Annotated in this window: 54 protein-coding genes and 1 pseudogene (2 of these 55 cut by a window edge); 24 read left to right on the top strand and 31 right to left on the bottom strand. The window is 65.5% G+C overall.

Annotation, left to right across the window (positions count from 1 at the left end):
- A protein-coding gene (locus tag CP557_RS03750; RefSeq protein ID WP_097378672.1) for a thiamine pyrophosphate-binding protein crosses the window boundary here: on the top strand, window positions 1-738 show its 3' end. It extends 954 nt beyond the left edge of the window; 738 of the gene's 1692 nt are visible here — the last part of the coding sequence; its start codon lies beyond the left edge, outside the window; it ends in the stop codon at window positions 736-738.
- 116 nt (window positions 739-854) lie between these two features.
- Window positions 855-2705 (top strand): histidine kinase N-terminal 7TM domain-containing protein, encoded by a 1851-nt coding sequence (locus CP557_RS03745; RefSeq protein ID WP_097378671.1) that lies wholly within the window; start codon window positions 855-857, stop codon window positions 2703-2705.
- A gap of 84 nt (window positions 2706-2789) precedes the next feature.
- Here CP557_RS03745 and CP557_RS03740 read toward each other — a convergent pair whose 3' ends face one another.
- Window positions 2790-4337: a TrkH family potassium uptake protein gene (locus tag CP557_RS03740; protein WP_097378670.1), complete on the bottom strand. Its 1548-nt coding sequence runs from the start codon at window positions 4335-4337 to the stop codon at window positions 2790-2792.
- 139 nt (window positions 4338-4476) lie between these two features.
- Window positions 4477-5904 (bottom strand): FAD-binding oxidoreductase, encoded by a 1428-nt coding sequence (locus CP557_RS03735; protein ID WP_097378669.1) that lies wholly within the window; start codon window positions 5902-5904, stop codon window positions 4477-4479.
- A 125-nt stretch (window positions 5905-6029) separates the two neighbouring features.
- On the opposite strand from CP557_RS03735, the gene CP557_RS03730 reads away from it, so the two are divergent.
- From CP557_RS03730 to CP557_RS03715, 4 genes are all read left to right on the top strand, one after another.
- Window positions 6030-6371: a hypothetical protein gene (locus tag CP557_RS03730; protein WP_097381518.1), complete on the top strand. Its 342-nt coding sequence runs from the start codon at window positions 6030-6032 to the stop codon at window positions 6369-6371.
- Window positions 6372-6465: 94 nt separating this feature from the next.
- Window positions 6466-7029 (top strand): GNAT family N-acetyltransferase, encoded by a 564-nt coding sequence (locus tag CP557_RS03725; protein ID WP_097378668.1) that lies wholly within the window; start codon window positions 6466-6468, stop codon window positions 7027-7029.
- 161 nt (window positions 7030-7190) lie between these two features.
- The gene (locus tag CP557_RS03720; RefSeq protein WP_097378667.1) at window positions 7191-8198 is read left to right on the top strand and encodes a TIGR04024 family LLM class F420-dependent oxidoreductase; all 1008 of its coding nucleotides are present in this window, start codon (window positions 7191-7193) and stop codon (window positions 8196-8198) included.
- A gap of 222 nt (window positions 8199-8420) precedes the next feature.
- The gene (locus tag CP557_RS03715) at window positions 8421-8810 is read left to right on the top strand and encodes a DUF7344 domain-containing protein (RefSeq protein WP_097378666.1); all 390 of its coding nucleotides are present in this window, start codon (window positions 8421-8423) and stop codon (window positions 8808-8810) included.
- Between the two features lie 37 nt (window positions 8811-8847).
- On the opposite strand, the gene CP557_RS03710 is transcribed toward CP557_RS03715, so the two are convergent.
- Window positions 8848-9810: an NADPH:quinone reductase gene (locus CP557_RS03710; RefSeq protein ID WP_097378665.1), complete on the bottom strand. Its 963-nt coding sequence runs from the start codon at window positions 9808-9810 to the stop codon at window positions 8848-8850.
- A gap of 289 nt (window positions 9811-10099) precedes the next feature.
- Between CP557_RS03710 and nreA the strand changes: the two genes are divergently transcribed.
- A complete protein-coding gene (nreA, locus tag CP557_RS03705; protein WP_097378664.1) occupies window positions 10100-11434 on the top strand; it encodes a DNA repair protein NreA in 1335 nt (444 codons plus the stop codon).
- A gap of 60 nt (window positions 11435-11494) precedes the next feature.
- Here the strand turns inward: nreA and CP557_RS23225 are convergent, their stop codons facing one another.
- The 5 genes from CP557_RS23225 to CP557_RS03680 form a co-directional block, all read right to left on the bottom strand.
- Complete coding sequence (locus CP557_RS23225) at window positions 11495-11623, bottom strand: hypothetical protein (protein ID WP_281255544.1); 129 nt, start codon at window positions 11621-11623, stop codon at window positions 11495-11497.
- A gap of 241 nt (window positions 11624-11864) precedes the next feature.
- Window positions 11865-12260, bottom strand: coding sequence for a helix-turn-helix transcriptional regulator (locus CP557_RS03695; protein ID WP_097378662.1), 396 nt, complete (start codon window positions 12258-12260; stop codon window positions 11865-11867).
- Window positions 12261-12547: 287 nt separating this feature from the next.
- Complete coding sequence (surE, locus tag CP557_RS03690) at window positions 12548-13354, bottom strand: 5'/3'-nucleotidase SurE (RefSeq protein WP_097378661.1); 807 nt, start codon at window positions 13352-13354, stop codon at window positions 12548-12550.
- A 51-nt stretch (window positions 13355-13405) separates the two neighbouring features.
- Complete coding sequence (locus CP557_RS03685; protein ID WP_097378660.1) at window positions 13406-14971, bottom strand: small ribosomal subunit Rsm22 family protein; 1566 nt, start codon at window positions 14969-14971, stop codon at window positions 13406-13408.
- Window positions 14968-15750 (bottom strand): prephenate dehydrogenase/arogenate dehydrogenase family protein, encoded by a 783-nt coding sequence (locus CP557_RS03680; protein WP_097378659.1) that lies wholly within the window; start codon window positions 15748-15750, stop codon window positions 14968-14970. The genes CP557_RS03685 and CP557_RS03680 overlap by 4 nt, the downstream gene beginning before the upstream one ends.
- A 135-nt stretch (window positions 15751-15885) precedes the next feature.
- On the opposite strand from CP557_RS03680, the gene CP557_RS03675 reads away from it, so the two are divergent.
- Entirely contained in the window at window positions 15886-16620 is a 735-nt protein-coding gene (locus tag CP557_RS03675) for a histidine kinase N-terminal 7TM domain-containing protein (protein ID WP_097378658.1), read from the top strand.
- A gap of 76 nt (window positions 16621-16696) precedes the next feature.
- Window positions 16697-17743 carry an NAD(P)/FAD-dependent oxidoreductase gene (locus tag CP557_RS03670; protein ID WP_097378657.1) on the top strand — a complete coding sequence of 349 codons (1047 nt, stop codon included), beginning with the start codon at window positions 16697-16699 and terminating at the stop codon, window positions 17741-17743.
- Between the two features lie 3 nt (window positions 17744-17746).
- Here CP557_RS03670 and trkA read toward each other — a convergent pair whose 3' ends face one another.
- From trkA to CP557_RS03655, 3 genes are all read right to left on the bottom strand, one after another.
- Window positions 17747-19084: a Trk system potassium transporter TrkA gene (trkA, locus tag CP557_RS03665; protein WP_097378656.1), complete on the bottom strand. Its 1338-nt coding sequence runs from the start codon at window positions 19082-19084 to the stop codon at window positions 17747-17749.
- A gap of 120 nt (window positions 19085-19204) precedes the next feature.
- Window positions 19205-19726 carry an SRPBCC family protein gene (locus CP557_RS03660; RefSeq protein WP_097378655.1) on the bottom strand — a complete coding sequence of 174 codons (522 nt, stop codon included), beginning with the start codon at window positions 19724-19726 and terminating at the stop codon, window positions 19205-19207.
- Window positions 19727-19783: 57 nt separating this feature from the next.
- Complete coding sequence (locus tag CP557_RS03655; protein WP_097378654.1) at window positions 19784-20974, bottom strand: M48 family metalloprotease; 1191 nt, start codon at window positions 20972-20974, stop codon at window positions 19784-19786.
- Window positions 20975-21193: 219 nt separating this feature from the next.
- Here CP557_RS03655 and tgtA point away from each other — a divergent pair, with 219 nt between their 5' ends.
- Both tgtA and CP557_RS03645 read left to right on the top strand, forming a co-directional pair.
- The gene (gene tgtA / locus CP557_RS03650; protein ID WP_097381517.1) at window positions 21194-22687 is read left to right on the top strand and encodes a tRNA guanosine(15) transglycosylase TgtA; all 1494 of its coding nucleotides are present in this window, start codon (window positions 21194-21196) and stop codon (window positions 22685-22687) included.
- A gap of 407 nt (window positions 22688-23094) precedes the next feature.
- Window positions 23095-23451 carry an RNA-binding protein gene (locus CP557_RS03645; protein ID WP_097378653.1) on the top strand — a complete coding sequence of 119 codons (357 nt, stop codon included), beginning with the start codon at window positions 23095-23097 and terminating at the stop codon, window positions 23449-23451.
- A gap of 89 nt (window positions 23452-23540) precedes the next feature.
- On the opposite strand, the gene CP557_RS03640 is transcribed toward CP557_RS03645, so the two are convergent.
- Window positions 23541-25559 carry a hypothetical protein gene (locus CP557_RS03640; RefSeq protein WP_245852889.1) on the bottom strand — a complete coding sequence of 673 codons (2019 nt, stop codon included), beginning with the start codon at window positions 25557-25559 and terminating at the stop codon, window positions 23541-23543.
- A 287-nt stretch (window positions 25560-25846) separates the two neighbouring features.
- On the opposite strand from CP557_RS03640, the gene arcS reads away from it, so the two are divergent.
- Entirely contained in the window at window positions 25847-27598 is a 1752-nt protein-coding gene (gene arcS / locus CP557_RS03635) for an archaeosine synthase subunit alpha (RefSeq protein ID WP_097378651.1), read from the top strand.
- A 258-nt stretch (window positions 27599-27856) separates the two neighbouring features.
- Here the strand turns inward: arcS and CP557_RS23220 are convergent, their stop codons facing one another.
- Window positions 27857-27985 carry a hypothetical protein gene (locus tag CP557_RS23220; protein WP_281255543.1) on the bottom strand — a complete coding sequence of 43 codons (129 nt, stop codon included), beginning with the start codon at window positions 27983-27985 and terminating at the stop codon, window positions 27857-27859.
- Between the two features lie 90 nt (window positions 27986-28075).
- Between CP557_RS23220 and CP557_RS23215 the strand changes: the two genes are divergently transcribed.
- Together CP557_RS23215 and CP557_RS03630 are read left to right on the top strand one after the other, a co-directional pair.
- Complete coding sequence (locus tag CP557_RS23215; RefSeq protein WP_281255542.1) at window positions 28076-28204, top strand: hypothetical protein; 129 nt, start codon at window positions 28076-28078, stop codon at window positions 28202-28204.
- The gene (locus CP557_RS03630) at window positions 28201-28587 is read left to right on the top strand and encodes a metal-dependent transcriptional regulator (protein WP_097378650.1); all 387 of its coding nucleotides are present in this window, start codon (window positions 28201-28203) and stop codon (window positions 28585-28587) included. Before CP557_RS23215 ends, CP557_RS03630 begins: the two co-directional genes overlap by 4 nt.
- A 182-nt stretch (window positions 28588-28769) precedes the next feature.
- On the opposite strand, the gene dpsA is transcribed toward CP557_RS03630, so the two are convergent.
- Window positions 28770-29315: a DNA starvation/stationary phase protection protein DpsA gene (gene dpsA, locus CP557_RS03625; RefSeq protein WP_097378649.1), complete on the bottom strand. Its 546-nt coding sequence runs from the start codon at window positions 29313-29315 to the stop codon at window positions 28770-28772.
- 224 nt (window positions 29316-29539) lie between these two features.
- Between dpsA and CP557_RS03620 the strand changes: the two genes are divergently transcribed.
- Window positions 29540-30559: an LLM class flavin-dependent oxidoreductase gene (locus tag CP557_RS03620; protein WP_097378648.1), complete on the top strand. Its 1020-nt coding sequence runs from the start codon at window positions 29540-29542 to the stop codon at window positions 30557-30559.
- Between the two features lie 94 nt (window positions 30560-30653).
- Here the strand turns inward: CP557_RS03620 and CP557_RS03615 are convergent, their stop codons facing one another.
- The 3 genes from CP557_RS03615 to CP557_RS03605 form a co-directional block, all read right to left on the bottom strand.
- Window positions 30654-32345: a bacterio-opsin activator domain-containing protein gene (locus CP557_RS03615; protein WP_097378647.1), complete on the bottom strand. Its 1692-nt coding sequence runs from the start codon at window positions 32343-32345 to the stop codon at window positions 30654-30656.
- The gene (locus CP557_RS03610) at window positions 32342-32806 is read right to left on the bottom strand and encodes a response regulator (RefSeq protein WP_097378646.1); all 465 of its coding nucleotides are present in this window, start codon (window positions 32804-32806) and stop codon (window positions 32342-32344) included. The genes CP557_RS03615 and CP557_RS03610 overlap by 4 nt, the downstream gene beginning before the upstream one ends.
- Window positions 32807-33139: 333 nt before the next feature.
- Window positions 33140-33649, bottom strand: coding sequence for an FxLYD domain-containing protein (locus CP557_RS03605; RefSeq protein ID WP_097378645.1), 510 nt, complete (start codon window positions 33647-33649; stop codon window positions 33140-33142).
- A gap of 227 nt (window positions 33650-33876) precedes the next feature.
- Between CP557_RS03605 and CP557_RS03600 the strand changes: the two genes are divergently transcribed.
- Window positions 33877-34926, top strand: coding sequence for a hypothetical protein (locus CP557_RS03600; RefSeq protein ID WP_097378644.1), 1050 nt, complete (start codon window positions 33877-33879; stop codon window positions 34924-34926).
- Here CP557_RS03600 and CP557_RS03595 read toward each other — a convergent pair whose 3' ends face one another.
- A complete protein-coding gene (locus CP557_RS03595; protein WP_097378643.1) occupies window positions 34927-35979 on the bottom strand; it encodes a hypothetical protein in 1053 nt (350 codons plus the stop codon).
- Window positions 35980-36132: 153 nt separating this feature from the next.
- On the opposite strand from CP557_RS03595, the gene CP557_RS03590 reads away from it, so the two are divergent.
- Window positions 36133-37158, top strand: coding sequence for a hypothetical protein (locus CP557_RS03590; RefSeq protein ID WP_097381516.1), 1026 nt, complete (start codon window positions 36133-36135; stop codon window positions 37156-37158).
- Window positions 37159-37233: 75 nt separating this feature from the next.
- Here CP557_RS03590 and CP557_RS03585 read toward each other — a convergent pair whose 3' ends face one another.
- Complete coding sequence (locus CP557_RS03585; RefSeq protein WP_097378642.1) at window positions 37234-38298, bottom strand: polyprenyl synthetase family protein; 1065 nt, start codon at window positions 38296-38298, stop codon at window positions 37234-37236.
- A 137-nt stretch (window positions 38299-38435) separates the two neighbouring features.
- On the opposite strand from CP557_RS03585, the gene CP557_RS03580 reads away from it, so the two are divergent.
- Window positions 38436-39746, top strand: coding sequence for a M28 family peptidase (locus CP557_RS03580; RefSeq protein WP_097378641.1), 1311 nt, complete (start codon window positions 38436-38438; stop codon window positions 39744-39746).
- Window positions 39747-40003: 257 nt separating this feature from the next.
- Complete coding sequence (locus CP557_RS03575) at window positions 40004-40810, top strand: NAD(+)/NADH kinase (protein ID WP_097381515.1); 807 nt, start codon at window positions 40004-40006, stop codon at window positions 40808-40810.
- A 111-nt stretch (window positions 40811-40921) separates the two neighbouring features.
- On the opposite strand, the gene CP557_RS03570 is transcribed toward CP557_RS03575, so the two are convergent.
- Both CP557_RS03570 and nth read right to left on the bottom strand, forming a co-directional pair.
- Window positions 40922-41182, bottom strand: a complete 261-nt coding sequence (locus tag CP557_RS03570; protein WP_097378640.1) for a hypothetical protein — start codon at window positions 41180-41182, stop codon at window positions 40922-40924.
- 98 nt (window positions 41183-41280) lie between these two features.
- Complete coding sequence (gene nth / locus CP557_RS03565; RefSeq protein ID WP_097378639.1) at window positions 41281-41964, bottom strand: endonuclease III; 684 nt, start codon at window positions 41962-41964, stop codon at window positions 41281-41283.
- Window positions 41965-42180: 216 nt separating this feature from the next.
- On the opposite strand from nth, the gene mvaD reads away from it, so the two are divergent.
- Together mvaD and CP557_RS03555 are read left to right on the top strand one after the other, a co-directional pair.
- The gene (mvaD, locus tag CP557_RS03560; RefSeq protein WP_097378638.1) at window positions 42181-43164 is read left to right on the top strand and encodes a phosphomevalonate decarboxylase MvaD; all 984 of its coding nucleotides are present in this window, start codon (window positions 42181-42183) and stop codon (window positions 43162-43164) included.
- Between the two features lie 88 nt (window positions 43165-43252).
- The gene (locus CP557_RS03555; protein ID WP_097378637.1) at window positions 43253-44404 is read left to right on the top strand and encodes an NAD(P)/FAD-dependent oxidoreductase; all 1152 of its coding nucleotides are present in this window, start codon (window positions 43253-43255) and stop codon (window positions 44402-44404) included.
- 56 nt (window positions 44405-44460) lie between these two features.
- Here CP557_RS03555 and fen read toward each other — a convergent pair whose 3' ends face one another.
- On the bottom strand, window positions 44461-45438 hold the full coding sequence (gene fen / locus CP557_RS03550; protein ID WP_097378636.1) for a flap endonuclease-1: 978 nt from the start codon (window positions 45436-45438) through the stop codon (window positions 44461-44463).
- 213 nt (window positions 45439-45651) lie between these two features.
- Between fen and CP557_RS03545 the strand changes: the two genes are divergently transcribed.
- Window positions 45652-45927 carry a HalOD1 output domain-containing protein gene (locus CP557_RS03545; RefSeq protein ID WP_097378635.1) on the top strand — a complete coding sequence of 92 codons (276 nt, stop codon included), beginning with the start codon at window positions 45652-45654 and terminating at the stop codon, window positions 45925-45927.
- 32 nt (window positions 45928-45959) lie between these two features.
- Here CP557_RS03545 and CP557_RS03540 read toward each other — a convergent pair whose 3' ends face one another.
- The 3 genes from CP557_RS03540 to CP557_RS03530 form a co-directional block, all read right to left on the bottom strand.
- The gene (locus CP557_RS03540; RefSeq protein ID WP_245852886.1) at window positions 45960-46316 is read right to left on the bottom strand and encodes a DUF7344 domain-containing protein; all 357 of its coding nucleotides are present in this window, start codon (window positions 46314-46316) and stop codon (window positions 45960-45962) included.
- A 172-nt stretch (window positions 46317-46488) separates the two neighbouring features.
- Window positions 46489-47001, bottom strand: a complete 513-nt coding sequence (locus CP557_RS03535; protein ID WP_097378634.1) for an Lrp/AsnC family transcriptional regulator — start codon at window positions 46999-47001, stop codon at window positions 46489-46491.
- Window positions 47002-47080: 79 nt separating this feature from the next.
- Entirely contained in the window at window positions 47081-47626 is a 546-nt protein-coding gene (locus tag CP557_RS03530) for a GNAT family N-acetyltransferase (protein WP_097378633.1), read from the bottom strand.
- A gap of 120 nt (window positions 47627-47746) precedes the next feature.
- Here CP557_RS03530 and CP557_RS03525 point away from each other — a divergent pair.
- Together CP557_RS03525 and CP557_RS03520 are read left to right on the top strand one after the other, a co-directional pair.
- Window positions 47747-48295 (top strand): annotated as a pseudogene (locus CP557_RS03525) (hypothetical protein).
- Between the two features lie 122 nt (window positions 48296-48417).
- Window positions 48418-49539, top strand: a complete 1122-nt coding sequence (locus CP557_RS03520) for a M24 family metallopeptidase (protein ID WP_097378632.1) — start codon at window positions 48418-48420, stop codon at window positions 49537-49539.
- A gap of 24 nt (window positions 49540-49563) precedes the next feature.
- Here the strand turns inward: CP557_RS03520 and CP557_RS03515 are convergent, their stop codons facing one another.
- The 6 genes from CP557_RS03515 to nuoL all read right to left on the bottom strand — a co-directional run.
- On the bottom strand, window positions 49564-50205 hold the full coding sequence (locus tag CP557_RS03515) for a helix-turn-helix domain-containing protein (RefSeq protein WP_097378631.1): 642 nt from the start codon (window positions 50203-50205) through the stop codon (window positions 49564-49566).
- 156 nt (window positions 50206-50361) lie between these two features.
- Window positions 50362-51195 carry a CBS domain-containing protein gene (locus CP557_RS03510; protein WP_097378630.1) on the bottom strand — a complete coding sequence of 278 codons (834 nt, stop codon included), beginning with the start codon at window positions 51193-51195 and terminating at the stop codon, window positions 50362-50364.
- Between the two features lie 69 nt (window positions 51196-51264).
- Window positions 51265-52764 (bottom strand): DHH family phosphoesterase, encoded by a 1500-nt coding sequence (locus CP557_RS03505; protein WP_097378629.1) that lies wholly within the window; start codon window positions 52762-52764, stop codon window positions 51265-51267.
- Window positions 52765-52896: 132 nt separating this feature from the next.
- Entirely contained in the window at window positions 52897-54438 is a 1542-nt protein-coding gene (locus CP557_RS03500; RefSeq protein WP_097378628.1) for an NADH-quinone oxidoreductase subunit N, read from the bottom strand.
- Window positions 54438-55961, bottom strand: coding sequence for a complex I subunit 4 family protein (locus CP557_RS03495; RefSeq protein WP_097378627.1), 1524 nt, complete (start codon window positions 55959-55961; stop codon window positions 54438-54440). The genes CP557_RS03500 and CP557_RS03495 overlap by 1 nt, the downstream gene beginning before the upstream one ends.
- Window positions 55958-56373, bottom strand: partial view of an NADH-quinone oxidoreductase subunit L gene (nuoL, locus tag CP557_RS03490; RefSeq protein WP_211290170.1) — the end only. It continues 1633 nt past the right edge of the window; the window shows 416 of its 2049 coding nt (coding positions 1634-2049); the start codon falls outside the window, past its right edge; the stop codon is at window positions 55958-55960. The genes CP557_RS03495 and nuoL overlap by 4 nt, the downstream gene beginning before the upstream one ends.

Genomic DNA, 56373 nt, shown 5'->3' with positions numbered 1-56373 from the left:
AAGAACCAGCCGGCCGACGCAGCCGTGATCGGCGATCCGGGCCTCGTCATGCAGGGGATCACCGAACGCGTTCAGGAGCGACTCTCGGACGATGTCGTGGCCGATCGCCTCGAGGCGGTCGCCGAGGTTAAAGAGCTGGCAGAAGCCAAGATGGCCGGCTACGGCGAAGGCGACGCGGAGGACGATCCCCGCGCCTCGAAGGCGGAGCTGGTCGACGCGATGGAGCGCGTCGCGGGCGATGCCGCCATCGTCGACGAGGGAGTCACCTCGAAGTACGCCATGTTGACCCGCTGGGATCTCGCTCCCGAACAGTACATCTCGAACAAGGGCGGTGGCCTCGGCTACGGGCTGCCGGCGGCAGTCGGTGCCGCCGTCGCGGAGGCCCAGCGGGACGATCCCGACGACGTGATCGGCTTCATCGGCGACGGCTCCTACCAGTACTACCCCCACTCGATCTACAGCGCTGCACGGTACGATCTCGACCTGACGGTCGTCATCTCGGACAACCGCAACTACCGCATCCTGAAGGACAACACGCTCTCCATCATGGGCGGCGAGGAAGACGACTACGAGTTCGTCGGCATGGACTTCGAGCCCGCCGTCGACCTCGTGCAAAACGCCGAGAGCCACGGCGCGCGCGCCGAACGCGTCGAGACGCCGGACGGAATCGAGGGGGCACTCGAGGGCGCGCTCGATCGCGACGGCCCGGACGTGCTCGACGTGCTGGTCCACGACTGATCCGTCGCCGCCCCGAGCAGGGCCCGGTTCACTCTTTTCGTCCGTCTACCCCTTTTGGGTCGCCGTTTGGCCGGTAGACACTTGGGTGTCGTTGGTGCAAGGGTAGCTACGAACGGATGGGCTGGGAGATCAATCCCTACAGCATCGTCCTGTTGTTCTCGTTCGTCGTCGCCGTCGGCACTGCAGTGGCCGCGTGGCGGACACGTCCAGCCGCCGGCTCGGCGGCGCTGACCGCACTCATGGCGAGCGTCGCCGTCTGGCTGGGTGCACACGTCCTCGAGATCGAATCGACGACGCTGGCCTGGAAACTGCGCTGGGCGGACGTCCAGTGGCTGTGTGCCGCCGCGATTCCGACCCTGTTTCTCGTGTTCGCGCTGCAGTACACGGGCAACGACCGATGGCTGACCCGTCGCCGGCGGGGCCTGCTCGCGATCGAACCGCTGCTCATGGTGGGGCTGTTGGCGATCAACGACTGGACCGGCGTCCTCTGGGGATCGGCGTTCGAGGAGACGGTCTCGCTCGGCGGCTGGTGGGCGTCGACCGCGACGGTCGCAACCTCGGAGCCGAACGTCGGGCTGTTCGTCCACCTCGGATACGCGACGATCTGTCTCGCGGCCGCGTCCGTGCTCGTCCTCGATCTGGTCGTGCGAAGCGAACGCCTCTACCGCTGGCAGGGGGTCGTCGTGCTCGTCGCGATCGCGGTGCCCTGGGCGACGGCCGTGGTGTCTTCCTCCTCGCTCGAGATCATCGGCACGACGCCGATGGGGTTTACCGTCACCGGGCTCGCGATCACGTTCGGCCTCTATCGGTACCGCCTCCTCGAGATCGCGCCGATCGCACGCAGCGAGGTCGTCGCGAACCTCGAGGACGGGGTGCTCGTCGTCGACGGCGATCGCCGAATCGTCGACAGCAATCCCACCGCACAGGCACTTTTCGGGCGGCCTCGGGACGGACTCGTCGGCGAGCCGATCGCGTCGATCGTTCCCGCGGTCGATATCGAGTCGGTGATCGAAGACGCCAGCCGGGCGGATGCTGGTGAGGTGGCGGGACGGGTCGAAACCTGGTGTGAGGAGGACGTGGATGCTGTCGCCGGTGAATCCACCGCCGACAGCCCCTCCGGCCAGTTCGAACTCGGGAACGGTCCCGATCGCCGCCACTACGACCTCACGGCCTCGCCGATCGACGATGGCCGCGGCCGGCCGATCGGGTGGACGGTCGTCATCCACGACGTGACCGAGCGCGTCCGACGGGAACGCGAACTCGAGCGCAAGAACCGCAAACTAGACGAGTTCGCCGGCGTGGTTAGCCACGACCTGCGGAACCCGCTGACGGTCTCGAAGGGGTATCTCGAACTCCTCGAGGAGGAGTACGATCCCGATTACGTCCGAACGATCGCGGAGTCACACGAACGCATGGAACACCTGATCGAGGACGTATTGACGCTCACACGGCAAGGGCGGGTCGCCATCGAACTCGACCCGGTCGCACTCGAGGCGGTCGCGAGCGACGCCTGGTCGACGGTCGAGACCGACGGGGCGACGTTAACGATCGTCGACGAACGGGTAGTGGAAGCGGACCGGGCCCAGCTCCGCCGGTTGCTCGAGAACCTGTTCCGAAATGCCGTCGAACACGGTTCGAGGAACTCTCCTTCGTGCACCCACGAGGACGCTGTGGACCACGACCTGTCGGACCCGCGCTCGCGGAACGCTACCGAACCCCGCCACGACGAGAGCGGGCTCACCGTTACTGTCGGCGCGCTCGAGGACGGGTTCTACGTCGCAGACTCGGGAACCGGACTCGAGGGGGATCCGTCGTCGATTTTCACGTCGGGATACACGACGAGCGACGACGGGACGGGACTCGGCCTCTCGATCGTCGCGGATATCTGCGACCGCCACGGGTGGGAGATCACGGCGCTCGAGAGCGCGGCGGCCGGTGTGCGCTTCGAGATCACCGGTGTCGAGTGATCCGAACGCGGAGCGGTGGGACGGGCGGTGCAGTCGCTTCTATTCCGGTGCGGACGAATGGCGTCTCTGCAAGCGGGCGTGCCGCTACGACCGCCAGTACGCCGGCGTCAGGACGACCAGCACGGAGAGGATCTCCAGCCGACCGATCCACATGAGAACGATCATGTACAGCTTCGCGGCTCTAGAGAAGGGGTCGTAGCTGTTCATCGGGCCGACGACGCCGACGCCCGGACCGACGTTTCCGAGCGTCGCGATCGTGGCGCTGATCGCCTCGAGCGCCGATAGCGAGAGGTCGGGAGTTCTGTAGGCATCGAGGAACAACAGGACGGTCGAGACGACGAACAGGGCCAGAAAGAGCACGACGAAGACGAAGATGCTGTGGATCGCTTCCTCGTCGATGACGTCGCCGACCCCGCCCATCCGAACCGGACGGACAGCCTGTGGGTGGATCGTCGTGAAGAGTTCGCGCCGAATCGATTTGCCGACGACGTACCAGCGGATGATCTTGATCGAGCCGGCAGCGGAGCCGGCCGAGCCCCCCAGAAACATCGCGAACAGGAGGATGACCTGCGTCGATTCGCTCCACGTATTGAAGTCCATGCTGGCGTAGCCGGTCGTCGTCACGATCGCGAGCGTCTGAAAGAGGCCGTGGCGCAGCGAGCGCTCGAGACTCCCCGGAATCAGACCGACGTTTTCGGGGACCGTCGCGAGGCCGACCCCGAGGAACAACAGGAGGGAGAGGAGGCCGCCGACGATCCCCATCGACAGGATGTACGACCGAAACTCGGCGTTGTCGGTCAGGCGCCTGGGCTCGCCGCGCCAGGCGTACCAGTAGAGGGCGAAGTTCGTCCCGGCGATGATCATGAAGGGCATGAACGCCCACTGCACGATCGGTTCGAAGGCCTCGACGCTGCGCCCCTCCGGCGAGAAGCCGCCGGTCGGCAGCGTCGTGAGCGCGTGGGCGACGGCGTTGTAGAACGTCATTTTCGGAGCCATTCCGACGATATTGAGCCCGTAGTAGACGACCACGGCGGCGAGCGTGAACGCGGCGTAAATCAGCCACAGCGCCCGCGCGGTCTGCCTGATCCGTGGCGTCAGTTTCTCGACCTGGATGCCCGGCGCTTCCTCGCGGATGAGCTGTGTCCCACCGACGGAGAGCTCCGAGAGGATCGCGACCATGAGTACGAGGATCCCCATTCCGCCCAGCCACTGGGTGAGCTGTCGCCACAGCATGATCGACCGCGAGTGCGTCTCGACGGAGATCTCGCCCATGACCGTCGCGCCGGTCGTCGTGAACCCGCTCATGCTCTCGAAGAAGGCGTTGACGGGATGGGCGATCGTTCCCGTCCCCGCGACGAGGTACGGAATCGTTCCGACGAGGGGAACCACGAGCCACGTCAGCGCCACCATGAGGAACGCCTCGCGGTGCTCGAGCGAGGGATCGGGTTCGAGACGCTCGAGCCCAGTGCCGACGGCGACGGCAACGGCAAGGGCGACGAGGAACGGCAGCGGGCTCTCCCGGTAGTACAGCGCGACGACGGTCGGAACCAGCAGCGTCAACGAGAGATACTTCAGTACGGTTCCGACGAGGCTACAACTGGACCGGACATCGACGCGAATCCTGTGTCTCATAGATATCGGGTTTCGAGCGAACTACAACCTCGTCGATGTGCCGCCCGTGCGTGAGTACCCGATCGGAATCACGGATCTTCAATAAAAACTGCGTTACGGTCGGCATGCACCGTACGGCGGCCGGTGATCCAGTACAACCCTATTGCTCGGGGTCGCGGATCCGCTCGCCGTCGGCCGTCTCGGGGAAGATCTTCCCCGGATTGAGCGTGTCGGACGGATCCAGCGCTCGTTTGATCGTCCGCATGGCCTCAACCGCGCCGGCACCGTGCTCCGGCTCGAGGTAGGCCTGTTTGCCTTGCCCGATGCCGTGTTCCCCCGTCGCGGTTCCGCCGAGTTCGATCGCGAGGTCGACGAGGGTCCGATACAGCTCCTCACCGCGCTCGACCTGCTCTGGATCGTCGGGGTCGACGAGGACGCTGTAGTGGAGGTTGCCGTCGCCTGCGTGGCCAAAGCAGGGCACGAGGAGGTCGGACTCGTCGGCGAGCCGCTTCGTCTCGTGTACCATTTCCGGGTAGGAGCTGATCGGGACCGTTACGTCGCCGGGATGGAGCGGCTCGAGGTCAGGATCGTAGCTCGCGACGGCGTAGGCGAGTTCACGACGGGCCTGCCAGAGGTCGTCCATCTCGCTGTCGTCGTCGCTCATCTCGAAGCGGACGACGTCGTGATTCTCGAAGATCGTCCGGCAGAGCTCGATCTCCTCGTCGACCCCGTGGTTGGCGTGGAATTCGAGGAAGACCATCGGCGCGTCGGGAAGTTCGCTCCCGAGATACTCGTTGGCCATCGTCGCGCTCAGTCCGTCGACGAGTTCGATTTTGGCGACGCCGACGTCGGTCCGGACCGCGTCGAAGACCGCTTCGGCGGCGTCGTCGAGCGTCTCGAAGATGGCTCGCCCGCCGCGGATCTGTTCGGGCCGGCCGGCGAGTTCCAACGTCGCCTCGGTGACGACCGCCAGCGTCCCCTCGCTGCCGACGAGCAGATCGGTCAGGTTGTAGCCACTCGAGGTCTTGATCGCCCGCGATCCCGTCTCGATGACGGTCCCGTCGGCCAACACTGCCTCGAGTCCGAGCACCCAGTCGGCGATCTCGCCGTACCGGACGGTCTGCATCCCGCTGGCGTCGGTCGCGATCATCCCGCCGATCGTCGAGATGTCGCCCGAAGAGGGCAGGGGCGGAAAGAACAGCCCATCGCTGGCGACGTACTCGTCGACGTCGGAGCCGATGATCCCCGGGCCGACGTCGATCTGGAAGTCCTCGGGCCGGTAGTCGACGACGTCGTCCATGCGCGTGAGATCCAGGCTGATCCCCCCGTGAGCCGGGACGGCGTTGCCCTCGAGTCCGGTCCCCGCAGCGTACGGAGTTACCGGGACACCACGATCCTGTGCAGCAGCGAGCACTGCCGAGACGTCGTCGGTACTCTCGGGCCAGACGACGGCGTCCGGAACGACGCCGTCGCCGTCGTTGTGTTCCGTCCCCCAGTCGGCCGCGTGTGATTCCCGTCGCCCGTCCGCGAACGATAGCTGCTCGTCCGCGAGGTCGAGGTCCTCGAGGAACGAACAATCATGTGTCATAGGACCACGTTAGTCACGACCAGTATCAACGTTTCCCACCAGTTCGAACGGTGGCGGAACGACGGGCGCTCTGGACGGGGTCGATAGCGGAAACCATCACGGTGCTCGCGACCGAACGTCCGACTGTGACCGACGACTCCTCCCCCGCTCCGTCCGACAGTGACGCGTCGACATCCCTCGAAGACCGAACCCGCTCGCTTTCCCGCCACCTCGAGGCGACCGCCGAACTGCCCCTCGAGCGAGCGACGAGCCGCTGGCTCGGCGAGGCCGAAGCGGTCGCTCGCGACGCCGCGACGAGCGACCTCGAGGCCGACATCGTTCGCGAGCGCGTCGAGACGGTCAGCGACCTCCTCTCCGAAGCCGACGAACCGGCCCACGACGAGGCTCGCGAACACCTTGAGGCGGCCCGGCGGCTCTGTACGGAGATTCTCGAGGGCAACGAGCGGGGGGATCCGACGAGTTCGTGACCCTGCCCATCACTCGAGGGCAGCCGCAGGTACTGTTCTCCACGCATCGTTCAGTGCAGAAAACATATGTCGATTACTCCCGTCGGCAGCGAGTGTGCCGGGAGCCCGAATTACGAACGGTCCTCGAGTGACGCTCCGAACGGTCGAGCGCGAGGACATCGGCTTTCTACAGCGGGCCTCAGCGAATCCCGAGCTTCGCTACCCGCTGGGAACGCCGGTACGGAACGAGTCGACCCTCGAGGAGTTGCTCGAGGACGACGACACGGATCGGTTCCTCGTCTGTCTCGACGACGAGTGTGCTGGTCCCGGACAGCCGACGGATGCCGACGACGTCCGACCGATCGGCGTCGTCTCCGTGGCGGACGCCGACTGGCGGCGTCCCGAACTCGGCTACTGGCTCGTCCCAGCGGTCCACGGCGAGGGGTTCGGGAGCGAAGCCGTCTCGCTGGTCGTCGACTACGTCTTCCGAACGTACGATACGCCGGCCATCGGTGCGGTGGCGTACGACTTCAACGACGCCTCTCGTGGGTTGCTCGAATCGCTCGGGTTCGAGGAGGAAGGCCGGATCCGAAAGGACCGATTCGTCGACGGCGAGTACATCGATACGATCCAGTACGGACTGCTTCGCGAGGACTGGACGATCGAAGGCGAACCCTGACCCGTCGACTGGGAACCCAGTGAGACGAGTTCGCGACCGATCGGTTCGTCTCCGAATCCGTGACTGGACGGAAACGCTACAATTTTATGTGAGTGCGTGACGCGGTCAAGGATGATGATACGTCAAGACGCGACTCGAGCGCCGACGCGGAGGGGAGCACTGTGAACGCCGAACTGGATCTGCTGGTCAGACTCGGTGACTACGAGCGGCCACAGGGCGTCGCCGACCGGGCCGTGCAGGCGGAGGACCTGGGCTTCGACCGGATCACGGTCGGAGAGACGACGGGCTGGAACATCGTGCCGCCGCTGACGCTGGCCGCCGACCGGACCGAGGACCTCGGGATCTCCAACGACGTCATCTCGCCGTACGGGCGGACGCCGGCGATGCTCGCCCAGACCGCGCTGACGATGCAGGCGGCCGCCGACGGTCGGTTCCGGTTCGGCATCGGCCCGAGTTCGCCCGCGATCACGGAACGCTGGCACGGCCAGGAGTTCGACCGGCCGCTTCGCCGCACGCGCGAGGTGATCGAGATCATGCGCGCGGTCTACGAGGAGGGCAACCCCGCCTACGACGGCGAGATCTTCGAGATCCCCGGTCTGGGATACGAACGGGGACCCAGCGAGAACCCGCCGCCGATCGATGTCGGCACGCTCGGGCCCAAGGCCACCGAGATGGCCGGTCGCTTCGGTGACGGCTGGGCACCGCAGCTGTTCACGCGAGACGGGCTCCGGGATCGACTCGAGGACCTGGAACGCGGCGCCGAACTCGGCGGAAAAGACCTCTCGGAGCTGCGAGTGGCCCCGATCGTCCGCGGGATCGCCTCGGAGGACCGCGAAGTAGCACGCGAGAAGGCCCGCAGCACTATCGCCTTCCTGCTCGGGGCCTACGGCCCGTATTACGGGAACTCGGTCGCCGAGCAGGGCTATCCCGACGTCGTCGACGAGATCCGGGCCGCCTGGGAGGAACGGGATACCGACGCGATGGCCGCGGCCTTGCCCGAAGACGTGCTCGACGAACTGGCTCCCGCGGGGACTCCCGAGGAAGTCCGCGAGTGGGTCGAAGAATACAGCGAAATCGAGGGTGTCGACGCCGTTCGCGTCGGCTTCGTCAACGGAATGACCGAGGAAGACAAGCGGACGACGATGGAAGCAGTCGCCGAGTTGTCCTGAGACGGTCTCCTGCCCGATGCCCCGGTCCAACCCCAAGACGGGTCGCGGTTGCGCCGTCAACGACGGACACCAGCCCGTACGACGCGTCCCCGTTTTGCCCTCGTGTCGCGGTATCGCACGGGAGAGGTGGTCGACGCGACGATCCCCGATAGTGCCAACGGAACGTAGTGTTTCGATCTCACTCACACGCTGTATATATACGAACCGGGGCCTACCGGGTGTATGATCCCGCTACTGAATTCACCCGAAAGCCTCACGACGTTCGGTGAGCGTGCCGACGCCGTAGAGACGGCACTGGATCTGTTGGCGAATCGGCGACGGCGCGCAGTGTTGGAATACCTCGAGGAGGTCGGTGGGTCCGCGACGCTCACGGAGCTCGCAGTCGAGATCGCGACTCGAGAGACGCGCACGGAGCCGAACGTAATTTCGGACCATGCCGATGTCTCCTCGAGGGACCGACGGGCCGTCAGCATCTCGCTGCACCACACTCACATCCCGAAGTTGGCGAACGCGGACGTCGTCGATTACGCAACCGAGACGGAAACGGTCACGCTCCGCGATCGCGGACGGGCGCTGCTCGATCGACAGAACGCGGTTTCCGAACCCATATAAAAGTGATCGCGGTAGATCGGCCACGGCCCGACGATCGTTAGGGCTCGATGACGAGTTTTCCGAGGAAGCTATCGTCCATGACAGCACGCTGTGCGTCGGCGGCTTCCTCGAGGTCGTACGTCCGCGCGATGTCGATCGAAACCGCGTCGGTCAGGAGGTGGCCGATCCCCCGGAGGGGAACGCGCAGGTCCGGCGTGTTGAACATGCTCATGAACTGGTAGGAGACGTCCTTCGACCGGGCGGCACCGTCGTTCGTGAAGCCCGGATCGGGGCTTCGCTCCCCGATGCCGACCACGCGAGCGCCCAGCGCGGCGACGTCCGCATCGAACTGTAGATAGTCGTCGAGCCGGTGATCGAGGACGACGTCGACGCCGCCGTCCGACGCCTCGAGAACGGCGTCCGCGAGATCGTCGCGGGCGTAGTCGAGGACGGTTTCCGCCCCTCGATCGACCAGCGTCTCGTGGTACTCCTCGGCGGCCGTCGTGATCACCCGGCCGCTCACGGCAGCACCGATCTGGACGGCGGCGTGCCCGACCCCGCCCGACCCCCCGTGGATCAGGCAGTACTCGGCGGGCTCGAGGTCGGCGTGATCGATCAGCGCGCGCCAGGCGGTGACGGCCGCGACGCCCGCGGCCCCCGCTTCGGTCAGGTCGGCGTCGGCGGGGAGTTCGACGACCCGATCGGTCGGGACCGTCGCGTACTCGGCGTAGGATCCCTGCGAGGAGGCGTTTCCGATCCCGGTACCGTAGACGCGGTCGCCGTCCTCGAAGTCGTCGACGGCCGCTCCGGTGTCCGCGACGACGCCCGCGAAATCGACGCCCGGCGTGAAGGGAACGGCGACCGGTTCGTACGATCCGTCCCGAAAGTAGGTATCGACGGGGTTGACCCCCGCAGCCGCGACCTCGACCAGGAGTTCGTCCTCGGCGGGCTCCGGGCGGTCGATTTCGTCTACCTGCAGTACATCCGCGTCGCCGTGTTCGTGAAGACGGACAGCACGCATACTGGTTGCGAGAACGTACCAGGGACGTATAATGGTGCACGTGGCGGCAGCGGACACGCCTCGAGCGTCGCGTGGCTATGGACAGTCAGCGGCGGCGCGCCACCGCGTTTTCCGACTCTGAAAACGCGCTGACGGGTATTTTACCACCCGGTACGAACGAAGGAGTGAGGTTCGGTGATCCGACGCCCACCCGAACCTCTGCCTCTGACATCTTCCCCGGTCGGTGACTGACGGTCGTCGGCCCTCCAGAACTCAACATTCAAAGCCGTGCCCCGCGTGGTATCGATGAATGCGCCTCGACGACTACATCGAGGACTTGGAACCCGACGCGGAAGCCGAGCGTCGACGCCTCGCCAAGGAGAAGTCCTACGCGATTACGGATCACCTCGAGGAGTTCGAACGCCAGTTCGACGACGCCCTGAGTGGCGACACGCTCGTCGGCTCGACCTCGCCCTCGATTTTCGTCGGCCGGTCGAACTATCCCGACATTCCCGTGGGACTGCTCTCGCCGGTCGGCGACGAGGCCGCCGCCGAGGACTACGTCACCGACGGCGACTGGTACCAGCAGGGGTACGCCATCGACGACGTGCTCCAGCGGCGGACCGGTCTCCTGAACTCGAGCAAGCGTGCGAACGTCGAGTCGCCGTCCATCGCGAGTCGGCTGACGCCGAACGTCGACGACGTCTGGGACGGCTTCGTCGGCGTCCAACGCGAGGTCGCCATCGCCGATCGGCCGGTCGACCTCGAGATCGGGCTGGACGGCAAACCGGACCTCGGGCTCGATGCGGGAACGGACGTGGCGACGCCGCGTGGGCCTCGGGCCACTGCCAGCAACGCGGAGTTGCGGGAGAACCCCTACGTTCCCCGCCCGATCAAGAAGACCCTGGAGGACGACGACTGGCGGGCGGAGGGGGCGATGACCTACCTCTACCGGCGTGGATTCGACATCTACGATATCAACTCGATCCTCTCGGCGGGCGCGCTCGGGCAGACCAAACAGCGCCGGCTGGTACCCACGCGGTGGTCGATCACCGCGGTGGACGACGCGATCGGCAAGTTCCTGCGCGGTCGCATCCACAACGCGCCCAGCATCGACGAGGTGCAGGTCTGGGCCAACGAGTACGTCGGCAACCGCTACTGGATCGTTCTCACGCCCGGTAACTGGGAGTTCGAGCTCGTCGAGATGAAAGCACCGGGCAGCATCTGGAACCCCGACCCCCACGACGACGTCTGGATGGCGAGCGCCGCGGAGGGGTACGAGGGGCGCTCGAGTTACGTCGAAGAGACCGCGGGGGCGTACTACGCCGCCCGACTGGGCGTCCTCGAGCACCTCGAGTCGATCGGTCGGCAGGCGAAGTGTCTCGTCTTGCGCGAGGTGTCCGACGACTACTGGGCTCCGGTCGGCGTCTGGCAGGTCCGCGAGAGCGTCCGCAACGCGTTCGACGGCCCTCCCGGCGGCGACCGACGGTCGCTCGCCGGCGAGTACGGCGAAGCCGAGACCTTCCACGAGGCCGTGTCGACGATCGCGACGCAGTTGCCGGTCTCGGAGGCACGATTGCGGCGCAAATCGGCGCTCGCGGCCGGCTTGCAGTCGAACTTGAACGCGTTTTCGACTCGAGACTGACCGGAAACTGCGACCGGGAGACCGATCCCGAGAGCGCAGGAACCCGCCGGTAGCCGACCGTCAGAACAGCCCTCTGAAGAGGACCAGCGCGAGGCCGGAGAGGAGAATGAAACTGAGAAATCCCGCAAAGATGACCGCTGCTTGTCGTCCAGTGAGCGATTCTCCATCGAGGAACTCGTCTGAAGGCATGCTAGCTGGCTTCACAACTCGCTTCCATAAATATGATGGTCACGTCAGCCGACCCGTCACGACGGGCAACCGAGTCCGACAGCCGGGCGCAGGCGATCGTTCCGAGGAGGGACACACTTCCCGTCGGCGGCACGCGGACGCGACTCGACGACGGGCGTGGCAGAACGGAAACCGCAGTCGGCTCCCCTGACGGGATTCCGAGCGTCGAATAGCGAGACCGTCGCGGCGCTTGGCCGGAGCGTTACTCGTTGAGGTGGCCGCGATAGCCGTTGGGTTCGAACCCGCGCCGACAGATTACGCGTTTGCGACCGACGGTGATCGCGCTGATCTGATCGTCGTCTTCCATGCGGTCGATGACCTCCTCGAGGCGATCCTGGGACCAGCCGGTTTCCTCGCGGACGGTCGATTGGTCGACGCGGCCGCCGCGTTTGACGAGTAATCGAAGAATCTTGTCCTCGTCGGGGAGTTCGCGTTCGTCGACGCCGTACTCGATCTCTTCGGCGTAGCTTAACGTCTCGTCGTCCGTTTGCTCGCTCGATTCCTCGCTCGATGTCGCCGCGGACTCACCCGAACGGGAGTCCTCGCCCGAACTGCTCCAGAGAGACGAAATGCGGGTCCAGAGTGTATTGAATACCATCTATTGATCACGCTCCATTGGAACTACCACAGCTTGAACGCCCACCTACCTTGATTTTATGTTTACTATAATACATGATTGGGTTCCACCGGTTACGTTGTGATTATCCTGACGGTACCGTCATCGAATAGCGGCCACCTTGCGACCCGCAAGTCAGTCATCACGTCCGGCGATCGACAGACCCGTCGACCACCGCTGACCGAGCGATCGAGAGTTGCCAACCGTCCGATACTGCGGTAGTCTCCGATTTCCGCGGAGACAGACCGCGACTCGAGTCGGAACGGTCGTCAGCGGTCGCCCGACGCGACCGTCTCGAGGTACCCGTCGGCGAGTTCGGTGAGTACCTCGTGGTGGTTCGTCGAATGTGGTGCCGTCAGCGGTGAGACGCTGATACGACCCTCGACGACGGCACGGCGGTCCGTTCCCGCTGCATCGGGAAGCGAGTCGGGATCCATGTCGTCCCAGACGCGGTCGTGGAGCGTGACGTGAGCGCCGTCACGCTCGGCGTCCATCTCGTAGCGTTTCGAGGGCTGCGTGATCTCGATCGGAGCGGGCTCGCCGTCCGGGAGCGGGACGTTGATGTTGAGATAGGCCGCGTGCTCGAAGACACCGGCCTCGAGCGCGTGTTCGGCGAAATACGACGTTACGCGGGCCGCTTCGGCGTACTCGTCGGCCGTGACATCGATCTCCTGGAAGGGGGTGTCGTCGACGGGAACGTACAGCGACGTCGCGATCGCGGGAACGTCGAAGAAGGCGGCCTCGACGGCCGCGCTGATCGTCCCCGACCGACCGAGGACGTACTCCCCGAGGTTCGCGCCCTTGTTACAGCCCGCAACGACGAGGTCGGGGAAGGGGCCGAGTTCGGCGAGGCCGGCGACGACGCAGTCGGCTGGCGTTCCGTGGACTGCATACCCTAGCTCGCGTTCGTCGACCTGGACCTCGTGGGAGAGCGAGCGGCCACAGGCGCTCCGGTCGTCGGCCGGAGCGACGACGGTCACGTTGGCGTGCTCGGAGAGGGCGTCGTGCAGTGCCCTGATACCGGTGCTGTCGATCCCGTCGTCGTTTGTCAACAGGATCTCGAGGTCGTCGCTCATGTCGTGTCGGTTGGCCGGCGGCGCGAAAAGCCCACCGCTTCCGGACGCTATTCAGGCGATCCGGTCGACGATCGTCTCCTCGTCGACGACCAGATTGTAGGCGCCCTCGTCGTCGTTCCAGAGCGCGAGGGCCCCCTCGAACGAACAGACGTCGCCGTAGTCGGCCTCGAGCAGCGGTCGGTTGAGCGCGGTTTCGTTCGTGACGACGGCGTAGTGGTCGGTGTCCTCGCTGCCGTCGCTGATCTTGAACAGGGGGTTCGACCGCCCGCTCCCGCGATCGCCGTTCCCGTCGCCGTCGCTCAGCGATCGGCTGAGCTTCGCCGCGACGAGGTCGATCCGCTCGGTGACGTGGCGCTCCATCTCGGCCATCTTCGCCCACTCGTTCGTCCCGAGGGCCATGTCGATCCGCCGTCGGCCATCGAGCCGGAGCAGCGAATAGGAAAACTGGACGTCGACGTTGACGAACTCGCCGGGCGCGTGGTCGTCGTCGCCGTCCGGCGTCGCCTCGTCGAGGCGGCGCTGGAACGTCGGCACCTCGAGGTCGGGCCGCACGTCGAACGACCAGCCCCGATCGGCGGGCGTTTCGCCGGGCCAGAGCCGAACGGTGGGCCCGTAGACCGTCACCTCGCCGCGTCGGTACCGCTCGGCGTCCCCGGCGGCGGCCGCATCGAAGTCGACGGCCGCACGTGCCCAGCGGCGTTCCCCCTCGAGTTCGCGTTCGACCTCGCGCAGTCCGACGCTGGTGTTCTTGTCCGCAGGGGCCATTGCGAGGACGGTGCCATCGGGAGCCAGCGCTTCGAGGGCGGATCGACCGACTGAAACCGGGTCGTCGAGTTCGCTCAGGACGTTACAGGCGAGGACGAGATCGAACCCGTCGTCGGGCGCGGTCGGCTCGAACCCGTCGGCCGAGTCGGTCCCACTGACGGCCGATTCGGGGTCGAATTCCTCCACAGTCGTCCGGTGAATCGTCGGGTGGACGTTCCGTCCCGTCTCCGCGAGCAGTTCCTCGAGTACGTCCCCGGCGGCGCTGGGCTCGATCGCGTGGTACTCGAGCAAGGCATCGTCGGGGAGGTAATCACACAGCCCCAGCGCGGGACCCCCGACACCGGCACCGATATCGAGCACGCGGAGGGTCCGACCGAGCAGTCCGCGATCCGCCAGGTCGTCGAGCACGTACTGGATCGCCGCGTAATAGCCCGGTAGGTGGTAGATCGCGTAGCCGGCCGCGACGTCCGCGTCGTATTCGACGGAGTGGCCGTCGAGATAGTCGGCCTTGAACCGGCGGATCGTCGACCGAAGGAGGTCACCGGAGGCACCCGCCTCCCAGTTCGGGCCGTACCGGTCGGCGAGTACGTCCTCGAGTCGTCGCTCGTAGGGGGCGGGGAATCGCTCGACCGGCCCCCGACGGGGCGAAACCGGCTCGTCGTCGACCGGAACGAACGTGCCGTCGTCGCGCTCGATCAGCCCGAGGGCCGCGGCGTCCTCTCGGAGGTGTTGGCGGACGACGGCGGGATGGGGGCTCCCCTCGACGTACTCGCAGATCTCGTCGGGATCGATCGGTCGGACGTGACGGAGATACTTCGCGTTCGATCGGATCGATTCGCGTTGATCGCTCATTCCGAATCACCCTGGGTCTCGTCGTCGCGTCGGTCCCCGCTTCCCGCGTGCCAGGTCGCCGCCGCCTCCCGATACAGCGCCTCGAGTTCGTCGGCGTCGGCGGCCGCGATCTCGGCTGCGGCGTCGGCGACCGCGTCGGCACCGTCGAACGTCGTCTGAATGTCGGCGTACACCCGCGGCGTGCCGCCGGTCACTTGCCGGGCGAGCCGTCGCAACCCCTCGTATATCGGCGTCTCGAACCCCTCCGGCACCGACTCCGCCGCGAGCGCAAACGAAAGGACCGCGGCGTGGGTCGCCGCCTGGACCGTCTCCATGGCCTCGTCGTGCTCCGCGGCCGTCGTCTCGAGCAACCCGTTCCCTCGAGCCTCGAGTCGAGCCAGCAACTCGTCGGTGACCGGCCCCGACTGATCGCGAACGACCGCGATCGATCCGGGTGCCCGTTCGGGTGCGAAAAGCGGGTGCAGACTCACCCGTTCGAGGGCCGGCGCGTGTCGCTCCATGGCGGCGATTGCGGGCTCCATCACGCCCGAGACGTCGACGATCGCCTGTCGTGCCCGCCCGGCTTGCTCGCTGATCGCGTCGGTCACGTGGGTCATCGGCACCGCGAGGCAGACGACGTCGTAGGCCGTCTCGCCCTCGAGATCGGCGCTGTCGCCGCCCACCGACTCGGCTGCGGCGGCCGCCGCGTCCCGGTCGATGTCGGCGAACGCGATTCGGGCGTCGATCGCCGCCCCGAACCACCGTCCCATCGCGCCCGCACCGACGATCAGTACGTCCATCGGCCACTCCTACCTGCCGACGTTGCAAAAGCCGTTCGATCGATCGACTCGCGTGGGCCGCCGGCTTCGGGCCGGCCCTCGAATTCCCCAGCCATCTGCCAGAATATACAAGTCAATTCGACTGAGAGTGGGTGTATGAACACTACCCAGTTGACGCCCGTGGTGCTCGCAACTGGGGCTGTGCTCGTCGTCCTGACGACCTATCCATATCTGGCGACCGCGATCGCCTACCGGGACCGCGACAACGGCCTCTCGTACATTCTGTTTCTCATGGGCGTCGCGGTCTGGAACGGCTTGTTTGCCGCACAGGTCCTCGATCCGAGCCCGGTCGTGAAAGGGTTCTTCTTCAGTATCGCGACGCTGGGTGCCGTCTTGGCCGGGCTGGGATGGTTGTTGTTCGCCAGCACGGCCAGCAGCACGCCGGCGCTTCCCGCACAACGGACGGTCTATCGGCTCGTCGCACTGCTGGCCGGCCTCGAGATCGCGCTCGCGATAACCAACCCGGCGCACGCGCTGTACTGGGAGATTCCCGGGAGCACGGCTGCCACACTGGCCTTTACCGTGATCGAACCCAACGTCGGCTACTGGCTGCATACGGCGTTTCTCGTCGCGTTGTTCGGAGTCGGGTCAGTCCTCTTTGGCATCGCCTGGCGGCGCGGGACCGACGTTCGATACACGCGCACCTACGCTCTCGCCGGGGCCGCGACGACCGTCGCGATCGTCGGCAGCAACGTCTTCATCGCCGGGACCGCATCGATCGCGCCGCTGATCGCCGGCTCACTCACGACCATCGGCTGGGTGCAAGCCCAACAGAAACGGTACCTCCGGCTCCCCCTCCCGTATCGCTGGATCGGGAACTTTCTGCGTTGAGGTCATACCCGGAGCGAGCGGGGAAATCGGCTGATTCGAACCACGATATTTCAAGGCTCGAGTCCGAACCTCGACTATGGAACGAATCGGAATCGTCGGCGCGGGAGCGGCCGCCGCGGCCGCAACCGAGCGGCTCGAGAGAACGGCGACCGAGACGGAGATTACGGTCCTCGAGAAATCACGCGGGCTCTGCGGGCGGGCCGCGACGAGGCGTCGGGACGACGTCGTCTACGACTACGGTGCAAACTACGTCACGTCCGACGACGAACGGGTCGTCGACCTGTTGACCGAAACCGTCGACGCTGACGGGCTGGTCGACATCGCCGACCCGGTGTGGACGTTCGACCGGGACGGCGACGTTTCGCCGGGTGACGACCGCCACGGGCACAAGTGGACCTACCGACAGGGATTGACACAGATCGCGAAACGGCTGTTCGATCGAACCGACGCGACCATCCACCGGGAGACCCGGATCGAGACGCTGCACCGAACCGCCGAGGGCGAGGGCGGCGTCTGGCACCTCGAGGACACCGACGGGACCCGCTGGGGCCCGTTCGAGACGCTCCTCTTGAACCCGCCAGCACCACAGACCGCCGAACTCCTCCGCTCAGCCGACTGGGACGCCGACGAACGCGATTCCCTTGCCGAGGCCGTCGAGGGGGTTCCCTATCGGACGGTCTGGACCGGGGTCTTTCACTATCCCTTCGAACTCGATCGACCCTACTACGCGCTCGTGAACACCGACAAAGACCACGAAATCGGCTGGATCGGCCGCGAGGAGTGCAAACCCGGCCACGTCCCTGACGGCGAGTCGCTGCTGATCGTCCAGGCCAACCACGAGTGGTCTGTCGATCGGTACGACGAACCGCCGGCAGCGAACGGAGAGCGCCTCGCGGCGCTGACCGCCGACCTCCTCGACGACCGGCGCCTGCGCGACCCCGACTGGACCGACCACCAGGGGTGGCGGTACGCGTTACCCGAGGCCGGCGTCCCCGAGGCCCCCCTGCAGCGCGCTCGGGCGGCGGGGCTGTACTGTCTCGGCGACTGGGTTGCCGGCGAGGCGCGACTCCACGCAGCGCTCCGGAACGGGATCGAAACCGCCGAGCAAATATCGAACGCATAACGGTCACAACGCCTCGATTACCGTCTCCAGCACGTCGGTATCGACGAAGATGACCACGTGGTCGCCGGCTTCGACTATCGTCTCGCCGCGCGGGGTAATCAACTCGCCGTCGCGACTGATCGCGCCGACGACCACGGCGGCGGGTAGGCCGGCCATCGCGTCCTGAATTCGCCGCTCGAAGAGGACGCTCTCGGCGTCGACCTCGATCTCGAGGACCTCCGCGCGATCGGACTCAAGCATGGCGACGTTTTCGGTCCGCTGCTTGCGGGTGAATCGAGTGATCTCTTCGGAGGTGACGAGCCTTGGATTGACGGCCACGTCGATCCCGACCGTCTCGAAGAGGTCGACGTATTCGCCGGACTCGACGATCCCGATGGTTCGTTTGACGCCGATCCGCTTTGCCAGCAGGGAGACGAGCAGGTTCTTCTCGTCGCTCTCCAGGGCTGCCACGACGATGTCGGAGTCGTCGACGTGTTCCCGGACGAGAAAGTCGATATCCGTCGCGTCGCTTTCCAGGACCAGCGTCTCCGGCAACTGCTCGGCCAGTTCCCGCGCCCGCCCGGGATCGCGCTCGACCAGTCGCGGCTCGAGTCCCTCCGCCTCGAAGAGTCGCGCCGCCTGGTAGCCGATATCCGTCCCGCCGACGACGACGATCTCGCGTGCATCCTCGACCGTCGGTTCGGGCGATAGCGAACCCGCGAACGCGCGGACGCTCTCCTTGGAGCCGATGACGACGACGGCATCGCCGTCCCTGATCTCGGTGTCGCCCTGTGGAACGATGACGTCGTCGTCACGCAGCAGGGCGGCGAAGGTCAGTGACTCGAATCGATCGGCTTCGGAGACCGTCTCACCGGCGATCGGGCTGTCGGGTCCGATCTCGAACTCGGCCATCCGAACCAGCCCGTCGGCGAACGTTTCGACGTCGTGTGCCCCGGGAAGGCCGGCGATCCGGACGATCGTCTCGGCGGTCTGCAGGTTAGTGCTGACCATGAAATCGACGCCGAACGCCCCCTTGGACTGCGTCCAGGTCCCGAACAACGTCGTCTTCCTGACCCGAGCGATCGTGAACGGATCGCTGACCGCCTTCGCCGCACCGCAGACGACGATGTTGGTCTCGTCGATGTCAGTGCTCGCGATGACCATATCCGCGCGCTCGATGCCGGCGTCCCTGAGCGTCTCGATCGAGGTGCCGTCACCCTCCATCGCGAGTACGTCGTGGGAGTAGGTGATCGAACTAACCCGATCGGGGTCCGTATCGATCACGACCACGTGGTGATCGTCGTCGAGGCTCGCCGCGATGTTCGAGCCGACGTCGCCCGCACCGACGACGAGCACACGCATCAGGGGCTCACCCGCGGATATCGCAGCCGTGAGCCGGTTCTTCGATCGGTCATACTGGGGGCGTCACGACCGAACAGCAAGTGAATTGTGCCTGATTGAGCCGTCGTCGGGGGCGGCTATTCAGGGGAGTTCGTGAACCGTCAACTCGACCTCGCGCTTGCGGCCCTCGATATCCGCGACCAGTCGTTCGACGACGGTCCGGGCTTCTTCGAGTAGCTTGGGCTCGACCTTCTCGATGACCCAGTCCAGCGAAACGAACCGCGGGAGGGAGATCGCGTTTTTGTCGGCCGAGTAGGGGTCATAGCGAGCCTCGAAGAAGATCCGACTCGCCGTCTCCGCGTCCGGCGGCGCGGCCTCCGGCTCCGGTTTCACGCGCCACTCGCCGTGGGCGTCGATATCGTTGACCAACTGCCACGACAGCGATTCCGGGGCCGAAATATCGGTCACCCTCGAGCGAGCCGTATAGCTGAGTTTCCACCACGCCAACTCGAGGTCGTAGACGGAGCCGACGTCGCCGTCGCCGTTGACCCGGACCTCCCGCAGGTGGTCCGTATAGCGAGGGTAGTCGGTGAAAGAGCGCACGTACGGAAAGACCTCCTCGGGCGACCGATGGGCGAGCGTACTGAGGAGAATTCTGTCCACACCAGCCGTAGGAGCCGTTCGAAAGTAAGGATTGCCATACTATCGGCGGGTAGTGGCTCACTCGCGCGTCGTCGCCCGCGACCAGTCGTCCTCGCCACGCCCCGCTCGAACTGCCTCGATGCGATCCGTGATCGGCGGGTGATGTGTCGCCAGACTGTAGAGCAGGCCCGCCTCGCGGCGCACGTCGTTGGCGTCGGCGAGCGTTTCCAGGGCCCCGATCATCGCCTCGCGGCCGGCTTCCCGTGCCGCGTACGCGTCCGCACGGAACTCCTGCCAGCGTGCGAGCCCGCCCAGCAAGCCGACGTGGTACAGCACGTAAAGTCCCATAAGCGGGAGGAAGATTCCGAGAAAATCCAACCGCTCCACGAGCGGGCCGAACCCGACGTACTCGGCGCCGAATACCCAGCCACCGAAGACGGCCACGGTCAGGAGGCCCCGCTGCCAGAGGTGACGGCCGGCGACGTGGCCGAACTCGTGAGCGACGACCGCACGGAGTTCGTCGTCGTCGCATTCGTCGAGCAAGTAGTCGGTCAGGAAGACGTACCGAAACCCGGGAAGCGTCCCCGCGACGATGGCGTTTGCGGTTCTGGTGGACTCGCCCTCGAGTACGTAGAGTCCGCGGGGGCGATAGCCCAACTCCGTACAGACCCGTTCGACGCGCTCACGGTGCTCCCCCGACAGCGGGACGCGGTCCTGAAAGAGTACGATCAGGTACGGCGAGAGCCCGAACGTGGCGAAGACGATCACGCCGAGCCCGGCGACGAGAACGGGAGTCGAGGAGCCGACGACGGACGTGATCGCGAAGAACCCGAGTACCGCGATTGCCACCGAGACGAGCGATATCGCCATTACGGCGACGACGCCTTTGATGACTCGCCACGTCGATGCCGAGGTCCCCCGCAGCGAGCGAACCACCGGATACGTTCCCAGGGCCATCGAGACGATCGGGAGCGCGACGATCCCGAAAACCACCAGCATGATCACCGCGAACTCGAGAACGGCGAAACCGAACAGGTCGGGGCCAGCCGTCCCGACGGGAGCTGTCACCCGATCGACCACACCGAGCGCGTAGAGCGCGATGACGGCGACGATCGGCAGCCCGAATCCCCCCGCCCGCTGAACCCGATCGAGTCGATGCAGCCGGTCTTCGACCGGCTCGTTCATCGACTCGACGCGCCGGGCGTAGGCCCGCCCGCCGAGGTATGGACCGACCGCGAGGACGAGGATGAGGATCCCAGCAGCGATCATATTCGGGCCGTCACCGTCGCGGAGTAAAGTGCTGTTGGACAGTCTACACGATAGCAAATGGCGGTGAGCGATCCCGACGGGGACGACCGACGCGGGTCGACCACGCTCACCCTGGATCGATACGCGGTCGCGTACCGCGGACGACGGATTCGGCGATCTCGATGGCTGATCGGCCGGAAACCTTCATTGACTTACGTCCGAGGACCCAACGGACGGTCGATGCGCGATTGCTTCGAAGTCCGGGACACCGACGCCGGCGGCCGTATCGGGGAGCTCACCGTTCCCCGCGCCGACGCCACCGTCGAAACCCCGGCCCTCCTCCCGGTTATCAACCCGAATCTGGATACGCTCAGCCCTCGCCGACTCGCCACGGAGTTCGGCGCGGAGATCCTCATTACGAACTCCTACATCATCCACGGCGACGACGACCTCCGTGAGCGCGCCCTCGAGGAGGGACTCCACGAACTCCTGGATTTCCCCGGCGCGATCATGACCGACTCCGGGTCGTTCCAGCTGTCGGAATACGGCGAGATCGACGTCACGACCGAGGAGATCCTCGCGTTTCAGCGCGAGATCGGCTCCGACATCGCCACGCCGGTCGACATTCCGACCCCACCGGACGTCTCCCGCGAGCGCGCCGAATCCGACCTCGAGACCACCCAGGAACGACTCGAGATCGCCGACGCCGCCGACACGGGCGAGATGCTCGTCAGCGCCCCCGTTCAGGGCTCGACGTATCCGGAGCTACGCGAGCGAGCCGGCCGCCACGCCGACGGGACCGGGCTCGACGTGTTCCCGGTCGGCGCGGTCGTCCCGTTGATGAACGACTACCGGTACGACGACATGATCGACGTCGTCGCTGCCGCCAAACGGGGACTCGGTGCCGACGCGCCCGTTCATCTCTTCGGCGCCGGTCACCCCATGATGTTCGCCCTCGCCGTCGCGATGGGCTGTGACCTGTTCGACTCGGCAGCGTACGCGCTCTACGCACGAGACGACCGCTACCTGACAGTCCGTGGGACGCGAGCCCTCGAGGACCTCGACTACCTCCCCTGTTCCTGTGCGGTCTGTACCGACCACTCGCCGGCCGAGCTCCGCGGGCTTCCCGACCGCGAGCGCGAATCGGAACTCGCCGCGCACAACCTCCACGTCACCTTCGCCGAAATCCGCCGGATCAAGCAAGCGATCCGCGCCGGCAACCTGCTGGAACTCGTCGAGCAACGCGCCCGCGCCCACCCGACGATGCTCGATGGCTACCGCACGCTGCTCGATCACGCCGCACAACTCGAGCGCTCGGATCCGGTCTCGAAGGGGTCGTTTTTCTACACCTCCCACGAGAGCGCTCGGCGGCCCGAAGTCGTTCGCCACCACGACCGTCTCACACGGCTGTCCGTCCCCGATAGCCTGCTGCTCACTGAAGGGGACTCCCCGCGGGGCGACGAGTTCGACGACGCCTGGCGCGTCGAGCCGCCGTTTGGCCCCTTCCCGCGGGCGCTCTCGAAGAGCTATCCGCTCACCGCCGAAGTTCCCGCACGGACGGATCGGGCTGCACTCGAGGCCGCGGCCGACGGTGTCGCACGGCTCGTCGAGACGAACCCCGAGACTGCCGTGACGCTCGCCCATCGGGGTTGGCCGGCGGGCGTTCGCGACCGGCTTCCCGACGGCGTCGCGCTCGTCGATCTCACTGCGGACGACCGGGATCGCAGTCGGTGACAGTCACTGAACGCCCGCTCGCGACGCGGCCAGCGACCCTGCGCCGGCCGCAGGGTTTCACAGTGTGTGAATAGAGTCGCTCCGAGCGTGTCATAGAAAGCTTCCCGCGGAAGGCGACGGAGTTTGGAAACTGTGTCCAGAAGCACTAACTCGTAGATGAGAAAGCAGAAACTGCTTGCTACACTCTTATAGAACACGCTTTCCATACCATCTCGTTTGAGACGTTGTCCATGATTGACCGTCGCCACTGAAACGATGTACGCGCTACTCGCGTAGCCCTCGTACGATCGGGTGTACAGTGATTTTCAGTAGCTACTATGGTGTCACCGCCTACTCGGCGACTGCTCGCCCGTCGACGGCCGACCGGGACCGGAACATCGAAGACCCAGGCGGCAGCCGGTAGCGGTATGCTCGGGCAAGTCGCACTCGCCGGTGGCGTCGTCCTCGCCCTCGTGATCGTATCGGTGCTGTTCAAACGGGTCCGCGGCGGCTCCGCGGACCAGCGGCGCTCTCGGAAACGCCACAGAGAGGCCCAGGAACGCGAGCCACCGATCGATATCGGCGACGTCGAGGAGGTCGCCATCCGCGAATTCACGGACCATCACTCCGGGGAGCGACGTGCGGTCGGGAAAATAGAGGGCTTCGTCGTCTTCGTCGAGGACGTCCCCGACCACTGCGAACCGACGGACATGCTCCGGATCAAGATCCTGTCGTTCAATCGCGGTCAGACGTCCGCGACGGCGACGTGTCTCGAGACGGTCTGAGACGCGAGGACCGAGACTGTCGGTACTTCTGGGGGGTGATCGTTCGCAAAAATACGTGTTCGGTTCGATCGTGACGGTCGTCCGCTGTGTTAGGCCTGCCGCCGGAGCACGAGCGCCGTCAGCAGTCCTGCGATCGCCGTGACACCGACTCCGAAGCCGGGGACGGTATCGCTGCCGCCGTTTCCGTCGCCGCTTTCGTTGCTTTCGCTGCTTTCGCTGCTCTGGGAGGCGACGCCGAGGTACTCGTTCATGGCGTCAGTGTCCGGTTCCGGGAACTCTTTGTCCCACTCGCCGGCCTCGTGGACCGTCGTCTCGGAACCGACCACGTCGAGGTGTTCGATGTCGGACTTGGTGGCCGACTCGGTGTCGACACCCATGTCGTCGACGTAGACGTACAGCGACGTACTGTTACCGGCGGACCCGGATGCCATCCCGCTGATGGACACGCTGTCGCTGAAGGTACCCGCAACCTTGCTCATGTTCTCGAACTTCGCTCCACCTTCGACGCGAACCGTCCCGTCGGCGATGTTACCGTCAACCCGGGCGACCTCGAGTTCGGACTCCGACAGTGCCGTCATGAACTCGTCGGTGTCCGAGGACATCGTCGTCGGGTTGTTCTGGACCGAACTGGCCCACGAATTGATCGCCTGGCTGGCCATATCCTCGGCCTCGATTTCGAACTGTGCGTCGACCGCGAGTTCGTCGCCGTCGGTGTTCGCCGTCAGGCTGAAGGTCACGTCGTTCTGTGGGTCGACGTCGTTGGCCTCGAGTTCGTCGATGTAGGCGGCCCAGTTTTCCGTGTTACTCGACAGTTCGGCGTCGAGTTCCATCTTCTGATCGGAGGTCTGCTCGACCGACGCGCTCCACTTGATTTCCGACTTGAGATTCACTGCCTGCTGGGCTTCGAGCGCCGTTCGGGCATCGTCGATGTCCTCCTGGGCCATCTCCTCGCTCATCGACGACGCCTCCATCAGATCGATCATCGCAAGCGAGAGTTCGCCGTAGTTGTCGATGGCGATGTCCCACTCGGCGTTCATCGAACCGCCGCTCGTGGCCATCGAGAACTCGAAGGTCTGGATCTCGAGGTCGGTGACGGTGCCGGCGACCTCCGCGGCCTCCGACCGGCTCAGGTCGTACTCCTCACTGTTGGCCAGCACGGTCGTGAGCTGCTGTTCGATACCGTCGTCGATTCCGGTGTACTCGACGGTAAACTCGAGTTCGAGCCTGTGTTGACCGGAACTGCGTTCTTCGAAGTTGTAGTTCGAGATCTCGATCTCGCTCGTTCCACCGAGCTCCGTGGCGAGGCTGCCGTACTGTTGTTGGAGCGTCTTCTCGGCTTGCTTACGGGTTTCCCACTGGCTTGCCGACCAGTCGTAGACGCCCCGCTCCTGGGTCACGTCGAGCGTGTAGCCGTCGCTCGTATCGTTGAGCGAGAGCTCGAGGTTCTCTCCTTCGCTGCTGGCTCCCGTCATCGCGCCCGCCGCGCCGTCGGCGGAGACGGAGCCGCTCGTCTCGAAGCGATCCGCGGTCGCAGCAATCTGGCCGTCCGTATCGACGGTGCCGGCGGCCCCACCCTGGCTTTCGAACGTGCCGGTGGCGGTCGCCTCGAACTCGTTCGTCTCGTCGGTGACCTCGCCGGAGGCGTCGAGTTCGAAGTTCTCGACTTCCTCGGGCTGTTTCATCACGAACGAGCCGTCGCCGGAGAACCCGCTCTGATCGAGGACTGCCGAGAAGTTCGCTTCTTGGAACTCCCCGTCTTGATTCTCGATATCGTCGACGACCAGCATGTAGGCCAGCCCTTCGCTGACATCCATGCCGACGTCGATTTGGTTGACGTCGGCCTCGTCGTCGTCGTACTGAAGCACGGCGCTCCCGTTCTCACCGAGGTAGACCTCGTCGGCCGGGTCGCGGTCCGAATCGACCTGCGAAACCGAATCGTACGATTCGGCGATCTCCGGCGCTTCCGCCGCTTTAGCGGTCGTCGTCATTCCACTGTTGACGACCGGCATTCCGATCGTCGCTACTCCGACTGCAGCAACCAGAAGGACGGCGAGTAATGCCCGATAGCCGCCTCCTGATCGCAATCTCGATTCTGATTCCGATGGCATACTTTGACCTCCCACTGGAGAGGCATAAAGGTTAATTTTCCCAAATATCCGGGAATGGTTTCTGCCCCCATCGAGAACAATGCAGCGACTAACAGTCAGGATGAACGACTGGTACGCTGTCGGACAGCACACGCTCGATACGACGCTTTCTGAGTCGACCGTACGAAGCCGGATCTCGTCTCGATCCACTTTTCGAGGGTAGAGACGCGTCCGCTATCGCGTCAACCGGTGCGCTCTCCGGCCCCGCGTATCGACACCCTCTTTCGCCCGCCCCGATCATATCGGGTATGACCGATCACTTCGAAGTACACGAGCGCGACGGGGCCGCGCGCGTGGGCGAACTCCGCCTCTCGTCGCCGCGTTCGACGCCGTCACTCGTCGACGACGTCCTCGAGGACGCGGGCTCGCTCTGGAGCGAGGACCGCGAGCTCCCCGACGGCGACGATTCGAAACTCACGGTACTCCCCCATCGAGCGTTCCCCGGCGGCACCGCCGAGGAAGTTCGAGAGTCGTTCGCCGTCGACTCCCCCGACGTCGACTATCCGAGCGTCGCGGTCGTCTCGAGCGAGAGCGCCGACGACCACGGGACGGACGCCTACGCCGTCTCGAACGTCCAGTCCGTGATGGGCCACGGCGCGGCGCTGGTCGAGGCCGTCGTGAACGTTCGCGAGGCGATCCCTACCGACACCGCCCTGCTGTTCTCGGGGGTTGCCACCCCGCGAAACGTCGCCCTGCTTGCCTACGCCGGCGTCGACCTCTTCGACGAGACTGCGGCCGTCGTGAAGGGTACCGAAGGTCGCTATCTCACGACCGACGAGGCGTACTTCCTCGAGGACCTCGAGGAGCTCCCCTGCTCGTGTCCCGCCTGCCAGGGGCCCCGCGAGGAGTTTACCCGCGAGGACTGCGCCGCACACAACGTCAACGCTCTCGAGGCCGAACTGGCGATCGTCCGCCGCCGGATTCGGGACGGCCGTCTTCGCGATTACATCGAGGGGCAGGCCCGTCACGACCAGTGGCTCACCGCCGCGGTGCGCGAACTCGACTCCCAGTGGGGCTACCTCGAGGAGCGGACGCCGATCCTGCGGGACGCCCGGATCGACGCTGCGACGTCGGACACCCTCCGCCGCGTGGAGATCCAGCGCTTCGCCGACCGGGTGACGACGCGGTACCGCAATCGCTTCCAGAACCCGCTCGTACTCGTCCCCTGTTCGGCCGCCAAGCCCTACAGCGAATCCCAGAGCCACCGCCAGTTCCACGACGCCATCCAGTGGCGTGCCCACCTCGTCTCGATGACCAGTCCGATCGGCGTCGTCCCCCAGGAACTCGAGACGACCTACCCCGCCCAGCACTACGACACCGTCGTGACGGGTCGCTGGTCCGAGGACGAGAAACAGTTCGTCGCCGAGGTGCTGGAGCGCTACCTCGAGCGCAACGACTATCCGTCCATCATCGCACACGTCCCCGACGAGGGCTACCGCGACATCGTCGGGCGCGTCGAGGAGGCGCTCGATCTGGATATCACCTACACCGTCGCGGACCATCCGACCGACGACGAGTCGCTCGCGAACCTCTCGAGTGCGCTGTCGGGCGAGTTGAAGTACTCCAAGCGCGAGCGCGAGCACAACACCGTCCGCGCCATCGCGGACTACCTGCTCGGCGACGGGGCCGGCGACGAACTCTTCGCGGACATCCAGACCACGAGCCGGTATCCCAAGATCCAGGTGCGCGACCCCGAGGACGCGCAGCTCGCGACCATGGTCCCCCAGTACGGGACGCTGTCCTTTACGCTCGAAGGCGCGCGCCGCTGGCTCGAGAGCGACGCGCCGACCAAACGGGTCGAGATCGACGGCTTCGTCCCCCACGGCAGCGTGCTCGCACCGGGCGTCGTCGACGCCGACGAGGACATCCGCGTCGGCGACGAGGTGGTCGTCGAGGGACCGAAGGCGTTCGCCGTCGGCCGCGCCGAGATGTTCGGTCGCGAGATGGCCGAGAGTAGCCGCGGGATCGCCTGCGAGATCCGTCACGTCGAAGAAACGTGACGCGGCGGAGGAAGGAGGAAACGGATCACTCCCCGTCGATGTCACGCCGATCGTCGTGTTCGGAGTCGTCGAAGACCGCCTCCCGACAGGTCGGACACCGACTGCCGTTCACGAACCCGTTGACGCGCCGTCCACACTTCGGACACTGCCAGATCCTCGGTCGTACCCGTCTCGTCACTACCTCCCTGTGATTTCGACGAGTCGGATAGGGGTTTCGCCGCGTCTCGCTACGAGAAAACGACTCGAGGGGTACCACGGTCAGCGGCCAGGGCACTCCTTGAGCACGTGTTCGCGATAGACCGGGGCGGGAACCCGGTCGCCACAGAGCTCACACTCGCGGTACTCGATTCGATCGCCGTCGGAACGATCCTCGCCGACATCGGTCACGTTCGTCCGTTCTCGCTCGAGGCCCCTCGTCGTTTCGAACGATCACACCTATCCGCAACTGTTTTAATGTTTTAGGCGTGCCTAAATCGTATGGCAGTCGATCCGAAACGGGATCGCAGGTCGACGAAGTCGGTCGCCGCGTCGCTCGTCCCCGATATCGACGCGGGTCGTGCCCACCACCAGCGATTCGTCCGCGATTGTACCACTCGACACGCATGACCGACGCCTCCCAGTACCTGCTCGTGTGCTATCTCGCCGTTCAGGACGTGGGCGAACCGGTCCCACCGGGATACGTCGCGGACGAACTCGACCGGTCGCCGGCGGTCGTGACGGAAACGCTCCAGCGACTCGAGGACCACGACTATCTCACCTACGAACCGTACGACGGGGCGACGCTCACCGCGCACGGACGGGAGAAGGCCGCCGAGTTGTACGAAACCCACGTCGTCCTGTCGACGTTCTTTCGGGACGTCCTCGAACTCGAGGCACCCGAGCGGGAAGCGATGGCGCTCGCGGGGAACGTCAGTGCCCTCGTCACCGAACGGGTCGCGGAAACCCTTCTCGAGACCGAGGACATCGACGCCGTGGACGTCTCCGCCTGATCCAGCGCAGGGTTGCTGGTTCGCGAGCGAGCGGTTCCTGGGTTCAGCGGCGACGATCAGCCGACAGGGGGAAGTGATTGCGCTGGTGAGCGCGAAAATAACGGCCGCCCGGAAGACGGCACCCGACGTGACGATCGGCCGTCGCGGTCGGAGCAATGATGCCGTCCGCGACTGATCGGCAGTTAGTTGGTCGCCGACTCGAGGACGAGCGTATCGTCCTCAAGGTAGTGTTCGATGTGGTGGGTGTGTTCCTCGATCGTCTCGAGTTGCTCGCGGAGCATCTGGGCGGTCGCGTGATCGCCCAGCCCTTCCGCGAGTTCGATGTGCTCTCGGTAGCTCTCGATGATGTCGCCCAGCATCTCGAGGTCGTTCGCGAGCGATGTCCGGATGTCGTAGACGTCCTCGTCTTCGGGTTCGACGGTGGCGTTCTCGGCCAGCGTCGTCATGCTCGCGTGGGGAACGCCACCGAGGGCCTGCAGCCGTTCGGCGACGTCGTCGGCTGCCGCCTCGACGTCCTCGTAGACCTCCTGGAGGAACACGTGGACGTCGAGGAACTCCGCGCCTTCGACGTTCCAGTGGTGCTTGTGGAGCTGGTGGTAGAGGACGTACGCATCCGCGAGGTCCCTGTTCAGCGCCTCGATGATCTGTTCTGCCTTCTCGGGCTCGAGCCTGAGTGCGTTCTCCTCGACGGTGCCGGCTTCCTGTTGGACGGTCTTCTGCGTGTTCATCACAGTCTCTAGAACGACTTGCTCACCCATATAAGTTTTCAATTTAGTTATATTTTTTCGCACGACCTAAAAATCGCTCGCGGCCGTTTCGATGACGACATCCCTCGTCGATCGGCCGTCACCAGTGTGGCGTCGAACTCACGTGGATCGATCGTCGGTGATTTGCACAGTCACGATTGCGACGAATCGAACGGCTATTGAGCGTTCGCTTCCCAGCGGTCGATATGGATCTCTCTATCGTCGACCTCGCACCCGTACCGGAAGGCGGTACTGCGACAGAAGCCTACGAGAATACGGTCGAGCTCGCCCGGTTGGCCGAGGAACTCGGCTACACGCGGTTCTGGATGGCCGAACACCACGGAATGACGGACTCGATCGCGAGCACGACCCCGGAGACGCTGATCGCGTATCTCGCGGCCGAAACGGACGAGATCCGAGTGGGTTCCGGCACGGTCTTACTCAACCACTACCAGCCGTTCAAGGTCGCGGAGACCTTCAGTTCCCTCGACGCGCTGGCTCCGGGGCGCGTCGATCTCGGCCTCGGGCGGGCGACCGGGATCCCGGCCGCGGACCGTGCGCTGGGGACCGACCGACAGAAACGAAATCCCGACGAGGACCACGCCGAGAAGATCGACGCGACCGTGAGCCACCTCTACGACGGGTTCCCGGACGACCACGCCTACGCCGACCTCCAGCTTCCCCGATCCGCGGACGACGTTCCCGAGGTGTGGGTCCTCGGCTCGAGCCCCTCGAGCGCCGAGATCGCCGGCAAACTCGGCCTCCGGTACTGTTTTGCCGGGTTCATCCGACCGACTCTCGCCGAGCGCGCGTTCGAGACGTATCGCGACACGTTCGACCCGTCGCCGCTCGGTGCTGGCCCGGACGAACCGACCGGAATGCTCGCGATGAACGTTGCCTGTGGGGACAGCGACGACGAAGCGGCCAGGCTGCGAGCGACCGCCGAAGCGTCCTACAAGCGGATGCGACGCGGCGTCGTCGGATCGCCACCGTCCGTCGAGGCGGCGATCGAGGAACTCGGCGGCGTCCCGGAGCCAACGCCGAACCCGCTTCCCGACGGCGACTGGCCGCGCTCGATTTCGGGGAGTCCGGAGACGGTAGCCGAGTTGCTCGAGCAACTCACGGATCGGGTCGGCGTCGACGACGTCATCGTCCAGAACATCATCGCCGATCACGACGACGTCCTGCGCTCTCACGAACTCCTCGCGGACGGCGTCGGGCTCTAAGACGGTCCCCTGTCTCGAGCGACCGCGACCCCACGGACGGGTCGCGGGGTCGCCGGCACTGACTGACAGCGGTCCGTCTGAAACGTCGGCCCCGCTACTCGCCGAAAACCGAATCGAAGAACTTCCGCTCGGCGGTCCGAAGGTGCTGGTTGAACGTCGCCGGCGCGATTCCGAGCCGCTCGGCGATCTCCTCGCCCGTGCTCCCGCGTGGCCAATCGAAGTAGCCCGCGAAGTAGGCGGTCTCGAGGGCCGCCCGCTGTTTGTCGGTCAACTCGTCTTCGAGCACGGACGGGGTCGACGTATCGGTTCGGGTCCCCCGCTCGGTGGTGCGTTGAGCGAGATAGGTCACGTCCTCGCGCTGGGACTTGATGTGCTCGATCATCCGCCGCGTGTCCCGGCCACGCGGGAGTTCGACGACGAACCGGAACTCCCCGTCGGCGATCGTCGCCGACGCGACGCGACCGCCGTGCGTGGCGATCGTTTCGAACAGCGAGACGGCCGCGGGTGCGATCAGTTCGAACTCGAGTTCGTCCCGCCTGACGGAGCGGAACCGGACGTCCTCGATCCCGTCGGTCCTGTCGATGGCGTCGGTGAACTCCTCCTTGGAGAGGCCGTGTGCGGAGCCGTACGCGAGCAAGGCCTCGTCACCGCTGACCAACTGCTCGAACTCGATCGTACACGATTCCGCCGCCGAGAGTTCGACCAGTTCCTCGGCCATCGCCCCGATGCGAAACTCGAGTTCGACGACGGCGTCGCTGACCAGCGCGTCCTTGCGTTCGATCGCCGTGATCGCGTGGGCGACGATGTCGCCGATCCGATCGAGGACGCCGGCTTCCGGCCCCTCGAACGCGCGTGGCGACGAGGAGTAGACGTTCAAGACGCCGTAGACGAGATCCTCGTGGACGATCGGGATCGCTGCTGACGACCGGTAGCCCCGGGAGTAGGCAGCCTCGCGCCACGGTTTGAAATCGGGGTCGCTCTCGGTGTCGTTGGTGACCCTCACTTGGCCGGTTCGGACCGCCACCCCCGCTGGCCCCTGGCCGGTCTGCTCGTCCTCGTTGGCGGTGATCTCGATCTCGTCGAGATAGCCGTCCTCGACGCCGGCCGCTGCCTTCGGGACGACGCGGTCGCTGCCCGGTTTGACGCCGCCGATCCACGCGAACCGGTAGGCGTCCGACTCGGCGAGGCGATCGCAGACTTGCTGTTCGAGTTCCGCTCGCGTCTCGGTCGTGATCACCGCGTGGGTGATGTCGTGGACGATCCGGTTGAGTCGGTTGAGCGACTCGAGGTGATCGCGCTGCTGGCGACGCTCGCGTTGCTGGCGGGCGCGTTCGATCGCGTGATGGATCGTCCGGACGAGCAGTTCGCTCGTCACCTCGTCTTTGACGAGGAAGTCCTGTGCACCGCGCTGGATCGCTTCGACGCCGACCTGCTGATCGCGGACGCCAGTCAGGACCACGATCGGCGTCTCTTCGGCCTCCTCGTGGACCGTCTCGAGGGTCTGGACCCCTTCGCTATCGGGGAGGTTCAGGTCGAGCAAAACGATGTCCGTCGGCTCGGAGCGGACCGCCTCGATCCCGTCCTCGAGGCGGCTCTCACGGCTGATTTCGGGCGTCGGACCCGGGGCCGTCCCCTGGCTGACGCGCTGGGCGAGTTCCTCGGAATCTCGCAGCATCTCCTGAATCAGGCGGGCATCGCCGGGGTTGTCCTCGATGAGAAGAATGTGGAGTGTATCGGTCGCTGTTTGGCTGTGCTCGCTGCCGATACGGGCATCCGTCTCGCTCATTGGCTATCGACCCCCGGCGGGAGTCGGACGACCGAGAACCAGAACTTCTCGAAGGCCCGGACGGTTTCGATGAACTCATCGGGATCGACCGGCTTCGTGAGATACGCGTTCGCGTGAAGTTCGTAGGACGTGGCGATATCCTCCTCCGCCTGCGAACTCGTCAGGATGATTATTGGAATCGATCGAAGCGCCGGATCGGCCTTCAGCTCCTCGAGAACCTCCTCGCCGTCCTTCCCCGGCAGGTTGAGATCCAGCAAAACGAGATCCGGCTGTGGCATGTCGGCGTACTCGCCACGCTGGGTGAGGAAATCCAGCGCTTCGTTGCCGTCCGAGACGACGTACATGTCGTTCTCGATTCGACCTTGTTTGAACGCTTCCTCGGTAAGACGGACGTCACCAGGGTTGTCCTCGACGAGCAGGATGCGGACCGGTTCTGCGCCGGCGGTGTCTGAGTCTCTCATCGGGTGGTGGTTTCGCCGCCGCGTTTGAGGTGGTGGCCAGCGCGATCGAACCCGTCGATCGGCGGGGACGGAGCCGACGATGTTCCCACCGCCGCTCGGCTCGCTGCCGATCTCGAACTGAAACCCTCCATATTACTCCACCGTTCGGCGCGAATACGGATATACGTGAGGTTCTATCACCTGAACAGCCAATCGCGGTATCGGGCACGCCGTGGCGCTAACGGCGGTGAAAAACGTCCTCGAGATGGGATCGAGGTCGACGTGATCGCGACATCGTCTGGGAGTCGAGCCTCCGACGTACAGAGACGCGAACCGGCGACCGAATCGCGACACTCACGACGGGGTTCCCAGAACGGTGATATCGTAGTCGGCAACGTCCGATGGGGCCTCGAGGACGACGACCTGGAACTCCCACGACGACCCCCCATCGAGGTCGCCGGTACTGGCGAAATAGCGGCCGAGCACGTTCCCCGAACGGTTGTAGATACGGGTCCGTACTTCGACGGTCTGGATCCGATTCCGGCCGGTATTCGCGACGATCCCCTGTACCGTCGAGCCGAGGTAGCCGTCTTCGACGACGAACTCGTGTTCGACCAACTCGAGCGGATCTAGAGGCGTCACCGAGTTAGTGGGTTCCTGCTGGGCGAGTGCCGAGGCGGCCGAGAGCTGGGTCGCCGACCGGCTGGAGACGTTGCTGGCGTTTACGTCGCCGACGTTTCCGTCCTCGTAGGCCGGCTGGCCGTCGAGCCCGCCCCCGCCGAGACAGCCGGCGGCCGCGGCTGCGATCCCCGACCCCACCGACGCGAGCACTCGCCGTCGGCTCGTCGGTTCCGAACGGGTCATGGCCGGCGACCGATCGTCCGCGAGTTGGTTCCCTCACCGAGCATACACCGGACCGACACCGCCGATCCATTTCAGTGTAGGCCTTGAAGCGGCAGTTCTCGTTTCCGGGCGACGTCTCGGTCGTTCCGGGACGAGCCACGCGGTAGCCCTCGCATCTGCCACCGGTTCGAATCGTGGCGAACTGTGCAACGCAGGCCCTTATTGTCGGTTCCATTGATGCTCTCACCATGGGGACCTCCGAGAGCGACGAGACGCTCGAGTCCTACGGTGCCGATATCGGCGGCCAGGTCGGGTTGCTGACGCGGTTCCATGAGTGGGTGCTGGTCAAAGGGAATCGGTTAGGTGTCGCCGGGGCCCTCTCGGGCCTCGTTTTGGTGCTGGTGATCGGACTCTACGAACTCGGCGTCATCAACTTCGCCAACCCGAACTCCGTAACGCGGGTAGCAAGCGGCATGATCGCGGGGACGTTTTCGCTCGTGACGCTCGTCGTCTCGGTCAACCAGCTCATTCTCTCCCAGGAGTTCGCTGCGGCCGGCAAGGCTCGCGATCAACTCGAGGAAGTCATCGAATTCCGCCAGGACGTGGCCGACGCCGCCGCCGTTCCCGCGAGCCCGGCGTCGCCGACGCGAGTACTCGAGCTGATCGTCGAGTCGATCCATCACGACGCCGCCGCGCTCGCCGACGCCGTTGCGGATCACGACGAGGAGGTCCGCGAAACGGTCGTTCGGTACACGAACGGCGTCCAAGAGCGAACGGATCGGATCGAGGACCGAATCGAGCAATCCGATTTCGACACGTTTACCGCCGTTTCGGCGGCGATCACGTACGACGAGTCCTGGCACTTGTACGTCGGCACGCATCTCCGCGGCGAGGACGCCGACGCGCTGTCTCCGACCGCTACCGAACGGCTCGACGAACTGGTCGACTCCCTGAAACTGTTCAGCGTGGCTCGAGAGCAGTTCAAGACGACCTACCTGCAGCGGGAGCTCACCCGATTCTCGCAGTTGACGATCTACTGTGGCGTGCCGTCGATCCTGTCGGCGATCCTCGTCGGCCTCCTGTACGCCGACGTCACTGGAGCGAGCGTCAGCGCTGCCGTGCTGCCCTACGTCGTGAGCGTCCTGATCGTGGTCGTCCTCACACCCTTTGCGCTCCTCGTCTCCTACATCCTTCGAACCGCGACCGTTACGCGCCGAACCGCGTCGGTCGGCCCGATGGTGCACCAGAAAGAACCCGACGAAGGGCCGTTCGACGTGACCTATGGGGAAGACGGGTAGTTACTCCCACTCGACGTCGGCCCCGCGGTCGGTCTCCCGGAGGACGAACGGCCCGATCGCGAGCGTCCACTTCGCGACGGTCACGATACGAAGGATGTACGACAGGAAGATCGCGAAGGGCGTGACACCGACTGCGAAGCCGAGGCCGACGACCAACAGCCCGTGGTCGAACCCCGCGGTCGTCCCGGCGACATCGCCGGTCTCGAAGATCAGGATCATGTACGCAGCGACCGAGAGCGCGGGCAACGCGATATACGCCAGCGCCCGCGAGATGGTGATGATTTCCCACCGGAAGTACAACGTCTTGAAGTGCTCGCGGGCCGGTCCGAAGAACTCGAGGATCCCGATCAGTTCCTCGAGTCGCTCGAGGACGGCCGCCGGCAGCGTCTCGTCGTGTCGGTTTCGCACGCGGCGACCGGTGTAGATCTTCCACGAGTAGTTGTACTCGAGGGCGGCCTGGACGACCTCGAACCGGCCGAACTGCTGGCCCTCGAGGTCGGCCGCGACGCGTTCGGCGTCCGCCACGAGACCCGCGGCGTACTCGCGGACGTCCTCGCGAGCGCGCTCCTCGATCTCCGGGTCGGACTCGAGCAACTCGAGGAGGGCCCGCCCCCGTTCCTCGGTCGATTCGACGAGGCCCCGGAGAAAGATGGAGGGCTCCGGCGGGCTCGTGTTTCGGTCGATGGCAGCTTCGGCGTCCCGGCGAAAGTCGAGCGCGTCGGTCATCCGTTCGCGCTGGTCGCCGATCGGACCGAGTTCTGCGGAGAGTACGAGCTGATTGAACGTCAACACGAGACTGACGCCGATGATGATCCCGATGATGATCGGCGTAAACAGTGCGAAGACCGGGTCGGGTTCGAACAGCTTCGCGATCGAACCGGGGCCGAACTGGCCGAGGCCGATGAGGACGACGTAGGCGACGACGAGCATCGTGCCGGCGACGAGAATTCGGTTCCCCTTGACGAGAAACCACAGCACTGGACGACCACCGTGAACGCGATCCGCCATCGTATTGGCCGTCTCGTCGCTCGCAGACCCACTACGGTCGCTCATACCGCTGCTATCACGAGCGCTCGGACAAACGTTTCCGTCGTTCGCACGAGACCGGACGCGGGCACCGTTCGAGACCGGACCGTTACCGACCCGTCGTCTCCCGGCCCGACGCTTTTGTCCACCGTCGTGGTCGGTTCGGATCGCCGAATGGATATCTCGGATTCGGACGCCGACGAGAACCGGGGCGGACGGCTTGCCGGCCCGCGGCTGTATCTCCTGCTTCGGATAAACCGCTGGGCGTTGACGGGGATCGTACTCGTCGTCGTGTTCGTCGTTCTCGTCGGCCTCAGTCAGGTCGGGCTCACCCCGCTTCGCGTGATCGTCGCGTCGAACAACGGGACCTTCTGGATCTTCTCGGCCTTTATCGGCGCGGTCATCACGGGAACGTCGATCGTCGTCACGATCAACCAGCTGGTGCTCTCCCAGGAACTCGGCGCGGTCGGCGACCAGCGCGAACGGATGGAAGCGGCGATGGAGTTTCGCCAGGATCTGGAAGGGAAACTCGAGGAGGACGTGACGCCGCCCGAACCCGCCGCCTTCCTCTACGAACTCGTCGACGGCATCCAGGAGGAAGCGAACGAATTCGAGTCGGCGATAGCGGCCGAGCCCGGCCACAGCGACGACCTCCAGGGGAAAGTCGACAGCTACGTCGACGACATCACCGAAAACGCTCGGAGCGTCAAGAAAGACCTCGAAGGCGCCCAGTTCGGCACGTTCGAGGTGATCTGGAACGCGCTCAAATTCAACTACTCCCGAAAGATCTACGACGCTCGCAAGCTCCGTGCCGATCACGACGACGAACTGTCGGCCGACGCCGACGAAGAGATCGACGAGATGATTTCGCTCCTGAAGCTCTTCGGCCCCGCTCGGGAGCACTTCAAGACGCTGTACTTCCAGTGGGAACTGATCAATCTCTCACGGGCGTTGCTGTACGCGTCGATACCTGCCCTCTTGTTGACGGGAATCATGCTGATGTACGTCGATGCCAGCACGTTTCCCGGCACGACGCTTGGCGTCGACAACCTCGTCTGGGTGACGAGCACGGGGTTCATCGTCGGTATCACGCCGTTCGTCGTCTTCACCGTCTACGTCCTCCGGGTCGTGACCGTCGCGAAGCGAACGCTCGCGATGGGGCCGTTCATCCTCCGGAAGTCCCAGCGGGACGAGGATCTGGGGTGACCACAGCCCCCGGTCGCGGCGACTGCGGGCCACCGGAGACAGTCGTCGTTTTCGATCCCAGTGGCGTTCGATCCGCTACGTATCGCGCTCGATGACGAACTCCGTGAACTCGTTTAATTTGCGGGTCGTCTCCGGGTCGAAGGCCAGCCCGTCGATCGCCTCGCGGGCCCGTGCGGACAGCGTGAGCGCACGTTCGCGCGCATACTCGATGCTACCGGCCGCCTCGAGTATCGACAGGGCCTCGCGGATCTCGTCGTCGGTGTTGTCCTCGCTCGCGAGGATTTCCTCGAGCCGGCTGGCGCGGTCAGGCTCGCTCTCCTGTATCGCGTGGATGACCAGGAGGGTCGTTTTCCCCTCGCGGATGTCGTTGCCAAACGCCTTGCCGAACTCGCCGGCTCGACCCAGCGAGTGCTCGACGTCCAAGATGTCGTCGCCGATCTGAAACGCGATCGCGGTCAGTTCCGCGTACGTGGCGACGGCCTCCTCGACCTCGGGGGGTTGGTCGGTGATGATCGCAGCGAGACGGGCGACGATCCGACCCAGGCACCCGGTCTTGCACGCACACATCTCGAGGTACTCGTCGGTGCCGATCCGGACCTCGGTTTCGTTGTGCCAGCAGATGTCCATCCCCTGGCCGAGATGTGTCCGGTTGAGTTCGTGCATGAGCATTTCGTAGGCGGCTAGCCGCCGCTCGGCCGGGAGGTCGGCCGGATCCCGCGTGAGGATCTTCAGCGGCAGGAAATACATCGCGTTGCCGGCGTTGAGCGCGATATCGCGGCCGTAAATCCGGTGGAGCGCCGGCTCGCCGCGCCGAATCGTGGCCCCGTCCTCGACGTCGTCGACGATGATCGTCCCGTTGTGCAGGATCTCCGGGATGCAAGCGTAGGGCAAGTACTCGGCCGGGTCCTCGCCGAATCCCTCGACGAGGACGAGAAAGAGCACTGCGCGCCATCGTTTCCCACCCCGGTCGAGCAGGTCCCACAGCGGCGTCGCTAACGCGCGTTGGATGCCGGTCGGATCGTACTCGTAGGTCGGGGATCCAAAAAACGACTCGAGATAGTCGGCGTCGATTTCGCGTGGGACCAGATCGGCGATCGCCTCGTCGATGGCCGGCCGCCAGTCGGCAAGCGTCTCCCGCATATCGACTCCGAGATGGAGCGGCGTAAAAAAGATTCGTAGTCGGCGTGTCAACAACACTTTACAACATAATTTCAGTTTCCGCTCAGCGACCGCGATCGGGCGGTACAATTACCCGGCCGCCGCTCCACGGTCGAACTATGACCGACTGGATCGGAACCGTCTTCGAGAGCGACCGTGGCTGGACTCACCTCGAGGGGCTCGTCGATATCGGCAACCGGATGGCCGGCAGCGAGGGCGAACGGGAAGCCGCCGAACTGACCCGGGACGCCTTGGCCGACGCTGGCGCGCGAAACGCCCGCCTCGAGCCCTTCGAGATACAGGGCTGGACGCGAGGCGAGAGCGCGATTCTGGCCGGCGACACCAGTCAGGACTGTATCGCCCTTCCGCGCAGCCCCGACGACCGCGTCGTCGCCCCGTTGGTCGATCTCGGCTACGGCCTGCCCGAGGATTTCGACGACACCGACGTCGAGGACGCGATCGTCATGGTCCGCAGTGACGTTCCCGACTACTACGACCGGTACCTCCACCGCCGGGAGAAATACCACTACGCCATCGAGAACGGGGCAGCAGGGTTCGTCTACCGAAACCACGTGGAGGGATGCCTCCCCCCGACCGGCAGCGTGGGCTGGAAGGAAGAGCCGATCGGCCCGATTCCGGCCGTCGGCGTCTCGAGCGAGGTCGGCGCACGACTCGCCAGACGGTTCGACGGCGAGTCGATCACGGTCTCCGTCGACGCGGCGATTCACCCTGCGGAAAGTCAGAACGTCCACGCCGAACTCGGTCCCGACACCGACGAGCGCGTCCTCGTGACGAGTCACGTCGACGCCCACGATATCGCCGAGGGCGCGATGGACAACGGCGCCGGCACCGCCATGCTGATCGAGATCGCGAACGCCCTCGCAACGCGCGAGGACGACCTCGAGACTCGCGTCGAGTTCGTCGCCTTCGGGGCCGAGGAGGTCGGTCTGATCGGATCCACGCGCTACGCGGAGGACGCCGACCACGACGCGATCACGGCGGTCGTCAACAACGACGGCGTCGTCCGCGATCGGACGCTCTCGATCATCACGCACGGCTTCGACGAACTCCGAGACGTCGCCAACGAGATCGCGGACCGGTACGATCACCCGATCGGGACGGTCCCGAAGGTCGGGCCCCACAGCGACCACTGGTCGTTCGTCCAGTGGGGCGTCCCCGGCTGTCACGTCAAGTCGATCGCCGACGGTCCGGGACGGGGGTGGGGACACACCTTCGCCGATACGATCGAGAAACTCGAGCCCCGAACGCTGCGCGAGCAGGCCATCCTCCTGACCGAGTACGTCGTCGCGCTCGCTCGGACGGAACTGACGGTCGACCACAGGGATCCCGAGGCGATCGCGGCCGATCTCGAGTCCCAGGATCTCGCCGAAGGGATGCGGGTTACCGGCGACTGGCCCTACGACGAGTGATACGGTCCCCTGTCCCGATCTCCCGGCGCAACCGCGAACCGCCGTGTGGTTGCGCCGGCGCTGACTGAGGAGTCCGTATGAGACCGTCGGAGGCGGGCCGTTCGCTACGACTGTGACCGGCCGTCGAAGACGGGTCCCGTTTCCATCGGGAAGCCGATCCCCCGATGCAATCGCCGACGGTCTCGTATCGGTTGATCGACCGCCGGCACGCGGTCGACAACCGTACGCTTTTGAGCGGGCCGTGTGAACTGACGGCCATGGATGGCGCGTGGAGCGCGGGCAGTTCTCCCGTCGTCGGCGTCGTCGATCCCGAGGACGCGGCCAGCGACGCGATCGGGATCGGCGAGGCTCTCGAGACGGCAATCGTCGACGCCGGCGGGACGATCAGTAGCGGGGACCTCGAGGACGTTCTGGCGGCCGACCCGTCGGTGCTGGTGACGGCCGGCGAACGAGCCCTGTCGGCGATCGCCCGTGCCGGCGTCGACTCCCCCGTCCTGCCGGTCGGTCCCGTCTCCGGTATCGAGTCGATCGATCGCGATCGACTTCCCGATGCACTTGCGGCCGTCCTCGATGGGGACAGCGTCCGTCGGTCCCACCCAGTTCTGGACGTCGTCCTCGAGTCGACGCGCGACGGCGAGCCCGCGAGTGTCGTGGACCGAGAACGTGCCCTGTTCGACGTGACGCTCATCACCGACGAACCGGCACGGATCTCCGAGTACGGCGTCCGAAGCCGTGGGGAGCCCGTCGCGACCTTCCGCGCCGATGGCGTCGTCGCGGCGACGCCGGCGGGCAGCCACGGCTACGCGAGTGCTATCGATACACCACAGCTCTCGCCGGCCATCGACGCAATCGCCGTCGCGCCGATCGGGCCGTTCGTCACCCAGACGCGCCGATGGGTGCTTCCACACGACGAGTCGACGTTTACGGTCGAACGCGAGGAAGGCGACGTGACACTCGTCGTCGACGGGCGATCGGCCGGGATGGTAACGCCCGAGTCGCGGGTTGTCGTCGCCGCCGACGGAACGCTCTCGACGTTGTGCGTCCCCGACGAGCGGCTATCGTAGCCGGTGACTCGAGGGGATACGACAGACCGTCTCATACGGTCTTCTGTCCGTCAGTCCCGGTGGGGTCGCGGCGGTCCCGGTCCCACCGGGACATCGGGACAACAAACCGTCTCAGCTGTTGTACGGCTCCTCGTCCCGGTGGTGGTCCGGATTCGCATTCTCGAGGGCGTCGTCCTCCCGGTCGTCGGATTGCTGTTCGATGTCCTGACGGCGTTGCGCGTCGTCCCGTCGCTCTCGGGCTTCCTTCTCTTCCTCGGTGAGCCCCTCCTCGTCTCGCGTTTCCTCCGGATCGGTTTGCTCCTTCTCGAGTTGAACGTCGCGGCCGTGTTCGTCCTTGTCGGTGGTCTCGTGTTCGTCAGTGGTGTCGGACATAGTGATCCCGACGTGGGGTATCGGCGGCTACCGAAAGGGCGTTGGGCTTGCGAAGGTCGGCGTACCGATCGTGCCGTTTCCGGCCGTCTGCTCGCCGATTACCAGGGGTCGCCGGAGGCGAGGTCGATCTCGCTGTCGCCTTTCTCCGAAGGGCAGATGTCCGCCAGCACGCAGTCGTGACAGTCGGGATTCTGTGCCGTACAGGTCGCCCGCCCGTGGTCGATACAGAGGTGGGTAAACTGCTGCCAATCGGCCTCGGGGACGATCTCGATCAGATCCTGCTCGATCCGTTCGGGGTACTTTTCCTCGGTCAGCCCCAGCCGCCGCGAGAGCCGCTGGACGTGCGTGTCGACGACGATCCCCTCGACGATATCGTGGCCGTGCTGGAGGACGACGTTCGCCGTCTTTCGGCCGACACCCGAGAGTTCGGTTAATTCGTCCATCGTATCGGGTACCTCGCCGTCGTGTTCCTCGAGGATCGTCGCACAGGAGTCGCGGATGTACTCCGCCTTGCTGTTGTAATAGGTGATCGAGTTCAGATCCTCCGCGAGTTCGTCCTGTGCCGCGTTCGCGTAGTCCTCGGCCCCGTCGTACGTCTCGAAGAGGTGCTTCGTTTCCTTGTTTACCCGCTCGTCCGTACACTGCGCCGAGAGGATCACCGCGATCAGTAGCTCGAGGCGGTTCGAGTACCGCAACGAAATCGTCGACTCGGGATACTCCGCCTCGAGGCGGTCGACTACCGCCTCGGCTTGGGCCTGCGGCGTCTCGCGTGGGGTTCCCATAGGAGGGTGGTGGGAACCGGTTCTGTTTAGCGTTCGGATTCCGGAGAGGCTCGGCGGCGGAACGGACGCAATCTGCCTTCGGCGTTGGTCTCGCGACTCGAGCGTCGGCCGCGGAATGTTAGCTGTAGCGAATTTCCAACGTGGGAGTCAGTCCCGGACCGAAACCGGTCGCCGGATGCCGTGAGCTTTAAGCGGCCCTCAGCCACCTATGTGGGTATGAAAGCCACGGCCATGGCCCACCCCATTCAGGGGCTGGTCAAGTATCACGGGATGCGCGACGACATCAAGCGGCTGCCCTATCACGACAGTATCAGCGTCTGTACGGCCCCCAGCCACACCCGGACGACAGTCGAGTTCTCGATGGACTACGAGGAGGACACCTTCGTCGTCGACGGCGACGAACTCGACGGGCGCGCGTACGAACGGGTCGAAGCCGTCGTCGAGAAGGCCCGCTCGAAGTCCGACGCCGCCCACACCGTCTACCCGGTCCGCCTCGAGAGCGAGAACAGTTTCCCGACCAACGTCGGGCTGGGATCGTCCTCCTCCGGCTTTGCGGCCGCGGCGATGGCCCTGGCCGAGGCGGCCGAACTCGACGCCTCCAAGGGAGAGATCTCGACGATCGCTCGCGTCGGGTCGGCCTCGGCCGCGCGGGCGGTCACCGGTGCCTTCTCGCATCTCCGCACCGGAATGAACGACGAGGACTGTCGTTCCGAGCGGATCCCATCGAACCTCCACGAGGACCTCAAGATCGTCGTCGGCCTCGTCCCCTACCACAAGGACACCGACGACGCCCACCGCGAGGCCGCCGACAGCCACATGTTCCAGGCCCGCAACGCCCACATCCACGAACAGATCGCGAAGATGCGTGACTCCCTGCGAAACGACGACTTCGAGGGCGTGTTCGAACGCGCCGAACACGACTCGCTGTCGCTGGCCGCGACGACCATGACCGGCCCCTCGGGGTGGGTCTACTGGCAGCCGGCCACCCTCGCGGTCTTCAACGCCGTGCGCGAACTCCGCGAGGAGGAGGACGTTCCGGTTTACTTCTCGACGGACACCGGTGCCAGCGTCTACGTCAACACCACCGAGGAACACGCCGAGGAAGTCGAAGAAGTGGTCTCGGACTGTGGCGTCTCCACCACCGTCTGGGACGTCGGCGGCCCCGCTCGCCTGCTCGAGGAAGACGACCACCTGTTCTGACGACGGATCCGTTTCTCGCGGGCGCGGCGGAGCCACACCCCCGACGAATCCGCCGAGAAATTATGTTCCAGCGCTGTCTAGTTCGTGTATGCACGTCGTCGTCCTCGGTGCCGGCTACGCGGGGCTGACGCTGACGCGACTCCTCGAGCGACAACTCCCCGAGACGGCTGCGATCACGCTGGTCGACGAGTCGCCGGACCACCTCGTCCAGCACGAACTCCATCGGGTGATACGCCGGCCGGAACTGGCCGCCGCGATCACGGTCGGGCTGCCCGAGGTGCTCGAGCGGGCCACCGTTCAGATCGCCCGCGTCGAGGGGATCGACCGGAGCGAGCGAGTCGTCTCCCTCGCTACTGGCTCGCTGTCCTACGACGTGGCGGCGATCTGTCTCGGCGCACGGACGGCCGACTACGGGCTCGAGGGGGTTCGCGAACACGCGACCCCGCTCAAGCGACTGTCACACGCGAATCGAATTCGATCGGGGACGCTCACGGCCCTCCGCTCGGACGACCCCCGGATCGTCGTCGGCGGTGCCGGCCTCTCCGGGGTGCAGGTCGCGGGGGAACTCGCGGCCCTCGCCCGCGAGGAACGTCGTGCGGCGACGATCACGATCCTCGAGCAACTCGACAGCGTCGCACCGAACTTTCCCGCCGACTTCCAGCGAGCGGTTCGGACCGCACTCGAGGCCCAGGGAATCGACGTGCGGACCGACGCGGCCGTTTTCCGAGCGGACGAGACCCACGTCACACTCGAGTCCGGCGACCGCGTCCCTTACGATCAGTTCGTCTGGACCGGCGGGATCCGGGGCGCGGACGCACTCGGGGGCGAGCGGCCGACGGTCGAGAGCGATCTCCGCCTCGACGGGCGGACGTTCGCGCTCGGGGATGCGGTTCGCGCGGTCGACGCCGACGGGGAGCCGGTCCCGGCGAGCGCACAGGCCGCCGTGCGGGAGGCGCGAACGGTCGCGAAAAACGTCGCCACACTCGTCGCAGCGGGTGGCGATATCGAACGCGCGAGCCCCTCCCTCGAGCGGTTCACCTTCGAATCGCCCGGCTGGGTCGTCAGCGTCGGGGACGGCGCGGTCGCGACGATCGGCTCGCGGGTAGTGACGGGACGACCGGCACGGGCGCTGAAGACGACCGTCGGGCTCGGCTACCTCTCAGCCGTCAGCGACGCCGGAAACGCGGCCGAACTCGCGTATCGGGATCTCGTTCCGGATCGATTGCAGCGCGATCAGTGAGGGGTTCGCGGTCGGGTCTGCGGGTCGAACGCGGCTGCGAACGTCCGTCCCGCCGATCACGTCCAGCGATCCAGCCCCGTTTGCGTGACGCTCTCCTCGATGCGCTCGAACCCGCGTTCGACCTCGTCGGAATCGACACCCCACTCCTCGGTGACGTACGCCCGTGCGGCCTCGAGGTCGGGCTCGATTGTCGCGTCGACCTCGTAGTCGTCCGTCACGTCCGGGTCGCGGAACAGCTGTCGAACGCGGTCACCGTACTCGATGTGTGCACCCCGGGCCTCGAGGACGCTCCAGAGGTCGCCGTGTTCGGTGATCGCCGAAATCGCCGTCTTGGGACCGATGCCGGAGACCCCCTCGTTGAAGTCCGTCCCGATGAGGATCGCCGCGTCGATCAGTTGCTCGAGGGTGAGCTCGTGGTGGTCGAGCGTGGCCTCGAGGTCCATCAGTTCGGGGTCGCCCTTGCTCGTCAGCTGACGTAGCGTCAGCGGCGCGCCAAAGAGCAGGGCGTCGTAGTCCTCGGAGCCGACATAGTCGGCGTCGCCGCGCGTGACCATGTGGGCGGCCTGAGCCTCGCCCTCCGCCGGCGCTTCGACGATCGGGACGTCGAGCAGTCGCAGGAGTTCGCGGCTGGTCTCCTGAATCGTCGGCGTCAGTCGCTGGGTACGAGACTCGAGTTGGGCGATCGCGACTGCGTCGCCCTCCTCGCGGGCGGTCTCGAGTTGCTCCTCGTAGCTGCGGCGCTGTTCGCGCCGGGACTCGATCTCGTCGTCTTTGAGCTCCGAGGGACCGCCGTCGAAGACCATCACCGGCGTGATGTCGTGTTCGAAGAACTTGGGGAGTCCCTGGACGATCCCGACGAGGTTGGCGACCTCGGTTCCGTCGCCGGTCGTGTACGTGCCGCTGTCGGTCCACTTGACCGTCGTCGTCAGGTATCGATAGAGCCAGTTGTGTGCGTCGACGGCGACGACGCCCTCGATGTCCGCGAAGGGGATGTCCTCGATGACGGCGATGTCCCGAAGTGCAGCGTTTCCCATTGGCGGCAGTTAGGCGGACTGGGATTTGAATCGTTGGCTTCGCAGTCGGCATCCCCGTGGATCCGCGTTCGGTCAGCGAGCGAACCGTCCTCACCCTTCCGGACCCCCGGCGACGGAACTGGCGACCCCACAGCGGCAGCGACCGTCCAAGCGGGGGTCGCTTTCGTTCACACGGCACGGCAATTATAAGCGAACTCAGCGCTACTGGTGGCTATGGGTGACTGCTCTACCTACTCCGAGACCGTCCACCATCACTACGATTGGGCGACCACCGAGCCGAGTATGGCTATCATCGGAGCGATCGCGTCCTTAGAAGAGGTTACACCGGCCGACCTCTCGACGACACTGGACAACACCCTCTACGATTACGTCGATCCCGAAGCACTCGATGCGCTCGTTACCGCCGACAGTCGGCTCGTTATTTCGTTTTCGATCGCCGATTACGGGATTCGAATCACCGAGGATGGATTGACGATCCGCTACGATTGAACGATCCAGTCGACCGCGTGCGCTTCTCACAGTCACTCGCTGGTGGCGGTTTGCACGTAGCCGTCGAGACGTGCCGTCTCCTCGAGAAACCGGTCGAACCTGTCCGTTGCCCTGAACTCGATCGCGTCCGCGTTCGCGCCGAACAGTACGATGCCGGCGTCGGCGAGTTTCGGGAGGTGCGTGTGACGGAGCGCGGTCTCGACGTCTCCGTGACCGCTCCCGGGAGCCGTCATCGTCCCGTCACCGTCCCAGTTGGCGATCACGGCTGCGAGGGTGTCGATCCCGACCGCCTCGGATTCTCTCGTGAGATAGTATAGCACGTAGCGCCGGTAGGGATGCGACAAAAGATCGAACGTTTCGGTCAGTCGTGACGTATGCGGTCCTGCCATCACGTATCGATTGGTCTCGCCCCTCTTAACCTCTTTTTTGCGATAACTTTGCATACTTTACAATCCTGTGGAGAGACCGCTGGCCGATTGGTTTTTTCAAGCGAACGGGGGCGATTCGGCCGGAGACTCGCCGGTAACAGTTCAATACTCCAATCAATATCGGCTTCGATGGCTACTCTTCGGTGGACTCGCGGTCCGAGAGCGCGTCGGGCTCGCCGACGAGTTCCTGGTGGAAGTGATTCCACGGTTGGACGTGTTCCTCCGCCAGGATGTTGCTGCTCACGAGCTGTAGCCCCAGCTCGTCTAACTGTTCGGTGCTTTGCTTGATGTCCGTCGTCGCTTCGGCCACTACCTCCACGTGGAGGTTCTCCTCGCCGGACAACATCTCCCGGACGTTGACGACGCCCCGCACCTCGAGTGCCTGCTCCGCCATTTCCGACCGCCGGGAGAGGTCGGTCGAGCAAATGAAGAGGACGCGCATCGGATACCCCGCGGCCTCGTAATTGATCTCGGGATTGTAGCCGAGAATGACGCCCTTCTCCTCCAGTTGCGTGATCCGATTGTTGATCGTCGTCCCTGTGACGTCGGTTTCGTCGGCGATGGCCGTGTCGCTGGCACCGCGGGCGTCCACCTGGAGCAAGTGCAGGATACGGCGGTCGAGATTGTCGAGTGGCTCATCGACCATACCATCGCGTTCGCCCCCGAGCGAGTTGAATCGGGTGCTTGAACACAACGCGGAGCAGTCGACGGCGAAGCCGAGATCGCTACTCGCCGGACTCGAGGGCGGGGGGCTCGGCCTCGCGCCGGGAGCGAAGGAAGGTCTCCTCCGCCTCGGAGAGGTCGCGGTCGCGAAACTCGTCGAGACCCGCCTGATACCGGTCCCGTTCGTCCCACCGTGGCTCGTCGGTCGACGTCGGATACTCGAGGATCAGTTCGGCGATACCCGTCGTCTCGCCGGTGTAGACAAATCCCGTCCGATAGAGCGCCTCGTAGGCGTAGGGGTTGTTGACGGCGATCCGGAGTCGGTCGTAGCCGCGCTCGAGGGCGCGATCCCGCACTCGCCGGCAGAGCGCAGGGCCGATCCCCTCGCCGCGGCGGTCGCGGTCGACGGTCACGTAGCGAAGCCACAGCACGTCGCCGTCGGTGCGATCCTCGTTGAACGCGACGGCCCCGACGAGCCGGCCGTCGTCGGCGCGGGCGACCGCCTTGCCGGTGTTCGTCATGACGAACTTGCCGGCGTAGCTGAACCGTTCGTGGTCGAGTCGGAGTTTGGGTCCGTCGGGCGGCCACGCGAGCAGTTCGTACTCCACGGGATTGCTTCGCGAGCGAGCCACTACAATGCTCGGGCTCGGAACTGTCACCCGGAGCCGAGATACCGAATCGCTGACCCCACCAACGCTTTTGGACTCCTTCGTGGTAGCCGTCCGACGATGAGTGGCGAATCCGACACCGCAGCCGCGTTCGGAGTGAGTGGCCCTGCCGGCTGGCTCGTCGGCGGCGCGCTCGGTGGCGCGGTCGGCGCGATCGCGTTCGGGATCGTCATGGTGCTCCTCGAGCCGGACGTCCTCGAGGCCGCGATCCCCGCGATCTACGGCCTCGAGCCAGCCGGTCCCCTCGGCTGGGCGATCCACGTCGCTCACGGAATCGTCCTCTGACTCGTGTTCGGCTTCCTCGTCACGCGCCCATCGGTCCTCGGCGTGTTGTGGACCGACGTCGAAACCGATGCGCTCTCTCGAACCGGCGTCCCCTCCCGGATGACCGGTGCCGGTCTCGTCTACGGGATCGCAGTCTGGGCGGTTCTCCCGTTGCTCGTCCTCCCCGTCTGGGCGACCGCAGTCGGGGGTAGCACCGAGCAGTTTCCCACGACCGCTGCCGGCAGCCTGCTCGGTCACGCCCTGTTCGGCGTCGTCCTCGGAACAGTCTTTGCCGCGACGGTCGACCTCCACGACCGGCCGATCGAACGGCGACTCGAGCGCTAACGGGGCGGAAGCCGATCGGGTTCGACAGGGCCATGGGTTCGTCCACGTCCTGACAGCCCGCTTCGGTTGGCCACCAAAGAAGCGTTCGCCGGATTCAAGAACGATCCTCGCCAGAACCCGACATGGACAAACGCGAGCGACTCGAGGCTGCCCTCGAGTCCCACGACCTCGATTCGATCTGGCTCGCCCGGCCCAACTCGTTTGCGTGGTTCACGGGCGGGAGCAACGTCGTCGACCGCGAAGCCGATACCGGCGTCGCTGCCGTGGGGTACGACGGGGACGAGGTGTCCCTCGTGACGGACAACATCGAAGCCGACCGGCTCGTCGCGGAGGAGCTCCCCGATCTCGAGGCGAGCGAGGTTTCGATCGTGGAGGTTCCCTGGCACGCATCGTCGCTCGAGGAAGCGATCGCAGCGCACGTCGACGGCGACGACCGGGCCGTGGCCGACGTCTCGATTCCGGGGTTCACGCGCATCGACCCGACGTCACTGCGCCAGCCGTTGACCGACCGCGACCGCGAGCGATACCGCGAACTCGGCGGGCAGACGGCGTCCGCCGTCGAGTCAGTCTGTCGGGAACTGCGCCCCGAGGATACCGAACACGAGGTCGCGTCGGCGCTTCGAGTCGCCCTCTCGGCGCGGAACATCGAAACGCCCGTCGTGCTCGTGGGGGGTGCAAAGCGGGTCCAGCAGTATCGTCACTACACGCCGACCGAAGCCGAACTCGGCGACTACGCGCTCGTCTCCGTGACCACCCAGCGGGCCGGCCTCCACGCGAGTTGTACTCGGACCGTCGCCTTCGATCCGCCATCGTGGCTCGAGGAGCGCCACGAGGCCGCCGCTCGCGTGGAGACGACGGCGCTGGCGGCGACCCAGGCGGCCGCCACGAGCGGCGGCAGTGGGGCCGACGGCGAAACCGCTGGCGACGTGTTCGCCGCGATCCAGAACGCCTACGACGCGGTCGGCTACGACGGCGAGTGGGAACATCACCATCAGGGCGGCGCTGCCGGCTTCGCCGGACGCGAGTGGATCGCGACGCCCGACCACGACGCGCCGGTCGAATCGCCGATGGCCTACGCGTGGAATCCGTCCGTTCAGGGGGCGAAAAGCGAGGACACCGCACTGGTCACCGACGACGAAATCGAGTTCCTGACGGCGACGGACCGCTGGCCGACGACGACCGTCGAGGCAGTCGGCCGCGACCGTGAACTCGAGCGGCCGACGGTCCTCGAACTCGAGGAGTAAGTAATCCGAAACCGACCGACCGGATCAGGTCGGTTGACTGTGATCGTCGTCGGCATCGCCGTCGTCGTCGAACTCGATGACGTCGCCGTCGGTCCCCGATTCATCGTCCGAATCGGCATCGGTGTCCGCCGTCGGAGCCGTGTCGTCGACGGTGATCGTGACCGGTTCGACGTCGTCCTCGAGGTCGGGGCTCGACTCCCGGTCGGGCTCCCGGTCGAGGACGCGATCGAGCCGAAAGATGGTGTTCAGTTCGTGCTGGACCTGGTCGACGACGCCGCCGACGAGTTCGCTCGGCTGGATCGCCGCGTACTCGTAGGGGTTGTTCCCGGCACCGTCGCTGGCCCGTTTCTCTCGTGTCACGCGGTCTTCGTCGTGGAGTTCCGCGAGCGCTTCGCGGACGGTACTCGGGTAGAGACCGGTCCCCTTCGCGACCTCCTCGGAAGTGCTCCCGGGGTTTGCCAGCAGATACACGTAGATCTTCGCGCGGGTCTCCGTGTCCAAGATCCACGAGAGCAGGTCGACGATTCGCTGGTCGAGTTCCTCGGCGGTCGGCGCTCGGCCGACGCCTTCCCCGTCGTCTGCGAAGAAGTCGTCCGGTCCCTCGATCGGTTCCTCGTCCTCCTCTGTCCCGTCGACCGGATGCTCGTCAGTATCGTCGGAACTCATGTGTCTACTCGTACAGGAGGAGGGTTCGCGCGGAGTTAAACCTTTGTGGCGACGACAGCGAAAGCGAGATACCGACCGTGAACACTGCTCGGACGCGGGAGTAGCACCAGCCGTTCCGACGCGGAACCCCTCGAGACGCGTCGTGATCGCTCTCGTCTACACCAGTCCGTCGTCGTCGTCGCTTCCGCTCCTGGACTGGAGTCGCTTCGTCGTCTGGACCAGCGGATGGCGCGCGTAGTCGACGACGTCGATGTCGTCGATCCGCTCTAGCTCCTCCTTTTCGGCCGTCCGTGCCATCCCCAGATCGATCTCCTGGTCGATGACGATAACGTAGGCATCCATCTCGTCGATATCCAACCTGTCGGCCGCGAGCACGCGGTGATGGCCGTCCGCCAACAGGAGCGTGCCATCGTTGTCGATTACCACTAACGGTTCGGCCAGCCCACGCTCGAGTTCGTACCGCCGTCCCTCGAGTTCGTCGGCGTAGACCCGGCCCTGCGTCGGCGTCAGCTCCGAGAGGGGAACCGTTCGTCGCTCCTCCGTCAGTTCGATCTCGTGGATCTGCTCGAGCGTTCGCATGAGTTTGCCGACCTTCTCGGGGGTCGCGCGTTCGATCTGGCTGCGGATGACGTCGGCGTTGGAGATGATCCCCACGAGGTTGCCCGCGTCGTCGACGACGGGGAGTTTCTGGATGCCGGACCGCAGGATCACGCGTGCGGCGTCCGTCACCTTCATTTCGGGATGGGCGACGAGCAGATCGGTCGCCATGACGGTAAAGATCGGATCGTCGTCGTCCGCGAGCAGCAGATCGCGGGCGCTGACGAACCCCTCGACGCGGCGTCGATCGCAGACCGGAAAGCCGCTGTGTTCCTCGCTTTCGGCGATCCGCGTCGAAACGTCGCCGACGGTCTCGTCGGGCGACACCGTCGCCACGTCACGCGTCATGTAGTCTTCGACCTTCGGCTTCGTCCGGTCCGACGCGACTTCCATACCCGAACTACGAGAGCCCCGCGCAAAAGGACTGTCACTGACGGTCCGCGCCGCTGGCACCCACACCGATTACGCCGACTCGCCGTCGTCTCGCTCGCCCCGCTGGGTGAACAGCCACTCGCTGGTCTGGGTGTACGCGCCGACCGGAACCCCCGGCCGCGTGTCGATCGCCTCGAAAAAGCGGTTCGTGATCACCTCTTCGACCACGCTGACGATCGACTCGACCTCCCCCTCGTCGTCGGCACTGCCCAAGATGCCTATCTCGAGTTGTGCACCCGCCATGTCGGCGTGACCGCCCGCGCTGCCGATCCGGTCGAATCCGTCCCGAAGCGTCTCTCCGAGATCGACGTCGGCGGCCCGCGACCGGGCCGACAGGAACACCATCTCGTCGTTGAAGCCAAAGACGAGCGTCGTTTCGATGCCGTCCATCGTGAGCAACTGATCGGCCGCCTGGGGTAACGCATCTCGATCACCGATGCGCCCGACGCTCGCGACCGCAACCGACCCGCGCTGGACTCGGTTCTTGATCGCCTTGGCGATCGTCTCGAGGGTCTCGCCCTCGAGCGAGGGCTGTTCGATCTGATCGAGCAGCGAACTATCGACGTGGGGCCACAACAGCGACGCGGCCCGAAAGTCGTCGGGAGAGACCTCTCGAGTGAAGTCGTTCGTATCGATCCGAATCCCGTACAGCAGCGCCGTCGCGGTCGAGACGTCGAACGAGAGGTCGAACCGATCGAGGTACTCGGCCAGGATCGTACTGGTTGCGCCCGCTCCCTGCCGAAGGTCGACGAACTCGCCGGGAACCGGGCCTCGAGGCGGATGGTGATCGATGACGATATCCACGTGGAGGTCCTCGGGGAGCTGATCGTTGACGCCGGGGCGGGAGTGATCGACCAGCGCGAAGGCCGAGTACTCCGAGATCGACGCATCGGGAGCCAGGTTTCGAAGGTCGAGGTCGAGCAGGTTGACCATCGCCCGGTTCTCCTGGTGAGAGATCTCGCCGAAGTAGCAGGCGTCGGCGTCGACGCCGACCGACTCGGCGATGTCTACGAGCGCGACGGCACTCGCGATCGCGTCCGGGTCCGGGTTGTCGTGGGCCACGACCGCCAGTCGGCCGTCGATCCCCGTGAGGTACTCCCGGAGTTCGATCGCGGCCTCGGCCGAGGGGCTCGCCGCGTCGTCGAGTACCTGCGCGGCGATAGCGCCGTCGGGATCGACGACGGCGTCGGCGAGTTCGTCGAACCGATCGCGATCCGTAGCCGTCGCGTTCCCGCCCAGATAGGCGACGATCACCGCCTCGGGGAAGCGGTCCCGAGCGGCCTCGAGCGTGGCCCGGTTGACGTCCGTACGGTCGCTGGCGACGAAGATCAGGTCCGGCCGGTCGACGTTCGCGATGGTCGCGGGATCGGTGGGGTCGGCGTCGCGGGCCGGCACGCTCTCCTCGCGCAACGTCTCGACGGTGCTTTCGTCGTCGGTGATGACGAGCGATCGATCCCCGTCGCGATCTGGCAGCCGCTCCGTCACCTGTCGACAGACAGTCCCGCAGCCAAGCACCAGCCGGAAACCCATTTATCGCGGCTTGCAACCCCGGCCGGTAAAAGCTACCGGGTCGTTCGTCGGCACCTCGTAGGGTCCGCTGACACTGGGACCCGGCCCGGCAGCGACCCGCCGTGTGGCTGGGCGGGCACTGACTGGCAGGAGCTATTGCGTGACGATCGCGGCCGCCGCCTCGGTCGCGGCGTCGGCGATCGGGCCGAACGCCGGCAGGATGACTACCGTCATCACGGCGGCGGCGACGATCGCCGCGTAGAGCGCCGTCGGCTGGGCGAGGGAGTCCCGGTCGAGAATCGGCTCCTCGATCCAGAGGGCCTTGACCAGCCGCGAGTAGTAGTACAGCGAGAGCGCACTGTTGATCACCAGCGCGGCCGCGAGGACGAGCAAGACGGTGTTGTCCGCGGCCGCCTCGAGCGTCGCGCTGTAGAGGAGATACTTGCTCCAGAAGCCGCCGAAGGGCGGGACGCCCGCGAGGCTGAACATGAAGATCGCCATCGCCCCGCAGGCGAACGGAGCCTGCGTCGAGAGGCCGTTGTAGTCCTCGAAGGCCCGGCCGACGCCCCAGTACTCCGCCAGCCCGACGAACAGGAACGCGCCCGTGTTCATGAAGCCATAGACCAGCAGGTGCATCATGGCCGCGCCCATGACGAGTTCGCCGCCGTCCGCGGAGAGACCCGCGAGCCCGATCAGCACGTAGCCGGCGTGGCCGATCGAGGAGTAGGCGAGCATCCGCTTGACGTTCTCCTGGGTCGCCGCCGCGAAGTTCCCGACCGTCATGGTGACGATCGCGAGGATCACGAACGCCAGCGTCCAGTCGACGCCGATGACGGCCGTCGTCGCCTCGAGCGGGAACGCCGTCGTGAACACGCGGAAGGCGAGCACGAAGCCGGCGGCCTTCGAGGCCGAGGAGAGGAACGCGGCGATCGGCGCGGGCGCGCCCTCGTAGGCCTCGGGGGCCCAGAAGTGGAAGGGCACGCTCGCGGTCTTGAACGCGATGCCGCCGATCAACATGAGGATGCCGAGTCCGAGCAGGCCGTCCATCTCGGCGACGGCCCCGTCACCGCTCTCGAGAACCGCAGCGATATTCGTGAGTTGCAAGGAGCCGGTCGCGCCGTAGACGAGACTCACGCCGTAGACGAAGATCGCCGAGGAAACGGCCCCGATCAGGAAGTACTTCAGGCCGGCCTCGACGCTGCCGCGGTTGTCCTTCAAGATCGCGACGAGCGCGTACGACGGCAGGCTCGTCAACTCGAGCGCGATGAAGATCGTCACGAGGCTGTTCGAGGCGGCCATCGTCGACATCCCGGTCGCGGCAAGCATGACCAGCGAGTAGTACTCGGCCTGGTAGGTGTGATCCCGAAGGTAATCGTGGCTCGCGACCGCGACGAGGGCGGTGACGACCGCGATGATGATCATGAAGTACAGCGCCAGTTGGTCGACGACGAACTGGCCGCCCAGCAGGTCGATGACGCCATAGTTGTCGATCCCCGTCGCGCCGACGCCGGCGGCGGTGTACCAGACGGCGACGGCCAGCGACGACAGCGAGCCGAGGACGGCGGTGCCGGCCAGCAGCGTGCGATTCGTCGAGTGGGGGTCGATGCTATCTATCAGGAACAGGATTAGTGCCGTCCCTGCCAGGATGAGCGCCGGGGCGAGTGCCGTCCACTCGGGAAGTTGCAGAACCGCCATCAGAACTCACCTCCCTGGACGATCGGATCGATTGCGTCGGTTATCATGTCGAAGATCAGGTCGGGAGCCACGCCCAGGGCGATGATGAGTCCCAGGAGCACGACCATCGACGCGACGTCGTGGACGGGCGCGCGGCCCACCTCGTAGTCGGTTTCGAGTCGGTACGGTCCGAACACCGTCCGCTGGAGCGCAAAGAGCAGGTAGCCCGCGACGATGACGATGCCGAACATCGCCAGCGCGGTAAACAGTGGTGCGTACGGGATTCCGGACCCGAAGGCACCGAAGAAGATGAAGTACTCGGCAGCGAACCCGCTCATCAGCGGCAGTCCCATATAGCCGAAGGCACCGGCGATGAGAATACCGACTGCGATCGGCATTCGGTCGGCCATTCCCGACATGTCGGTAACCATCCGTGTGTGGGTCGCGTTGTAGATGACGCCGACGGCCATGAACATCAGCCCGGAGATCAGGCCGTGCGAGACCATCTGGAAGGTCGCCCCGCCGACCCCGAACTGGGTGTACGCGACCAGCCCGAGGATGACGTAGCCCATCGACGACACGGAAGAGTAGGCGACGATCCGTTTGAGGTCGGTCTGGGCGAGTGCCAACATTGCGCCGTAGATAACGCTGATCACGGCGATCGCCGCGATCGGTACCGCGTAGGTCGCCACCTGATCGGGGAACATCGTGAAGTTGAATCGAAGCAGGGCGTATGTCCCCATCTTCAGCAAGACACCGGCGAGCAACACCGATGCCGGCGTCGGCGCCTCGACGTGGGCGTCGGGCAGCCACGTGTGGAAGGGGACGATCGGCACCTTCACCGCGAAGCCGAGGAACATCGCGACGAAGACGACCGAGGCGAGCGTCGTCCCGCCGAGGCCGAAGAGGCCCTCGGGACCGCCATCGAGCATCGCAGTCGTGATTTCGGGCAACGCGAAGGAGGTGACCGAGTCACCGAGCCCGAAGACGAGCGCGATGAAGGCACCGAACATCACCAGCGACGCCACGTTCGTGTAGACGAAGAACTTGATCGCGGCGTACTTCCGGCGTGGGCCGCCCCAGATACCGATCAGCAGATACATCGGGATCAGGACCGCCTCCCAGAAGACGAACCAGAGGAAGAAATCCAGCGCCGCGAAGACGCCGATCAGGTTCGCCTCGATGAAGAGGATGAGCCCGTAGAACTGGGATTCGCGCTCGTCGATGGGCGTCCAGGAGCTGACGATCGCCAGCGTACAGAGGATCGTCGTCAGGACGACCAGCGGCAGGCTGATGCCATCGAGGCCGACGAACCACGAGATCGAGTAGTTCCCGACCTCGAGCCACGCCGCTTGCGATTCGAACGCCAGTTCGCCGTCGCGAAGGGCGTTCCCGCTGCCGTCGAAGGCGGCGAACAGCCAGAGGCTGAGCGCCGCCGGTACGAGGCTGATGGCGAAGGCCAGCTTGCCGGCGATGCGATTCGGCGCGATGAAGGTTACCAGCGCGCCGATTAGTGCGACCGCGATCAGTGCTTCGATCATCATACGAACCACCCTCCGAGAGCGCCCAGCAGCAACAGTAAGCCGATGAATCCGGCCACCAGCAACGCCGCGTAGTTAGTCACGATACCAGTCTGCAGCCGCTTTATCCAACTGCTGCCGAACAGGCTCACCGTCGACGTGCCGTTGACGACCCCGTCGATGACGGTCTGATCGAACCGATCGGCCGCTCGAGCCAGCGGCAGCGTCAGACCCTCCGCGAGCCAGACCTGGTACTCGTCCTGATAGTAGTTGTGTTTCAGGACGCGGTACGCGCCGCCGAGTTTCGCCGTGTGACGGGACGGCTCGGGCACGTTGTAGAGCGTGTGCGCCGTGAACGCGCCGGCCAGCGCGAGGCCGAGCGACAGCCCCGCGCTCAGCAGCATCGTCGTCGTCTCGGAGCCGATGACGCCCTCCT

The organism is Natrinema ejinorense, assembly GCF_002494345.1.
Classification (GTDB): Archaea; Halobacteriota; Halobacteria; order Halobacteriales; family Natrialbaceae; genus Natrinema; species Natrinema longum.
The sequence above is the reverse complement of the archived record's forward strand: the minus strand, read 5'-3'. Positions and strand labels throughout refer to the sequence as shown.

What these genes read in the sequence shown, in the direction of transcription:
- CP557_RS03745 (WP_097378671.1), top strand. Translation starts at nt 855, where the DNA reads ATGGGCTGGGAGATCAATCCCTACAGCATCGTCCTGTTGTTCTCGTTC.
- CP557_RS03740 (WP_097378670.1), bottom strand. Translation starts at nt 4,337, where the DNA reads ATGAGACACAGGATTCGCGTCGATGTCCGGTCCAGTTGTAGCCTCGTC.
- CP557_RS03735 (WP_097378669.1), bottom strand. Translation starts at nt 5,904, where the DNA reads ATGACACATGATTGTTCGTTCCTCGAGGACCTCGACCTCGCGGACGAG.
- CP557_RS03715 (WP_097378666.1), top strand. Translation starts at nt 8,421, where the DNA reads ATGATCCCGCTACTGAATTCACCCGAAAGCCTCACGACGTTCGGTGAG.
- CP557_RS03710 (WP_097378665.1), bottom strand. Translation starts at nt 9,810, where the DNA reads ATGCGTGCTGTCCGTCTTCACGAACACGGCGACGCGGATGTACTGCAG.
- nreA (WP_097378664.1), top strand. Translation starts at nt 10,100, where the DNA reads ATGCGCCTCGACGACTACATCGAGGACTTGGAACCCGACGCGGAAGCC.
- CP557_RS23225 (WP_281255544.1), bottom strand. Translation starts at nt 11,623, where the DNA reads ATGCCTTCAGACGAGTTCCTCGATGGAGAATCGCTCACTGGACGACAA.
- CP557_RS03695 (WP_097378662.1), bottom strand. Translation starts at nt 12,260, where the DNA reads ATGGTATTCAATACACTCTGGACCCGCATTTCGTCTCTCTGGAGCAGT.
- surE (WP_097378661.1), bottom strand. Translation starts at nt 13,354, where the DNA reads ATGAGCGACGACCTCGAGATCCTGTTGACAAACGACGACGGGATCGAC.
- CP557_RS03685 (WP_097378660.1), bottom strand. Translation starts at nt 14,971, where the DNA reads ATGAGCGATCAACGCGAATCGATCCGATCGAACGCGAAGTATCTCCGT.
- CP557_RS03680 (WP_097378659.1), bottom strand. Translation starts at nt 15,750, where the DNA reads ATGGACGTACTGATCGTCGGTGCGGGCGCGATGGGACGGTGGTTCGGG.
- CP557_RS03675 (WP_097378658.1), top strand. Translation starts at nt 15,886, where the DNA reads ATGAACACTACCCAGTTGACGCCCGTGGTGCTCGCAACTGGGGCTGTG.
- CP557_RS03670 (WP_097378657.1), top strand. Translation starts at nt 16,697, where the DNA reads ATGGAACGAATCGGAATCGTCGGCGCGGGAGCGGCCGCCGCGGCCGCA.
- trkA (WP_097378656.1), bottom strand. Translation starts at nt 19,084, where the DNA reads ATGCGTGTGCTCGTCGTCGGTGCGGGCGACGTCGGCTCGAACATCGCG.
- CP557_RS03655 (WP_097378654.1), bottom strand. Translation starts at nt 20,974, where the DNA reads ATGATCGCTGCTGGGATCCTCATCCTCGTCCTCGCGGTCGGTCCATAC.
- tgtA (WP_097381517.1), top strand. Translation starts at nt 21,194, where the DNA reads ATGCGCGATTGCTTCGAAGTCCGGGACACCGACGCCGGCGGCCGTATC.
- CP557_RS03645 (WP_097378653.1), top strand. Translation starts at nt 23,095, where the DNA reads ATGCTCGGGCAAGTCGCACTCGCCGGTGGCGTCGTCCTCGCCCTCGTG.
- CP557_RS03640 (WP_245852889.1), bottom strand. Translation starts at nt 25,559, where the DNA reads ATGCCATCGGAATCAGAATCGAGATTGCGATCAGGAGGCGGCTATCGG.
- arcS (WP_097378651.1), top strand. Translation starts at nt 25,847, where the DNA reads ATGACCGATCACTTCGAAGTACACGAGCGCGACGGGGCCGCGCGCGTG.
- CP557_RS23215 (WP_281255542.1), top strand. Translation starts at nt 28,076, where the DNA reads ATGGCAGTCGATCCGAAACGGGATCGCAGGTCGACGAAGTCGGTCGCC.
- CP557_RS03630 (WP_097378650.1), top strand. Translation starts at nt 28,201, where the DNA reads ATGACCGACGCCTCCCAGTACCTGCTCGTGTGCTATCTCGCCGTTCAG.
- dpsA (WP_097378649.1), bottom strand. Translation starts at nt 29,315, where the DNA reads ATGAACACGCAGAAGACCGTCCAACAGGAAGCCGGCACCGTCGAGGAG.
- CP557_RS03620 (WP_097378648.1), top strand. Translation starts at nt 29,540, where the DNA reads ATGGATCTCTCTATCGTCGACCTCGCACCCGTACCGGAAGGCGGTACT.
- CP557_RS03615 (WP_097378647.1), bottom strand. Translation starts at nt 32,345, where the DNA reads ATGAGCGAGACGGATGCCCGTATCGGCAGCGAGCACAGCCAAACAGCG.
- CP557_RS03610 (WP_097378646.1), bottom strand. Translation starts at nt 32,806, where the DNA reads ATGAGAGACTCAGACACCGCCGGCGCAGAACCGGTCCGCATCCTGCTC.
- CP557_RS03605 (WP_097378645.1), bottom strand. Translation starts at nt 33,649, where the DNA reads ATGACCCGTTCGGAACCGACGAGCCGACGGCGAGTGCTCGCGTCGGTG.
- CP557_RS03600 (WP_097378644.1), top strand. Translation starts at nt 33,877, where the DNA reads ATGGGGACCTCCGAGAGCGACGAGACGCTCGAGTCCTACGGTGCCGAT.
- CP557_RS03595 (WP_097378643.1), bottom strand. Translation starts at nt 35,979, where the DNA reads ATGAGCGACCGTAGTGGGTCTGCGAGCGACGAGACGGCCAATACGATG.
- CP557_RS03585 (WP_097378642.1), bottom strand. Translation starts at nt 38,298, where the DNA reads ATGCGGGAGACGCTTGCCGACTGGCGGCCGGCCATCGACGAGGCGATC.
- CP557_RS03580 (WP_097378641.1), top strand. Translation starts at nt 38,436, where the DNA reads ATGACCGACTGGATCGGAACCGTCTTCGAGAGCGACCGTGGCTGGACT.
- CP557_RS03575 (WP_097381515.1), top strand. Translation starts at nt 40,004, where the DNA reads ATGGATGGCGCGTGGAGCGCGGGCAGTTCTCCCGTCGTCGGCGTCGTC.
- CP557_RS03570 (WP_097378640.1), bottom strand. Translation starts at nt 41,182, where the DNA reads ATGTCCGACACCACTGACGAACACGAGACCACCGACAAGGACGAACAC.
- nth (WP_097378639.1), bottom strand. Translation starts at nt 41,964, where the DNA reads ATGGGAACCCCACGCGAGACGCCGCAGGCCCAAGCCGAGGCGGTAGTC.
- mvaD (WP_097378638.1), top strand. Translation starts at nt 42,181, where the DNA reads ATGAAAGCCACGGCCATGGCCCACCCCATTCAGGGGCTGGTCAAGTAT.
- CP557_RS03555 (WP_097378637.1), top strand. Translation starts at nt 43,253, where the DNA reads ATGCACGTCGTCGTCCTCGGTGCCGGCTACGCGGGGCTGACGCTGACG.
- fen (WP_097378636.1), bottom strand. Translation starts at nt 45,438, where the DNA reads ATGGGAAACGCTGCACTTCGGGACATCGCCGTCATCGAGGACATCCCC.
- CP557_RS03545 (WP_097378635.1), top strand. Translation starts at nt 45,652, where the DNA reads ATGGGTGACTGCTCTACCTACTCCGAGACCGTCCACCATCACTACGAT.
- CP557_RS03540 (WP_245852886.1), bottom strand. Translation starts at nt 46,316, where the DNA reads ATGGCAGGACCGCATACGTCACGACTGACCGAAACGTTCGATCTTTTG.
- CP557_RS03535 (WP_097378634.1), bottom strand. Translation starts at nt 47,001, where the DNA reads ATGGTCGATGAGCCACTCGACAATCTCGACCGCCGTATCCTGCACTTG.
- CP557_RS03520 (WP_097378632.1), top strand. Translation starts at nt 48,418, where the DNA reads ATGGACAAACGCGAGCGACTCGAGGCTGCCCTCGAGTCCCACGACCTC.
- CP557_RS03515 (WP_097378631.1), bottom strand. Translation starts at nt 50,205, where the DNA reads ATGAGTTCCGACGATACTGACGAGCATCCGGTCGACGGGACAGAGGAG.
- CP557_RS03510 (WP_097378630.1), bottom strand. Translation starts at nt 51,195, where the DNA reads ATGGAAGTCGCGTCGGACCGGACGAAGCCGAAGGTCGAAGACTACATG.
- CP557_RS03505 (WP_097378629.1), bottom strand. Translation starts at nt 52,764, where the DNA reads ATGGGTTTCCGGCTGGTGCTTGGCTGCGGGACTGTCTGTCGACAGGTG.
- CP557_RS03500 (WP_097378628.1), bottom strand. Translation starts at nt 54,438, where the DNA reads ATGGCGGTTCTGCAACTTCCCGAGTGGACGGCACTCGCCCCGGCGCTC.
- CP557_RS03495 (WP_097378627.1), bottom strand. Translation starts at nt 55,961, where the DNA reads ATGATGATCGAAGCACTGATCGCGGTCGCACTAATCGGCGCGCTGGTA.